46 protein-coding genes are annotated in these 49,114 nt (G+C 46.0%); 19 read left to right on the top strand and 27 right to left on the bottom strand.

All coding sequences use genetic code 11. From position 1 onward, the window contains the following. From V2H45_RS09505 to V2H45_RS09495, 3 genes are all read right to left on the bottom strand, one after another. On the bottom strand, positions 1-1,813 hold a 1,813-nt coding region (locus tag V2H45_RS09505), incomplete at its 3' end, for a tetratricopeptide repeat protein (RefSeq protein WP_330483399.1). A gap of 57 nt (positions 1,814-1,870) precedes the next feature. Continuing rightward, positions 1,871-2,770 (bottom strand): Rpn family recombination-promoting nuclease/putative transposase, encoded by a 900-nt coding sequence (locus V2H45_RS09500; protein WP_330483398.1) that lies wholly within the window; start codon positions 2,768-2,770, stop codon positions 1,871-1,873. 73 nt (positions 2,771-2,843) lie between these two features. After that, complete coding sequence (locus V2H45_RS09495; RefSeq protein WP_330483397.1) at positions 2,844-5,393, bottom strand: CHAT domain-containing protein; 2,550 nt, start codon at positions 5,391-5,393, stop codon at positions 2,844-2,846. A gap of 224 nt (positions 5,394-5,617) precedes the next feature. On the opposite strand from V2H45_RS09495, the gene V2H45_RS09490 reads away from it, so the two are divergent. Beyond that, positions 5,618-6,259, top strand: coding sequence for a tetratricopeptide repeat protein (locus V2H45_RS09490; RefSeq protein WP_330483396.1), 642 nt, complete (start codon positions 5,618-5,620; stop codon positions 6,257-6,259). A 114-nt stretch (positions 6,260-6,373) separates the two neighbouring features. Here the strand turns inward: V2H45_RS09490 and V2H45_RS09485 are convergent, their stop codons facing one another. Beyond that, entirely contained in the window at positions 6,374-6,634 is a 261-nt protein-coding gene (locus tag V2H45_RS09485; RefSeq protein WP_330483395.1) for a DUF7219 family protein, read from the bottom strand. Positions 6,635-6,793: 159 nt separating this feature from the next. After that, the gene (locus tag V2H45_RS09480; protein ID WP_330483394.1) at positions 6,794-6,940 is read right to left on the bottom strand and encodes a hypothetical protein; all 147 of its coding nucleotides are present in this window, start codon (positions 6,938-6,940) and stop codon (positions 6,794-6,796) included. A gap of 215 nt (positions 6,941-7,155) precedes the next feature. Here V2H45_RS09480 and V2H45_RS09475 point away from each other — a divergent pair, with 215 nt between their 5' ends. Then, positions 7,156-7,566 (top strand): tetratricopeptide repeat protein, encoded by a 411-nt coding sequence (locus tag V2H45_RS09475; protein ID WP_330483393.1) that lies wholly within the window; start codon positions 7,156-7,158, stop codon positions 7,564-7,566. A gap of 5 nt (positions 7,567-7,571) precedes the next feature. On the opposite strand, the gene V2H45_RS09470 is transcribed toward V2H45_RS09475, so the two are convergent. Together V2H45_RS09470 and V2H45_RS09465 are read right to left on the bottom strand one after the other, a co-directional pair. Further along, complete coding sequence (locus V2H45_RS09470) at positions 7,572-8,564, bottom strand: pentapeptide repeat-containing protein (protein WP_330483392.1); 993 nt, start codon at positions 8,562-8,564, stop codon at positions 7,572-7,574. Between the two features lie 663 nt (positions 8,565-9,227). Continuing rightward, positions 9,228-9,890 carry a pentapeptide repeat-containing protein gene (locus V2H45_RS09465; protein ID WP_330483391.1) on the bottom strand — a complete coding sequence of 221 codons (663 nt, stop codon included), beginning with the start codon at positions 9,888-9,890 and terminating at the stop codon, positions 9,228-9,230. Between the two features lie 294 nt (positions 9,891-10,184). On the opposite strand from V2H45_RS09465, the gene dapB reads away from it, so the two are divergent. From dapB to V2H45_RS09430, 7 genes are all read left to right on the top strand, one after another. Continuing rightward, positions 10,185-11,006 carry a 4-hydroxy-tetrahydrodipicolinate reductase gene (gene dapB, locus V2H45_RS09460; RefSeq protein ID WP_330483390.1) on the top strand — a complete coding sequence of 274 codons (822 nt, stop codon included), beginning with the start codon at positions 10,185-10,187 and terminating at the stop codon, positions 11,004-11,006. 142 nt (positions 11,007-11,148) lie between these two features. Then, positions 11,149-11,373: a hypothetical protein gene (locus V2H45_RS09455; protein WP_330483389.1), complete on the top strand. Its 225-nt coding sequence runs from the start codon at positions 11,149-11,151 to the stop codon at positions 11,371-11,373. 54 nt (positions 11,374-11,427) lie between these two features. Then, complete coding sequence (locus V2H45_RS09450; protein ID WP_330483388.1) at positions 11,428-11,790, top strand: NINE protein; 363 nt, start codon at positions 11,428-11,430, stop codon at positions 11,788-11,790. 38 nt (positions 11,791-11,828) lie between these two features. After that, positions 11,829-12,545: a helix-hairpin-helix domain-containing protein gene (locus V2H45_RS09445; protein WP_330483387.1), complete on the top strand. Its 717-nt coding sequence runs from the start codon at positions 11,829-11,831 to the stop codon at positions 12,543-12,545. A gap of 74 nt (positions 12,546-12,619) precedes the next feature. Next, positions 12,620-14,389, top strand: coding sequence for an ABC transporter ATP-binding protein (locus V2H45_RS09440; protein ID WP_330483386.1), 1,770 nt, complete (start codon positions 12,620-12,622; stop codon positions 14,387-14,389). Positions 14,390-14,464: 75 nt separating this feature from the next. Next, entirely contained in the window at positions 14,465-15,505 is a 1,041-nt protein-coding gene (locus V2H45_RS09435; protein ID WP_330483385.1) for an NADP(H)-dependent aldo-keto reductase, read from the top strand. Positions 15,506-15,584: 79 nt separating this feature from the next. Further along, positions 15,585-16,826 (top strand): TPM domain-containing protein, encoded by a 1,242-nt coding sequence (locus V2H45_RS09430; RefSeq protein WP_330483384.1) that lies wholly within the window; start codon positions 15,585-15,587, stop codon positions 16,824-16,826. Positions 16,827-16,865: 39 nt separating this feature from the next. On the opposite strand, the gene V2H45_RS09425 is transcribed toward V2H45_RS09430, so the two are convergent. Together V2H45_RS09425 and V2H45_RS09420 are read right to left on the bottom strand one after the other, a co-directional pair. Beyond that, positions 16,866-17,465 carry a hypothetical protein gene (locus V2H45_RS09425; protein ID WP_330483383.1) on the bottom strand — a complete coding sequence of 200 codons (600 nt, stop codon included), beginning with the start codon at positions 17,463-17,465 and terminating at the stop codon, positions 16,866-16,868. Between the two features lie 114 nt (positions 17,466-17,579). Then, positions 17,580-18,038 (bottom strand): hypothetical protein, encoded by a 459-nt coding sequence (locus tag V2H45_RS09420; protein ID WP_330483382.1) that lies wholly within the window; start codon positions 18,036-18,038, stop codon positions 17,580-17,582. A gap of 151 nt (positions 18,039-18,189) precedes the next feature. On the opposite strand from V2H45_RS09420, the gene V2H45_RS09415 reads away from it, so the two are divergent. Next, entirely contained in the window at positions 18,190-18,894 is a 705-nt protein-coding gene (locus V2H45_RS09415; RefSeq protein ID WP_408648760.1) for a class I SAM-dependent methyltransferase, read from the top strand. 12 nt (positions 18,895-18,906) lie between these two features. On the opposite strand, the gene V2H45_RS09410 is transcribed toward V2H45_RS09415, so the two are convergent. Then, complete coding sequence (locus V2H45_RS09410; RefSeq protein ID WP_330483380.1) at positions 18,907-19,377, bottom strand: low molecular weight protein-tyrosine-phosphatase; 471 nt, start codon at positions 19,375-19,377, stop codon at positions 18,907-18,909. A 102-nt stretch (positions 19,378-19,479) separates the two neighbouring features. Beyond that, entirely contained in the window at positions 19,480-21,243 is a 1,764-nt protein-coding gene (pyk, locus tag V2H45_RS09405; protein ID WP_330483379.1) for a pyruvate kinase, read from the bottom strand. 348 nt (positions 21,244-21,591) lie between these two features. Here pyk and V2H45_RS09400 point away from each other — a divergent pair, with 348 nt between their 5' ends. Next, a complete protein-coding gene (locus tag V2H45_RS09400; RefSeq protein WP_330483378.1) occupies positions 21,592-23,169 on the top strand; it encodes an NAD(P)H-quinone oxidoreductase subunit N in 1,578 nt (525 codons plus the stop codon). Positions 23,170-23,393: 224 nt separating this feature from the next. Here V2H45_RS09400 and rpaB read toward each other — a convergent pair whose 3' ends face one another. Then, positions 23,394-24,125: a response regulator transcription factor RpaB gene (gene rpaB / locus V2H45_RS09395; RefSeq protein WP_330483377.1), complete on the bottom strand. Its 732-nt coding sequence runs from the start codon at positions 24,123-24,125 to the stop codon at positions 23,394-23,396. A gap of 504 nt (positions 24,126-24,629) precedes the next feature. Between rpaB and bchD the strand changes: the two genes are divergently transcribed. From bchD to V2H45_RS09380, 3 genes are all read left to right on the top strand, one after another. Beyond that, positions 24,630-26,645 carry a magnesium chelatase ATPase subunit D gene (bchD, locus tag V2H45_RS09390; RefSeq protein WP_330483376.1) on the top strand — a complete coding sequence of 672 codons (2,016 nt, stop codon included), beginning with the start codon at positions 24,630-24,632 and terminating at the stop codon, positions 26,643-26,645. Positions 26,646-26,708: 63 nt separating this feature from the next. Further along, complete coding sequence (locus V2H45_RS09385; RefSeq protein WP_330483375.1) at positions 26,709-27,392, top strand: DUF1995 family protein; 684 nt, start codon at positions 26,709-26,711, stop codon at positions 27,390-27,392. 34 nt (positions 27,393-27,426) lie between these two features. Beyond that, the gene (locus V2H45_RS09380; RefSeq protein ID WP_330483374.1) at positions 27,427-27,885 is read left to right on the top strand and encodes a DUF29 domain-containing protein; all 459 of its coding nucleotides are present in this window, start codon (positions 27,427-27,429) and stop codon (positions 27,883-27,885) included. Between the two features lie 17 nt (positions 27,886-27,902). Here the strand turns inward: V2H45_RS09380 and V2H45_RS09375 are convergent, their stop codons facing one another. From V2H45_RS09375 to queG, 5 genes are all read right to left on the bottom strand, one after another. Beyond that, positions 27,903-28,310, bottom strand: a complete 408-nt coding sequence (locus V2H45_RS09375; RefSeq protein WP_330483373.1) for a PIN domain-containing protein — start codon at positions 28,308-28,310, stop codon at positions 27,903-27,905. After that, positions 28,297-28,539 (bottom strand): antitoxin family protein, encoded by a 243-nt coding sequence (locus V2H45_RS09370; RefSeq protein ID WP_330483372.1) that lies wholly within the window; start codon positions 28,537-28,539, stop codon positions 28,297-28,299. The genes V2H45_RS09375 and V2H45_RS09370 overlap by 14 nt, the downstream gene beginning before the upstream one ends. Positions 28,540-28,821: 282 nt before the next feature. Continuing rightward, the gene (locus tag V2H45_RS09365) at positions 28,822-29,454 is read right to left on the bottom strand and encodes an HAS-barrel domain-containing protein (protein WP_330483371.1); all 633 of its coding nucleotides are present in this window, start codon (positions 29,452-29,454) and stop codon (positions 28,822-28,824) included. Between the two features lie 2 nt (positions 29,455-29,456). After that, the gene (locus V2H45_RS09360; protein WP_330483370.1) at positions 29,457-29,984 is read right to left on the bottom strand and encodes a T3SS (YopN, CesT) and YbjN peptide-binding chaperone 1; all 528 of its coding nucleotides are present in this window, start codon (positions 29,982-29,984) and stop codon (positions 29,457-29,459) included. A 231-nt stretch (positions 29,985-30,215) separates the two neighbouring features. Then, positions 30,216-31,187, bottom strand: a complete 972-nt coding sequence (gene queG / locus V2H45_RS09355; RefSeq protein WP_330483369.1) for a tRNA epoxyqueuosine(34) reductase QueG — start codon at positions 31,185-31,187, stop codon at positions 30,216-30,218. A gap of 863 nt (positions 31,188-32,050) precedes the next feature. Here queG and V2H45_RS09350 point away from each other — a divergent pair. Next, entirely contained in the window at positions 32,051-32,560 is a 510-nt protein-coding gene (locus V2H45_RS09350; protein ID WP_330483368.1) for a hypothetical protein, read from the top strand. 178 nt (positions 32,561-32,738) lie between these two features. Here the strand turns inward: V2H45_RS09350 and V2H45_RS09345 are convergent, their stop codons facing one another. From V2H45_RS09345 to petJ, 3 genes are all read right to left on the bottom strand, one after another. Continuing rightward, positions 32,739-33,695, bottom strand: a complete 957-nt coding sequence (locus V2H45_RS09345) for an NAD-dependent epimerase/dehydratase family protein (protein ID WP_330483367.1) — start codon at positions 33,693-33,695, stop codon at positions 32,739-32,741. Positions 33,696-34,210: 515 nt separating this feature from the next. Continuing rightward, positions 34,211-35,170: a tetratricopeptide repeat protein gene (locus tag V2H45_RS09340; protein WP_330483366.1), complete on the bottom strand. Its 960-nt coding sequence runs from the start codon at positions 35,168-35,170 to the stop codon at positions 34,211-34,213. 49 nt (positions 35,171-35,219) lie between these two features. Beyond that, positions 35,220-35,564 carry a cytochrome c6 PetJ gene (gene petJ, locus V2H45_RS09335; RefSeq protein WP_330483365.1) on the bottom strand — a complete coding sequence of 115 codons (345 nt, stop codon included), beginning with the start codon at positions 35,562-35,564 and terminating at the stop codon, positions 35,220-35,222. A 269-nt stretch (positions 35,565-35,833) separates the two neighbouring features. On the opposite strand from petJ, the gene V2H45_RS09330 reads away from it, so the two are divergent. Next, on the top strand, positions 35,834-36,307 hold the full coding sequence (locus V2H45_RS09330) for an Hsp20/alpha crystallin family protein (protein WP_330483364.1): 474 nt from the start codon (positions 35,834-35,836) through the stop codon (positions 36,305-36,307). A gap of 138 nt (positions 36,308-36,445) precedes the next feature. Here the strand turns inward: V2H45_RS09330 and V2H45_RS09325 are convergent, their stop codons facing one another. The 6 genes from V2H45_RS09325 to V2H45_RS09300 form a co-directional block, all read right to left on the bottom strand. Next, positions 36,446-37,138 carry a DUF4276 family protein gene (locus V2H45_RS09325; RefSeq protein WP_330483363.1) on the bottom strand — a complete coding sequence of 231 codons (693 nt, stop codon included), beginning with the start codon at positions 37,136-37,138 and terminating at the stop codon, positions 36,446-36,448. Then, positions 37,099-38,175, bottom strand: a complete 1,077-nt coding sequence (locus tag V2H45_RS09320) for an AAA family ATPase (protein ID WP_330483362.1) — start codon at positions 38,173-38,175, stop codon at positions 37,099-37,101. Before V2H45_RS09320 ends, V2H45_RS09325 begins: the two co-directional genes overlap by 40 nt. Before the next feature lie 114 nt (positions 38,176-38,289). Continuing rightward, complete coding sequence (locus V2H45_RS09315) at positions 38,290-39,147, bottom strand: ADP-ribosylglycohydrolase family protein (RefSeq protein WP_330483361.1); 858 nt, start codon at positions 39,145-39,147, stop codon at positions 38,290-38,292. A 120-nt stretch (positions 39,148-39,267) separates the two neighbouring features. Then, entirely contained in the window at positions 39,268-39,810 is a 543-nt protein-coding gene (locus tag V2H45_RS09310; protein WP_330483360.1) for a DUF1697 domain-containing protein, read from the bottom strand. Positions 39,811-39,900: 90 nt separating this feature from the next. After that, positions 39,901-40,194 carry a hypothetical protein gene (locus V2H45_RS09305; RefSeq protein WP_330483359.1) on the bottom strand — a complete coding sequence of 98 codons (294 nt, stop codon included), beginning with the start codon at positions 40,192-40,194 and terminating at the stop codon, positions 39,901-39,903. Positions 40,195-40,275: 81 nt separating this feature from the next. Beyond that, positions 40,276-40,746 carry a DUF29 domain-containing protein gene (locus tag V2H45_RS09300; RefSeq protein ID WP_330483358.1) on the bottom strand — a complete coding sequence of 157 codons (471 nt, stop codon included), beginning with the start codon at positions 40,744-40,746 and terminating at the stop codon, positions 40,276-40,278. Positions 40,747-41,023: 277 nt separating this feature from the next. Between V2H45_RS09300 and V2H45_RS09295 the strand changes: the two genes are divergently transcribed. The 3 genes from V2H45_RS09295 (at position 41,024) to V2H45_RS09285 (ending at position 45,352) form a co-directional block, all read left to right on the top strand. Continuing rightward, on the top strand, positions 41,024-42,043 hold the full coding sequence (locus V2H45_RS09295; protein WP_330483357.1) for a hypothetical protein: 1,020 nt from the start codon (positions 41,024-41,026) through the stop codon (positions 42,041-42,043). A gap of 59 nt (positions 42,044-42,102) precedes the next feature. Next, complete coding sequence (locus V2H45_RS09290) at positions 42,103-43,386, top strand: M16 family metallopeptidase (protein ID WP_330483356.1); 1,284 nt, start codon at positions 42,103-42,105, stop codon at positions 43,384-43,386. 91 nt (positions 43,387-43,477) lie between these two features. Further along, on the top strand, positions 43,478-45,352 hold the full coding sequence (locus tag V2H45_RS09285) for an AAA family ATPase (RefSeq protein WP_330483355.1): 1,875 nt from the start codon (positions 43,478-43,480) through the stop codon (positions 45,350-45,352). 96 nt (positions 45,353-45,448) lie between these two features. On the opposite strand, the gene V2H45_RS09280 is transcribed toward V2H45_RS09285, so the two are convergent. After that, the gene (locus V2H45_RS09280) at positions 45,449-48,742 is read right to left on the bottom strand and encodes a response regulator (protein WP_330483354.1); all 3,294 of its coding nucleotides are present in this window, start codon (positions 48,740-48,742) and stop codon (positions 45,449-45,451) included. Positions 48,743-49,114: the final 372 nt, after the last annotated feature.

The following is a 49,114-nucleotide window of genomic DNA, read 5'->3' as shown; positions in this document are numbered from 1 at the left end:
GAAGTATTCTTTGCTTCATCAGACCCCGTTGCATTTCATCCTTGAATTGGCCGATCTCTTTCTGGTGCTGTCCGAGACTGTTGTATGCAAGTCCCAGATTATTGAGCGACCTTGCCTCACTATTGCGATCGCCAATTTGCTGAAAGATAGCTAAAGATTGCTGATAGTAGTCAATTGCTTTCTGGTACTGTCCGATATTTCTGTATGCTTCTCCCAGATTATTGAGCGTTGTCCCTTCACTAGAGCGATCGCCGATTTGCTCAGAGATAGCTAAAGATTGCTGATAGAAATCGATCACTTTCTGGTACTGTCCGAGACTGTTGTATGCAAGTCCCAGATTATTGAGCGACCTTGCCTCACTATTGCGATCGCCAATTTGCTGAAAGATAGCTAAAGATTGCTGATAGTAGTCAATTGCTTTCTGGTACTGTCCGATATTTCTGTATGCTTCTCCCAGATTATTGAGCGACCTTGCTTCACTATTGCGATCGCCGATTTGCTGAAAGATAGCTAAAGATTGCTGATAGTAGTCAATTGCTTTCTGGTACTGTCCGATATTTCTGTATGCTTCTCCCAGATTATTGAGCGACCTTGCTTCACTATTGCGATCGCCGATTTGCTGAAAGATAGCTAAGGATTGCTGATAGTAGTCAATTGCTTTTTGATATTGTCCGAGACTGCTGTATACAGCACCCAGATTATTGAGCGACCTTGCCTCACCATTGCGATTGCCGATTTGCTTAAAGATAGCTAAGGATTGCTGATAGAGATCGCTCGCTTTCTGATACTGTCCGAGACTGTTGTACACAGCACCCAGATTATTAAACGACGTTGCTTCACCATTGCGATCGCCGATTTGCTTTTTGATTGCTAAGGATTGCTGATAGAAATCGCTCGCTTTCTGATACTGTCCGAGACTGTTGTATACAGCACCCAGATTATTGAGCGACGTTGCTTCACCATTGCGATCGCCGATTTGCATAAAGATAGCTAAGGATTGCTGATAGTAGTCAATTGCTTTTTGATATTGTCCGAGACTGCTATACACTTCTCCCAAATTATTGAGCGACGTTGCTTCACCATTGCGATCGCCGATTTGCTTTTTGATTGCTAAGGATTGCTGATAGTAGTCAATTGCTTTTTGATATTGTCCAAAATCCGAATAAATCCTACCTATCAATTCATTTGTAAGGCTTTCCCAGTAAAGCTTTTCTTGTTCCTTGAATACTAAAACTGCCTCTAAAAATCTAGCGAGAGCCTGTTGCCGATTTTCTCTAGTTTGCTTTTCATTCAACACAACCGCCTCCATAAAAGCACGTTCCACCGCAACATACTTTCTATCCCGATCGCCAGCAACCCTCAACTCCTCAACCTTCAATACATACTTTCCCGCAGCAGCCTTACCATCAGGAGCATTAATCTCTAATCGATAACTACCTTCACTATCCGCAATTACCGACATCACCTCAAAGCCCAAGCGATCGTTGGGACTATCCGATCGCGCGAGTAACTTCCCACTAGGGCTATATAGCAAAATCACCAAATCGATTCCCTTCTGCTCGGCGATCGCTTGAAAAAATTGACCAGCCTTCAGACTCACCACATAGCTATGGGTCTCGCCCCCCTTTAATTCTCTGGCAATTGGTTGCTGCAAAGATAGCGCGATCGATTTGCTTTCTGATGTTTGAGTTTGTGGTGTCGTGGTTTGGGCGATTCCTTGCAGGATGCGTGCCGCCGCAGGGGGTAAATCAGACAGCAACCCAAAAAATCCAGATGCGAGAACAAACGCGATCGCGTAAATTCTTGAAGCCATAAACCACCTTCATTTTTTGCTTAGAATTGTATGGCGATCGCTAAAAAACTTAGCGACTTACTTTTTTCTCTTTAACCAAGCTTCCAAATCAGCAACTTTCTCAAAATCCAACACCGCCTCCGCCAACTCCTCCAACTGCTCCGCCGAGAGCTTCTCTAAACGCTTGCTTACCTTTAGCGTCACCTTACCAAACTTCCGCGACAGCAGACGCACCGCAACCTGTTTAAGCGCCTGCTGTCGTCCCAAAACCTGACCACGTTGTGTCCCAATTTTTTCACCCTCAAGCTTGCCCTCAAGTTTGCCCTCAAGTTTGCCTTCAAGCTTGCCTTCAAGCTTTGCCTCCTGATAAACTCTTGTTTTTTTGAGATCGCTTAACGTAAACATCGCCTCAACCTCCTCTCGACTCATCTGGGGAAACTTATATAGCAAAACTGTCTCAATAAATTCTATCATCCTCTCGCGATCGCCTTGCCCCAATCGACTAGCCAACTGCTGCGCTAGAGCTACCGTTTCCTTCTTCGGGACAACGATCAATCTCACAAGTTCTAAATTCAGCGATTGATTCTCTGGCAACTCATCAAGATATATCCGCACAATGTGTCCACTTGCAAATAGCGCTCTAAATTGTTTCGGAATTTCAGGCTCAATACTGCGTTTCGCAAAAATTGCCACTGCTTGCCAATCATGGTCTGGCTTGTATTGACTCAAATACAAAAATATCTCACCAATAAACTCCCAATAAAACTCGGTGCGCTTTTGAAATTGAACTTCCACAAACCAAATGTTTTTATCCACTGATTCTGGAATAAAAATGCCATCAAAGCGAAAGGCTTTTTCCTTGATTTCCACAGAAGTAAATCGATAGCCTTCCGAAGCTTCAGGTGGGAGTCCCACTAGCTCAAACAATAAGCCATCAAAGGTTTGAAAGAGTTGAAAGAAGATGGTGTCAGTACGCATCTGCTTATACTAGCGAATTGCGATCGCCTTTTGCAAAGTTAAAGCGATCGGGTTGTTTTCTAATGTTAAGCCCCTACAGACCATTCCCAATCAGGACAAACGCCGACCAATAATAGGGATGGTTGTAGTTGATTGCACCTTTGTTTATGGGGCGGCGAATCATGCTTAGCTGTGCTTCTCGCAAAGAAGCTGACATACTCACATTTCCCTTTTTTAAACTTCCATAAAATGCTTCCATTAGCAACTGCGTACCGCCATCGGATACCGTCCATAAAGAAGCGATCGAGGCTTTTGCCCCTGCTCTCTGCACCTGATACCCAAAACCGAGAATCTCTGCCCCATTGCCTAGACTTCCCACTCCAGTCTGACAGGCGCTCAGAACCACTAGATCGGCATCTTTAAGCTGCCATTCGTTAATCTCAGCAAGGGTAACTTTGCTGCCGTCCCCAAACAACACATAGGAATCATTGGGGCTACCAGATTTAAATTCAGAATGAGTGGCAAAATGCACGATCGTCTGTCCTACAACTTTTGCCTTTGTGGCATTTGCGGTAAAGTTCCGTTCGACTAACTTGGTCGTATCCAAAAAGGTCGAGGCAATATTCTCGACTTCAGGAATCGTGGAAGGAAGCCCACCTAGACCAAAACGAGTTTCACTGCCCTTGCCGCCAAATGCGCCTGCAAAAATGCGAAGATTTGCTTGGGGTTTACTATCTGGGTCAAAGAGACTGTAGGCAATCAAGTTATTCACGCGATATTTCTCGACTAGCCATTGCTTGCCATCATAGAGAGCAGCGAGGGGAATATACCGCAGTTGGCGATCGGGAGCATAGAGAATTGTATTGGCGTTTGCTTGCTTGAGGTCGGATGCGATCGGTTTAATCAGAACGTCGTAAAGTTTTTTGCTGGAGGTTTTGACATCAATGGAACTGAAGTCTTGCAAGTCAGAGCGAAAATCACTGATGAGTTTCTCTAGGTCAGCTTTTTTAATTGTAACCGTACGGTTAATAGGCGTGGTGTTTGCAGAAAAGAGGATTAATTCGAGGCGATCGCTGAGAATCAGAGGATAGATTAAAACAGCTCCTTTGGGTAGTTTTTGCAGATATTCAGGAACCTGATTGATTTCTGATTTTGGTAGTTGCTGAATCTGATTTGCTAGTTGGCGATTGAGTTCAGATATTTTCTCAAAGCTGATGGCTGATAGCTGACTGCTAATCGCTTTTTCTGGTTCTAAAAGCCGAATCCCCTGGGCTGTCCTGTCGTTTCCTTTGACATTCTTAAGATAATCCTCTAGTTCTTGAATCTTAAGTAGGTCGAGGATTTGCATCGCTTCCATCACCCGTCCTTGCTTGAGAAGCAGATCGGCAAGGTAACGATAGGTATCTGCAACGGTTTCTAAGAAAGACTGCTGCTCTTCTTTACTCAGCCCGCGAATATCTTTACGGATCGATTCTTGAATATTAACGGATTGTTTGTAAGAGAGAATAGCAAGTTGGGGTTGATTTTGACTAGCTAATAATAGTCCGAAATTATTCAGCGCTCTTGCTTCACCGTTGCGATCTTTAAGCTCGCGAATGATCGCTAATTCCTGTTGATAGGATGCGATCGCCTGCTCGTGCTGCCCCTTTGACTGATAAGCAATACCAAGTCCGTCCAGCGCTCTTGCCTCTGTTGCAAGATCTTTGATATCGCGGGCAATTGCCAATTGCTGCTGGTGAAAGGCGATCGCGTTATCGTATTGCTTGTATATGGAATAGATCACAGCGAGATTGCCGAGCGCTCTTGCCTCGCTATTTCGATCGTTAAGTGCGTGGAAGACATCGATAACCCTCTGATAGGTAACGATCGCTTTTTCGTATTGATGTTGTTTGCTATAGACAATCCCTAAATTGTTGAGCGCTCTTCCTTCACTGCCACGATCGTTGAATTCCTTGGCGATCGCTAGATCTTGCTGCAGATAGGCGATCGCTTTGTCATATTGCCCTAGTTCGCGGTAGACAATCCCCAACCCTCCAAGCGCCCTACCTTCACCTGCGCGATCTTTAATTTCGCGAGTAATTGCCAACTGTTGCTGGTGGAAAGCAAGCGCTTGCTCGTATCGTCCTAATTCGCGGTAGGCTATGCCAAGATTCCCACTCGCATTACCTTCGTTTGTACGGTCGTTGAGTTCGCGGAAAATTTCCAGAGCCTTGGGATAGAAGGCAATCGCACGATCGAATTGTCCTAGCTGCATATAGTTAAGCCCTATACCGTCAAGCGCGTTGCCTTCAGCTCTGCGATCGTGAAGCTCGCGGGCGATCGCCAAACGCATGTGAAGGAACTTCACGGATTCTTCATATCGTCCTAGGCTGTAGTAAGCAATACCAAGATTGTTCAAGACTTTTCCTTCACCTGTGCGGTCTTTAAGGTCTCGATAGATTTGCAGCGCCTGTTGCCACGATCGAAATGCTGACTCAAACTGACTGCTGCGATATTGCTGTAACCCCTGATTGATCAATCTACCCGCTTCTGCCTGTCGGTCTGTTTGCGCCTGTGCTTCTAGATTGAGTAGGGGGTATATCCCTTGTATGGGCAAGAAAAACAACAAACTTGTAAGACCTAACCCAGCAAAACTTTTACGCATAGTTTTAACCTTTCTTTTAACTGCAAATCAACGGGGAATTCCAATGCATGATTCAAAACTTTACTTGAAAAGGCGATCGCTTGACTACCAAGCCTCTGACCTTAGGATTGTGTTGGGATTTTGTTAGTATCTTGGCTGATTTTCAAAATCATTCGGTGATTTTCAAATAAGGAATCTAGGGATAGGATAAAGTTAACAACATTTCTAGCTGAGGCGAATCGAGCATGTTTTTAGGCAAAGTGGGAACTTTCTTTGTTGTGGTAGGGGCGATCGTACTCGCTGGTGTTAGTGATGGTAATGCCTCAGTCGAAACCAATCGAGGGAATGCGAAGGATGCTTCAGATATCTACCAAGAAGTTACTTTAAATGAAAGCGATCGCCCTCGTTTAAAGCAGAGTGATGCCGAGACCTCCTACGAACGCGGGAATTCGCTCTATGCTTCGGGAGACTATCAGGGGGCAATTACTGCTTACAACCAAGCAATCCGTATCAAGCCTGACTATGCCTCTGCCTATAACAATCGGGGAAATGCGAAGGATGCTTTAGAGGACTACCAGGGTGCGATCGCCGACTATTCTGAAGCGATTCGTCTAGAGCCTGACTATGCCATACCCTATTACAATCGTGGCATCACCAAGAAAACCTTGGAAGACTTAGAAGGTGCGATCGCCGACTATTCTCAGGCAATTCGTATCAAGCCTGATTATCCTGAAGCCTATGGCAATCGGGGATTGACCAAGATTCGTTTGGGAGACAAAAAGGGAGCCCTTGCAGACTTAACCGATGCCGCCCAGATCTTTAAGCAACAAAGACGCATGGATGATTACCGTAAGGCAATGGAACTAATCAGAAGGTATAAATTGTAGAGATTCCTATCTGTTTTGGCTCCCATAGGTAAGGCGATCGCCACAAATATGAAAGCATCTGTCAGATGGCAGATGCTTTCGTCGATTTGTAGAATTAGGAATAATCAGTTTCAATCAGTTTTCCATCCCTTGAGTTCCTTCTGTCGGCTTTTTGCCAATACCAAGCTCTCTCTTAGAATTCTTGAGTTCGTGCCAGAGCTTTTTAATTTGGCTATAGGCTTCTTCAGGCATGAGTTTACCACCTGTGGTCAGTGCGGTAACAATACTGACGCGATGCGCAAACTCTTGCAAGTTTGCATCAAACATCAGATTTTGAGGGGTAAATTCTCCATAAAAGCGAGAGCGTGGGTTCATAAAGTCAGACTTATTCATCATGGGATCCTCCTACTTTCCTATTGATAAACTATCGTCTAGATTCTTTTAAATTTGCTCCATATTTTGGACAGAATCCATGAACAAAAATTTCAATCTTTAACGCCTATGATAATAATATTTTACCCTGAGTATTTTATCCTGTAGTTAATTACAGGTTGCCTATGCTGCCTGCGCCGCTGTGGGGAAAGCGAGAATCATGCCTTGTTTTGCCTCAAGGTCAATCGACTTCCATGTGCAAATCAGCTTACCATCTACATCGATCCATTGGGCAATTAGTTTTTGTTGGGGGGCGTTTTGTCGTTTCATATCCTTGATTCCTTAAACTTGATTCTTTAAACTTGATATGAATATCATGCAATGCCCGCCTAGTTAAGCCTGCGATCGCGATCTGTTGTTTTTGTGTTTTTAGTATCCCTCAGGTGCGATCGCGATCACTACGAACCGATGATTCCAATCACTTGATGAAATGCGTCTTTCCAATACATTAAGATGAAGGACGTAACAAGTAGAGATAAAAAGCGATGAACGTTTACAAGATTTTTGGGGGCAAATTCGCTAAAGATTATATTGTTCAAGGCTATGCGAAATACGAACTAGGGGATTATCAGGGAGCCATTGCAGATTTTACTGAAGTAGTTCGGCTTGCTCCGAATGATTCTAATGCTTACTATTGTCGTGGTAACTCAAAGGTCAAACTGGGGGACTATCAGGGAGCCATTGCAGATTTTACTGAAGTCATTCGTCTCGATCCTAACGATGCCAATGCTTACTTTAGTCGTGGCTATGCGAAGTACGAGCTAGGAGATAAGAAAGTTGCGATCGCTGATTACAATGAAGCTGCACAACTCTTTAAACAACAGAGCCTCACGGATAACTATCCCAAGACAGCCGATCTGGTCGAAAGCCTATACCAATTTAAGCGTGTCTCCTGAGCGTCTTACCTGATCCTACCCAGTCGGTTACAACTAGAATTATCCACTTTTCCATCAGACATCGTTGTTAGACATAAGGTCGCTCCACTAAGGTCAGCATTATGGAGCTTAGCTCCGTTTAAATTGGCAAAACTGAGATTTGCTCCTGTCAGGTCAGCACCTTCGAGATTAGCGTCAGTCATAATCGCTCCTTCTAAGTTGGTTCTATTGAGGTGAGCATCAAAGAAGTTGGCTTTATGAAAGTCGGCGTCAAAAAGATTGGCTCGATTGAGGCTGGCAAAGCTAAGGTTCGCTCCATTGAGATCGGCCTCACAGAGAATCGCTTCTTCGAGATTTGCAAAATTGAGGTTCGCCTTATTGAGGTTTGCACCACTGAGATTGGCTCCCACTAGATAGGCGCGATTGAGGTTAGCACCACTGAGATTGACTCCTGCGAGATTGGCACCATTGAGGTTAGCATCGTTAAGTTTGACTCCACTGAGATTCACGCATCCAAAGATGGCATCATTGAGTTTGGCATGACTAAAAATAGTATCGTCGAGTTTGGCTTTACTAAAGTCGGCATTACTGAGGCGAGCATGGCTAAAGTCGGCAAAGCTGAGGTCGGCTCTGTTGAGTTTTGCTTTACTAAGATCGGCTCGATTAAATTTTGCCTCAAAGAGCTTAGCTTTGATTAGGTCTGTTTCGATCAAACTCGCTCCAATAAAAATACTGGTTGTAAGACTAGCGCCGAGCAAAATGGCACCATTGAGATTAGCTGCTGTAAGGTTAGCTGCTGTAAGGTTCGCTTGCCAAAGATTAGCTCCTTCAAGGTTGGCTCCTTCAAGATTGATTTCTTGTAAGTTTGCTTTACTAAGGTCTGCACGGCAAAGGTTCGCTTTTTTTAGATCGGCCCCTTGTAACTCATCACTTTTTGTAATTACGATGAATCTCTCTCCATCTTTCCCATCTGTCTCTAACCATCGCTCATGCTTTTCCAGTTTATCTTGGATGCTCATCAGTTAAGTACCACACCTCATGCTAGATCGATCCTTATATTCCCCTTGTTTTATATTCCCTTGTGAATAAATCATAGGCTAGATCATAGGCGATGAACTGAAGCAAGGCAAGTCGATTCAAGAGCTTAGAAAGGCGATCGCAAGATCTCAATTTTTGAAAAATGACTATCAAAAATCATCTTTCAGGATGGTTTTACATGATTATGTCTTGTTTTCACTCTGAGAAATTGAAACCGAAATTCCATAGAAGTTTATTTGTAGATGTGAAGTTGCGATCGCATCCAGATGATATGGGTAGTTACATGGTTTGTGGTAGCAGGTTGCTTGTTGTCACTATAGCAGCAGGAAATCGAGGAGTTCCAAGTCTACAGGCATTCCATCGACCTTGCACTGGGACTGTTAGTAAATGACATAGCCCACCATTTCTTCCCTGTATCTCGTACCCTTTGCAAAAACGGCAATTCATCACTCCCCCCTTGATCTCAGCTTATGTCTACTCTAGTATAGATCGAAATAATTGCGAATTTATATATTAATTTGGCAACAATAGACCTTGTATTTTTTAGACTGGAACCTTTGAGGCAACTGGATTCCTTCTATCGTTAGAAACCTTCCCTTAAATCTGTGGTCGCAATCCGTTAATTTACTATTTAGAGACGAGAACTACCTACAACCTGAATTATCAATGCTTCCATCAGGCATCGTCGTATTGCATAGGATAGCTCCCTTGAGGCTTGTATTTACGAGCTTAGCACCTCTGAGATTTGCTTCCACAAGGTTGGTGTCGTTGAGATTTGCTCCCGTGAGATCGGCTCCTGTCAAGTTAGCCTTCGTGAGGTAGGCTCCCGTGAGATCGGCTCCTGTCAAGTTAGCATTATTGAGCTTTGCTCCTAAAAAGTTGGTATCGATTAGGTTTGCGCTACAGAGGTTGGCTCCACCCAAATTTGTACCGACAAGATTCGCTTCGCTGAGGTTGGCTCCTTCGAGGTTGGCTTCAAACAGGTCTGCGCCTTCTAAATTAGATTCAGCCAGTATGGCTCGCACCAATTTTGTTCCACTGAGGTTTGCTCCTACAAGGTTTACTCCCATCAGTCGAGCATCGCTGAGATTTGCTTCCTTAAAATAGGCTCCGCTGAGATGGGCTTTGCTGAGGTTGGCTCCAATCAGCTTGGTTTCATTGAGGTTGGCTTTAACGAGGTAAGCACCACTCAAGTTCGCGCCATTGAGAATCGCTCTACTAAGATGGGGCTCATCGAACCTTTTTCCATCTTTGCCGTCGGTTTCCAACCATTGCTTGTGCAATTCCAACTGTGCTTGGATGTCCATAAATACCTCACTCGCGCATTAAGTCTATACTTTTCATCCCCTTTGCAAATAGGATTTCTCGATTTTCTATGAAGATCGCTTGCTAACCCTATGGCTCAGCATGGAGTGACATAAAATTGCTATGGATGCGATCGGTTGCGAAATCACGAGTTTACCTTCAAGATAAGTGGAGAGGCGGGGTACCTAATCATGGATTTTACCGTATAGCCGTCGAGCATCTTGCTCTCTGCGTCAAGGCGATCGCCCGCAATAACTTAAATTAACTATTCACTGAATACCTGTTGGCTAATAACTATGTCTGAAAACCTACCTATTCCCGTCATTGTTGCTGGTGCGAATGGCAAAATGGGACGAGAAACGATCAAAGCGATCGCCAATGCCCCAGATATGACCTTGATCGGTGCGATCGATCGCACCCACATTGGTGAAGATATCGGTGAAGTGGTGGGGATCGGTGCTTTAGAAATTCCTGTGACCAATGACTTAGAGGTAATGCTGGCACAGGGAGCGCAAGAGAAGCAACTGAGCGTGGTCGTGGACTTTACCCATCCTGATGGGATTTACGATCGCGTGCGATCGGCGATCGCCTACGGGGTGCGTCCTGTAATTGGGACGACAGGCTTAACCGAGGCACAAATTCACGACCTCACGGTTTTTGCTGATAAAGCCAGTATGGGCTGTTTGATCGTACCCAACTTTTCGATTGGCATGATTTTGTTGCAACAAGCGGCGATCGCGGCGAGTCAATATTTCCAGCATGTGGAAATTCTCGAACTGCACCACAATCAAAAAGCAGATGCCCCTAGCGGTACGGCGGTTAAAACTGCCCAAATGTTATCGGAACTGGGTAAAACCTTTAATCCCCCTAGCGTTGTCGAAAAAGAGAATTTTGCTGGGGCAAGAGGCGCTGTGGTGGGCGAGAATATTCGCCTGCATAGTGTGAGATTACCGGGGTTGTTGGCACATCAAGAAGTGATCTTTGGCGCACCCGGAGAAATTTATAGCTTGCGTCATGACACCAGCGATCGCGCCTGCTATATGCCCGGGGTGCTCTTGGCAATAAGGCGGGTGCTGCAACTAAAGTCGCTGATTTATGGTCTGGAGAAAGTGTTGTAGGTTCGGTTCGGCTTTGCTCCCCAAACAAGTATGGAATGGTGAGCGGAGCCGCACTATGAAAATTGCCCCACACTTGACGCTTCCAGTCAGTAGGATAATACTGAGGGTTATGATGAGATCTATGTAATCTAGCATTTTAGGTATGACTGACCAAGCTACCCATAAAATCTATGGAATCGGAGCGCACAGACTTGCAAGTTTGCTGCGATCGCTGCCTTACTTAGTATTTGGTTTTGCTACGTTTACGATGATTTCTCGCATCGAGTTAAACCCAATTCTCAGTGCTTACTTAATCTTGCTGGAGGTACAAACTGGCATTGCCTTGATTTTCTTTCTTCAAAAGAAGCTGTCAAAGCGTGCCAACTAGTAAAATTCCTAGAAGCTCACAATTAAACCCATATTTTTAGGATCGCTACACTTTATGAAATCGAAAACCGCCGCCATTCTGCTTTGCTGGTTTTTGGGTGGAATAGGCGTACATAAATTTTACTTAGGGCAAACAGGTGCAGGTGTACTCTATCTTCTCTTTTGCTGGACATTTATTCCAGCCATCATTGCTTTTTTTGAATTCTTTATGCTGATCTTTATGTCAGATGCTGAATTTAACCAAAGATTCAATGGAGCTCCAGCAACCAATGCCATGAATTCGTTGTACTCGGGCGGCGCGGTTTCGGCGGCTGATGCGACCAAGGCACTATCCGATCTCAAAGGGCTGTATGATTCTGGGGTGATTACGGCTGAGGAGTATGAAGAGAAGCGTCAGAAGTTACTTAAGCATCTATAAGTCTTCGCAGTTCTTTTTTAAACATTGGTTTGGTACTCATGTCAAAGTCTCCTTGGTTTCAGCAAACACCTAACTGGGTTTGGTATTCGTTCATCCCTTACTTTGGTGGGTTATCGCTTGCCTATGCAGGTTCTAAAGCCAATACGCCCGCTTGGATCGGGGCGGGTGTAGGTTTAACCATCATTTCATTCAGTATTGTGTCATTGCCCATTGACCTTTTTACTCCCATCTTTTTCGCGATCTGGGGCTGTCAAGTGGGGCTGGCTTTTTACTTAAAGCGATCGTTTCTGATCAAAACCTATCCTCAAGACTTGGCACTTCCAGAAGATCCGAGTTTGGCGAAAAGCCTTGCGGGTAGTCGTTCTAAAATCGACATCAATGCTTGCTCTAAAAATGACTTGGTGAATGGATTGGGCTTACCGATTGTCTATGCCAACGATATCGAGTCTTTACAGAATGAGGGCTATATTTTTACTAGTGTAGAAGAACTCACAGAGGTGGTGGGAATTCCACCTACGACGGTTCAACGCATTGAGCCATTAATTACGTTTAGCTATAACTATAGGAACGAAGCAGCATTCTCATGGAAGCGCCTTAACGTGCTCTCTGCTAACGAATTGGTGGAAGTGGGTCTGACACCAGAAGTGGCAGCAGCGATCGCTGCTGAAAGACAGCGACGGGGAGAATTCCGATCGCTCATGGATGTCAAAAAACGAACGGGTTTACCCTTGAGTTCCTATCGTCAACTTATGTAGATTTTATTTGAATAGATTTTGTTTGAATTTCCCGATCGCCTGCTAGAACCTTTATTCAATTCCTATCACCCTCTATGAACGATCGCCCCATTCTGTCTGTGAATCAGTTACAAGTGGACTTTAAGAGCGATCAAGGTATCGTTCCTGCGGTCAGGAATGTCAGTTTTGAGCTGATGCAAGGACAGACCCTAGGGATTGTCGGTGAGTCAGGTTCGGGGAAATCTGTGACAGCCCTAGCGATTATGGGGTTGCTAGCCCAAACAGGGAAGATTACCCAAGGTGAGATTCTATTTGATACGGGTACGGAACAGGTCAACCTCGCCAATATGCCCTCGGAAAGAATGCGGCAGTACAGAGGCGATCGCATTTCCATGATTTTTCAGGAGCCCATGACTTCTTTAAATCCTCTGTTTACCTGTGGCTATCAGATTATCGAGGTGCTGCAATTACATCAGCATCTTAGCAAGCAAGCCGCTACAGCCAGAGCGATTCAGCTATTTACCGAAGTCAAACTTCCCAATCCCGAACAGATTATCAAACGCTATCCCCACGAGCTATCGGGCGGACAGTTGCAAAGGGTGATGATTGCGATCGCGATTTGCTGCAATCCGATGATTTTGATTGCCGATGAGCCGACTACTGCCTTGGATGTTACGGTTCAAGCCACTATTTTAGACTTGTTGCGCCAACTTCAACAAGAACGACAGATGTCCATCGTGTTTATCAGTCACGATCTGGGCGTAATCGCACAAATTGCCGATCGCGTCGCCGTCATGTATAAAGGTCAGGTCGTGGAGTTTGGACAAACCCAAGCCATTTTTAGGGAACCTCAACATTCTTACACCAAGGGATTGGTTGCCTGCCGACCCCAACCAGCTCTGCAACTCAAGTATCTGCCCACGGTCAGCGACTATATGGAAGAGGTGAACGGCGAAATTATTGCCCTAGAGCCAAATTCCCCTCGCCTTAAGGAAGTGGTGACCCTCGCCGATAGTGAGAATCGTTTGAAAACCTTGGAAGCTCAACCCGCTTTACTCAAGGTCAGAGATCTGCGCGTTGACTTTCCCATTCGCGGCGTTTGGGGTGAAACGCGGCGTTATTTTGTCGCTGTCAACAACATTAGCTTTGATGTTTACCCCGGCGAAACCCTAGGGCTCGTGGGTGAATCGGGTTGCGGTAAAACCACCACAGGTCGGGCAATTTTGCGCCTGATCAAGCCCACGGGTGGCGATGTCTGGTTTGAAGGCAAAAATGTCACCACGATGGGAGCAGAGGAACTGCAAAGACTGCGTTGCGAGATGCAGATTGTATTTCAAGATCCCTATGGTTCGCTTAACCCGCGCATGAGCGTAGGCGATGCGATCGCGGAACCTCTAGAAATTCACGCCCATCAAGAACAGTTTAAAAACTTTCAGTCAGCGCTCAACCGTAAAAACCGCGTTGCCTATCTTTTGGAACGGGTTGGTCTCGATCGCAGTGCCATGCGCCGTTATCCCCACGAATTTTCGGGCGGGCAACGGCAGCGGATCTGTATCGCCAGAGCCTTGGCACTCAATCCTAAGCTGATTATTGCCGATGAGTCGGTATCGGCGCTCGATGTATCGGTACAGGCACAGGTGTTAAATCTCTTAAAAGAGTTACAGGCAGAATTTGGATTGACCTATATCTTTATTTCCCATGACTTAAGTGTGGTCAAGTTTATGAGCGATCGCATTGTCGTGATGAACAAGGGCAAAATCGAAGAAATGGGTGCTGCCGATGCGATCTACAACTATCCCCAACAGCCCTATACCCAAACCCTAATTGATGCCATTCCCACGCTCGATCTCGCCACGACGGAATAAACCTCTAGGGAATAAAGAAGGGTAAAGCATTCAAGTATCAATTATTATGCACTCAATGGAGTCTGAATCGTTTTCATGAAATATAACCAACTCGGCGAAAGTGACTTGAAGGTGTCAGAGATTTGTCTTGGCACGATGACCTACGGACAGCAAAACACCATCAATGATGCCCATCAGCAACTAGACTACGCGATCGCGCAGGGAATTAACTTCATCGACACCGCTGAGATGTATCCCGTGCCCCCTCGCCAAGAAACGCAGGGCTCAACCGAGTCCTATATTGGGGAATGGTTGGCGCATCAACAACGCGATCGCCTCATTCTTGCCACCAAAATGATTGGGGCAGGACGTGCTTACAAATGGGTGCGAGATGATTCTCAAGCTGCTCTCAGTCGCAAAAATATCCTGCAAGCCGTGGATGATAGTCTCAAACGCCTACAAACAGACTATATCGACCTATATCAAATTCACTGGCCCGATCGCTATGTGCCTATGTTCGGGCAAACCATATTCGATCCGACTCAGGAACGGGAATCGGTTCCCATTGCAGAACAACTATCCACATTTGCCGAAGTGATTCAAGCAGGGAAGATTCGCTATCTGGGTGTGAGTAATGAAACCCCTTGGGGCGTATGCCAATTTAGCCAAGCGGCAGCTCAGTTGAAATTGCCCAAGATCGCCTCGATTCAGAATGCTTACAACCTGCTCAATCGCGTCTTTGACTCAGCTCTGGCGGAAGTTTGCTATCGCGAGAAAGTGGGCTTATTAGCCTACAGTCCTCTAGGATTTGGAACGCTCTCTGGGAAGTATTTGCAAGCTCCTCCCGCAGGCGCAAGGCTAACGGAATTCCCAAACTTTGGACAGCGCTATAACAAGATCAATGTTAAAGAAGCCGTGGGTGAATATGCCGCGATCGCAAAGCAATACAATCTCTCACCATCCACACTGGCTTTAGCCTTTGTCCGCAGCCGTTGGTTTGTCACCAGTTCCATTATCGGTGCTACAACCCTCGAACAATTGCAGGAGAATATAGATAGCGTAAATACCACCCTCAGTCCAGAGATTTTAGCAAAAATTGATGAGATTCATCGTCGCTATCCCAGCCCTGCACCTTAATAGTCCTTACTATCAGTCAGCAATCTCAAACCGAAGTTACATATATCGCAGGTTGCAAGAATAGTTTTAGTTTTATAGGATGAGACTATCTCAAATCGCGAACGATATGCTGCGAAAAACCCTTCAAGATCGCTATCTCAAATGGTTACTATTAGGCATCGTCCAGTGCTTTATGCTGCTGAATTTTATCTCTCCAGCATGGGCTGTGACGATACAGGCAGTTCCCAATCCCCGTCACATTTATGGTGGATGGGTGTCTGACATGGCAAATCTTTTGCCCCCAGAAATTGAAGTGCTATTGAACGAGCAAATCTCTGCACTGGAAGCCAAGAATGGCATTGAAATTGCGATTGTGACCGTGCCAGATACGGCTCCTTCAGAAACGGCAAAACAATTCGCGACGCAGCTATTTAAATTTTGGGGAATTGGCAAGAAACACTTAAACAATGGTGTGCTGTTTCTAATTTCCGAGCGCGATCGCCGTATCGAAATTGAAACAGGCTATGGCATTGAACCAATCCTACCCGATCTGGAGGTTGGTAAGATCGTTCAAACTAAGATCATTCCATTCTTCAAGCGGAATGATTTTGCGGGGGGAACCGTCGCTGGTACGCAGGCGATCGTTACGACACTCAGTATGCCACCTAAGGGAGAGAATCCTGATGTACGAGCGCAACCTAGCACATCAGGCTCTAGCGACCTTCAATGGGTTTGGATACCTATTTATCTGATTGCAGTGGGAACTTATGCTGTTTGGGCGGCGATCGGCAAAAGAGTCAAAACCCTATTTCCCACAGCGATCGCGCCAGCAGGTGTTTCTAGAATAGACGTTCAAAATGATGAAGCGATCGCCTGTGCTGTTTGCAAACAACCGATGCAAAAACTCGATCGCGACTTGGTATTGTCTAGCTTGCAAGCACCGCAAAAAATTGCTCAAGAGTTAGGCAGCATTCGTGTTGATGGCTGGCAATGTCCAACCTGCCGCCCTCAACTCACTGGATTGGGATTTCATTTGAGAACGCATGTCGTCAATGATTACAGCTTTCATCTATGCCCCACCTGTAGGGAATTGACCGTGAGTAAGACCTTTCAGGAATTAGCGCCAGCCACAAAATCAGAAACGGGGAAAAGGCTCGCGATCGCTAAATGCGCCTGTTGCGAATATTCTGAGGAGTTAGAGGAAATCGTACCCATGCTAAGCGATTCTTCGACATTCGATCCGATCTGCTCGGATAGTGGAGATGGCGGTGGTGGTGGAAGTGGTGGCGGGGATTTTGGGGGTGGTGATAGTGGCGGCGGTGGTGATGGCGGCAGTTGGTGAATGTATTTTCCAAACTAGGCGACGATATTCCCATAGGCTTCAAAGCCAAGTGTTTCTGAATGCCTTAAACCAGTACCAATTTTCTTTGATAGGAAAATTTTGGTACTTGTCCTCTCCAAAAGGATTAGTTTCCCGACTGGGCCGGTACGCAAAGCCATAGGATGGCTCAGAAAATAGATGAGTTTTCCCTTGGTAAACGCGAAAGTATACGCCACCATGGGAACCTGTTGCATACTCATCAACTTGGTATAAGCCTAACTGTTGATTTAATCCTTTAATAGGAGTAGGAGCCGAGCCAGTTGGCGGACGGGCGATCAGCGCTTCAAACGCAGGTTGAGACACCATAAATACCAAGCGTAAAGGTAGATCAAATTGCAAAAGCAGGGTCGTACCTAGGACGATCGCCCCGATCGCAGCCACAAGTCGCCAAGAAACCTTTGGCTTTCGTAATTTTCCTTTTCTTGCCAAAATGGTCAACCAAATCGGGATCGCCACCATCGCAATCGGTGTGACAACTATCGCCAGCAGCACGAGCAGAAATAGAACATCTTCTAGAACGCCAGGGTAAACTCCGAGCATAAGAGCCACTACACAGGCGATCGTCGTGCCAAAGAACCAACAATTACTAAAGGTTTTCATCAATAAATGACGAGAGATAGAGCAACTACAAGAGAATGTTGTTCGTGTAAATATGACGCTCACTTACACCCTCATAGGCTAGGTCGCTCAAGTGCGATCGCAAATACTGATAATTTAGTGTAATTTTTTGCTTACAGAGCGGGCGGCTTTTTGAGCAGCAGATTTCAGGCGATCGCCAAGATCGACAATGGTCTCCCCTACCTGCTCTAATGTCTTATCCACAGTTTTATCCGTGCGTTTATCAGGGCGGCGATCGCTATGGCGTTTTTTCTGCTTTGATTCAGCTTGGGTCTTTTTAACAACCTGCTCAAACTTTTGTTGGGCAGAAGACTTGACTTGATCGAGCGTCTCGGCAATTTTGTCACCCGCAAGGTCAAGGGTTTCATTGACGGCATCGATCGCCCAAGCGTCAATCTCATCGAGCTTTTCTTTAGCCTGAGATTGTTGCTGTTGCAACTCGTACTGGACTTGCTTTACGGTCTTTTCGTAGCGACGTTTTACGCCATGTTGCGCTGCATTTAGGTGCTCTTGCAACTGTTTCTTAATCGGCTTTTCCTTGCGATTGCCTGCCATAGCTTAATTGGTTCACGGCTAAGTAGACGACTTACTATTACTATAGCGGTTCTAATTTAGGAGATGACATGTGACATTGACAGCTAAACAAAACTTACCAGAAAAAATCTCAGTGAACTGGTTGGCAGCCCTAGCAATCTTTGGGTTGCTGATGATTTTGTTCCTTGTGTTTCCGTCCCCTGCGATCGCTGCCCCCTCCCCAACAGTGCCACAGATCTATGAATATCGTCAGCAGCACGATCGCGATGGCATTGGCAAGTTTTATCAGGGACGCGAAATTGCTCAGGTGATGGGACATAGGGGAGCTGGCTGGCTAGAGCGATCGCAGCGAGAAAACGAAGAACATTCACAACAGGTTGTTTCTGCTCTCAATCTCAAGCCCACCGATGTCGTTGCCGATTTGGGTGCGGGTACTGGCTATTTTAGTTTTCGGATTGCGCCTCTCGTACCCAAAGGGAAAGTTTTAGCCGTGGATGTTCAACCTGAAATGCTAGAAATTTTAGGCTACCTCAAAGCAGAAAAGGGCATTCAGAATGTAGAGCCGGTTTTAGGTACAGACAAAGATCCGAATTTGCTACCTAAAAGCGTTGACTTAGTGCTTATGGTCGATGCCTATCACGAATTTGCCTACCCCAAGGAGATGATGGAAGGTATTGTCAAAGCACTTAGACCCAAAGGCAGAGTCGTTTTTGTAGAATATCGTGGCGAGAATCCTTTTATTCCGATCAAGGGATTACACAAGATGACCCAAAAACAGGTAAAGCAGGAAATGCGATCGATGGGCTTAACTTGGCGCGAAACCAAGAATTTCCTACCTTCGCAGCATCTGATTGTCTTTGAGAAGCGTGATGCTTAAGCGATCTCCATCTCATGCATGAGGTAGAGATTTCAATAGACTATCACAGGCATCAAAGAGTAAATCGATTACGTAATCAAAGCCTGAAACTCCACCATAGTATGGATCGGGAACTTCGCGATCGCTGTGGGTTTGGCAATAGTCACACATCATTTTGACCTTGTGGGCATATTTCCCACTGGGGTCGAGGGACAAAATATCGCGATAGTTATGCTTGTCCATTGCCAAAATCAGGTCGAAGTTTACCAAGTCACTCGGTTCAAACTGACGTGCCGAGCCGACCAAGGCTAGCCCTCGTTTTTGTGCCGCCGCATTCATACGGCGATCGGGCATCGCGCCGACGTGATAGCCTGCCGTACCCGCTGAGTCGCAGATAACCCGATCGCTGATCCCTGCTTTCTCAACCAGATGATTCATGATGTTTTCCGCTGAGGGCGATCGGCAAATATTTCCCAAGCAGACAAACAGAAGTTTTTGTGTCATTGCTTCTTCTCTGAATTAATGCCAAATTCACTTATATTGAAATCCTAAATTGCCTAGGAACCTTGGGGTAAGCGGAGCCGAACTCCACGGAACTTGAGTTCCTCAACCGATCTCATCAGATTTAGAACCTGTATAAATTAGACCCTTGCGGAAATTGATACTGAGTGGCTCGCCATCTCGGATATTGCTGGTGGCATTCTTGACACCGATGATCACGGGAATCCCTAGCTTTCTGCCAATGACGACGGCATGAGACTCAAGACTAGATTCTTCAGTTATTACTGCTGCTGCCTTGCGAATAATATCGACGAAATCAGCATCGGTGCGATCGACCACCAAAATCTCACCTTCGTTAAAGTCCTTGACATCCAAGTAATGGAAAGCCACTCTTGCTCGACCATTGACGATGCCTTGACCAATACTCAGTCCTTTCCCCACCACCGACGAGACAAACTCTACCTTAATCAAATCCGTCGAGCCTGCCACGCCTTGCAGCGTGCCTGCGGTCATCACGACGAGATCGCCTGCTTCTACGAGTCTCCGTTCTTGGGCGAGATTTAAGGCGGCTTCAAAATTTTGACGTGCTGAGGGCAGAGACAACACCATTAGCGGCTGTACGCCCCAAACCAGTTGTAACTGACGGGCGACATCGACTTGAGGTGTCACCGCCAAAATAGGGATGGGCGGACGGAACTTACTGACATTGCGGGCGGTCGAACCAGTTTTAGTAAGCGTTAAGATCGCGGCGGCATCTAATTGTGTAGCAATGCGACCTACGGCTTGGCTAATGGCGTTTGGCACAGAGCGTCCCGAACTTTCTACGGGATGGAGATTGTGTTCTTTTTCAATGCGCAGCGCAATTCTAGCCATGGTCTCTACGGCTTGGACGGGATACTTTCCAACCGCAGTCTCATTGGAGAGCATGACCGCATCTGTGCCGTCGATAATTGCATTGGCAACGTCTGAAATCTCAGCGCGGGTGGGGCGAGGATTGCTCACCATACTGTCGAGCATTTGGGTTGCCGTGATTACAGGGATCCCCAATCGGTTGGCAGTACGAATTAATTGTTTTTGCAGTAGGGGCACGTCTTCGGCAGGGACTTCTACACCCAGATCGCCTCTGGCGACCATTACGCCATCACACACAGAGAGGATTTCCTCCATGCGCGCGATCGCTTCGTGTTTTTCAATTTTGGCGATCACGCCGACATGCCGACCCGTTGCGGCGATAATTTCCTTGATCTCTAAAATATCTTCGGGGTTGCAGACAAAACTCAGGGCTACCCAGTCAACGCCTTCGCCTAACCCAAACTGGAGATCTTCGCGATCCTTTTCAGTCATGGCTTTGACCGAAAGGTGTACGTTGGGGAAATTAACCCCCTTGCTATTGGACAGCACACCGCCAACCACAACGCGGCAATTTAGGTCTTCGTTCTCTAAATCTACGCTTTCGACAATCATTTCAACCTTGCCGTCATCCAGCATGATCGTGGCGTTGGGTGGTATTTCCCGCGCTAAATTTTCATAGGTGATCGAGCTGCTTGCCTGCGTACCAGGGACTTTACGGCTGGTGAGTGTAAAGAGATCGCCTTTGTTGAGGTAGATCGAGCCATCGGTAAATTTACCTAGGCGAATCTTTGGACCTTGCAAATCTTGGAGAATCCCCACGGGCTGGTTAAGCTCGCTGGAAACCTGTCGAATCATGCAAACACTACGGTGATGATCGGCGTGAGTCCCATGCGAAAAGTTGAGTCTAAATGTGCTAGCACCTGCTTCGATCAATTCTCGAATTACTTCTGGACTGCTTGTAGCAGGGCCAAGGGTGGCGACGATTTTTGTGCGGCGAAATACTTCTCTGACTGTCATTTGGGTTAAAAGGTTTAAGGAAAAGCAAATGTAGGCTATTTGTTGCTTTTGCCTTCACTAACATACCAAAATCTATGGCGATCGGTTGTCAGTTATTCAGAAAAAGCTGTCAGTTGTTAGTTGTTAGTTGCTTAGTTGTCAGTGGCAATCCCCTAAATACCGATAACAGATAACCCATGAACCAATAACTGATAACCAATTAACAATTATCTTTTTTAAATCAGTTCTAAACTGCCCGTGTCACAAGGCTTTCCCGAAAAGCTAAAGGCTAAAGGCTAATCGCTAATAGCTTTTAACCCCAATTCACGGATACAATTCTTAATTAGCAACAACCTAAGTAATTAAAGTATGGATTTAGCAAGTCTCAATGCCCTGCTTAACACTGGTGTGATTCTGCCCGAACTCATTGTCATTGTGACGCTTGTGGCAGTTTTGGTGGTCGATCTTGTCTCGTCTGGCCGCCAATCATCCAAGTCTTTGTCTTATATTGCGATCGCAGGTCTAGTGGGATCTGTGGCAGCACTTGTGTGGCAATGGACAAATATCACCAACCCAATTTCCTTTATTGGGAGCTTCAACGGAGACAAACTCAGTATTATCTTTCGCGCCATCATTGCAGCCTCGGCTTTGCTGACCGTCATGATCTCAGAGCGATATCTGCAACAGTCTGGTGTCGTAGTAGGTGAGTATCTTGTGATCCTGCTTACGGCTACGGTTGGGGGGATGTTCCTCGCTGGCTCTGACGAGATGGTGATGATCTTTGTAGCATTAGAAACCCTGAGTATTGCCTCCTATCTTTTGTCGGGCTATACCAAGCGCGATCCCCGCTCTAACGAAGCTGCCCTGAAGTATTTGCTCGTGGGTGCGTCGAGTTCGGCAATTTTTCTCTATGGCATGTCTTTGTTATACGGACTGTCTGGCGGTGAGACGACCTTGGAAGCGATCGCGGCAAAGATTGCCGAAAGTGGTTTGAGCCTGATCATTGCCATGGTATTTGTGATTGCAGGGATCTCATTCAAACTATCCGCAGTGCCCTTTCACCAATGGACACCCGATGTGTATGAGGGGTCGCCCACACCTGTGGTTGCCTTTTTATCGATTGGCTCTAAGGTAGCAGGGTTTGCCCTTGCCCTAAGGTTTATGCTGACCGCCTTCCCGCTGGTTACGGCTCAGTGGCACTACGTGTTTGTGGTGCTGACGATCTTAAGTATGGTGCTGGGCAATGTGGTGGCGATCGCGCAAACCAGTATGAAACGAATGCTGGCTTACTCTTCGATTGGGCAAGCTGGATTTGTGATGTTGGGGATGGTAGTTGGCACAGAAGCTGGCTATTCCAGCATGGTTTTTTACCTGTTGCTTTACCTGTTTATGAACATGGGTGCTTTTGCCTGTGTGATTCTGTTTGCGTTACGCACGGGCACAGACCAAATTACGGAATACAGCGGTTTGTACCAAAAAGATCCCCTGCTGACGCTTTGCCTGAGCGTATGCCTCTTATCCTTAGGGGGGATTCCACCCTTGGCAGGTTTCTTTGGCAAAATCTATATTTTTTGGGCAGGCTGGCAAGCTCAAGCCTATGGTCTAGTCATTCTGGCTTTAACCATGAGTGTGGTCTCGATCTACTACTACATTCGTGTGGTCAAGATGATGGTGGTTAAAGAGCCACAAGAAATGTCTGCTTCTGTCAAAAACTATCCCAACATTACCTCTGGAAGCACGGCTTGGTCGGCAATTGGGATGCGTCCTTTGCAGGTCGTCCTCATTCTGACTTTGGTCTTTACCAGTTTGGCGGGAATTGCCTCCAATCCCTTATTCACCTTGGCAAACCAATCGGTTGAAGGCACGAATTTCTTGCAATCGGCTGCTCCCATTACGCAACCCGTTGCGGCTTTGACTCAGCCCTCTGCTCAGATTGTAGTTAAGTAATTCTCACGAAAATCTATCCATTCCAACAAAAAAGGAGCAGTTATACTGCTCCTTTTTTGCTTGTTCTCTCTTTTGTAAGGCTACTGTGTGGATAAAAATTGGGCTTACCCTCTTTAATTTCCCTTTGCATGCTTCTGCGAGGTGACTTCCCGCAGGGTAGGGGGAAAACTAGAAATCTTGTTCCCTCTCCTTTGCAAGGGGAGGGTTAGGGTGGGATAATTTCCCTAAGCCTCAGCCCCAGCTTCTACAATTCTTTGGAATAAATAGCCCGTGCCGCGTGCCGTCAAGATCAGTTCGGGATTGCTGGGATCTTCTTCGAGTTTGGCGCGGAGGCGAGAGATATGTACGTCTACCACCCGCGTATCGACATGACGCTCGGGTGTATAGCCCCAAACCTCTTGCAGAATGTCAGAGCGAGAAAAAGCCTCCCCTGATTTACCGACCAGTAATTCTAAAAGACTAAATTCCATTCCCGTGAGTCGAATGCGCTCATCGCCTTTATAGACCTGACGCTTGTTAGTGTCGATCTTGATATTGTTGATGTGAATCACGCCCGAACTAGGAATACCCGAAGTCCCGTTGCGATCGAACCGACGCAATACAGAACGAATGCGAGCTTCTAGTTCTTTGGGTGAGAATGGTTTGACTACATAATCATCTGCCCCCAATTCCAGCCCCGTGATCCGATCGGCAACATCACCAAGCGCAGTCAGCATAATGATAGGCACGTCAGATTCTTTGCGTAGTTCTTGACAAACTCCATAGCCATCTAACTTAGGCATCATGACGTCAAGCACAACTAGATCGGGGACTTCCTTACGAAAAGTTTCAATAGCTTCCTCACCATCTGCGGCGGTTACTACTTCGTACCCAATCATTGAAAGCCGTGTTTCTAAGATGCGACGAATGCTAGCCTCATCATCGACAACTAAAATCTTTTCTTTATGACTTTCCAAGCTATCTCACGCTCCAAATTATTCTGCTAGTTTGCAAAAGTTGATATTTACACTTCTTAATCAATGCTAAATGATGCAATGAAAATATCGGTGAAATTCAGCTTATTTTTAGGCTATTTGTGAAGGTTTAAATATTTTTAATTCTTGTTTATACCTTTGTGTCTGTAAGTTTACAAGAAATCCGTAACAGTAATTCCAAAACAAAACTTAAACTTTTTTAAACTTCTGACAAAAGACAGTTTTCTTCATTTTAGGACTTACAGAATAGGCTTGCCTAAAAACATGCTATAAAGATCGATCTTTTTCGATTGGGTTGCATCTAAACATCTTTTCGTAATTTTCAGATCCCATGCGCTTTGAGTCAAGAACTTTTGTTCTTAGCGAATCTATATTAAGGATAAGGTCTAAGTTTCATCCCTGCGATCGAATCACCGTGTCTTGATGGTAGGTTAGTGTGCAGGTAAAAAATATTTTTGATTTCGTTATAGGTTCCTTTGTAAGTACATGGTGCAAGCATTCACACCTTCTCTAGGCGCTCCTTTGGCGTTCCCTCTTGCCGCAGTGGTCGGACAGGACGCGATCAAAACGGCATTACTTCTGGCTGCGATCGATCCGGCAATTGGAGGTGTGGCGATCGCTGGGCGCAGAGGCACAGCCAAGTCCGTCTTAGCCAGAGGATTGCACGCGCTGCTACCACCCATTGAAGTTGCGATCGGTTCTATTAGCAATTGCGATCCGACCAAGCCTGAGAATTGGGATGATGCTCTGCTCAAAGCCACCGCAGGTTTGTCCCCCGAACAGGTGGATACCCAAGTCATTCCCGCACCCTTTGTCCAAATTCCCTTGGGTATCACCGAAGATCGACTGCTGGGGTCGGTTGATGTCAGTAAGTCTGTGCAGCAAGGGCAAACTGTATTTCAGCCCGGGCTATTGGCAGAAGCCCATCGTGGCGTTTTGTATGTCGATGAGATTAATTTGCTCGACAACCAAATCTCGAACCTACTGCTGACAATTTTGACATCGGGCTACAACCAGATCGAGCGCGAAGGCATTAGCTTTCAACATCCTTGCCGACCTTTGTTAATTGCTACTTATAATCCTGAAGAGGGCAATCTCAGCGAACACCTGCTCGATCGCATTGCGATTACCCTATCTGCCGATGGCGTGCTGTCTTTAGACGAACGGGTGGAAGCGGTAAATATGGCGATCGGCTATGCCAGCTCGCCCGCCGACTTTTTGGCACAGTACGACGAAGACCTCGATAACCTGCGCACTCAGATCGTACTGGCACGCGAGTGGCTCAAAGATGTAACGGCAACCTCCGCCCAGATTAACTACCTTGTCAGCGAAGCCCTACGTGGAGGCGTGCAAGGACATCGCGCCGAATTATTTGCCTTAAAAGTCGCCAAAGCTGCCGCTGCCCTTGATGGCAGAACCACGGTGAATGCCGATGACCTCCGTCAAGCCGTAGAACTGGTGATCGTGCCGCGATCGACGATTCGTCAAGATCAAGCGCCGCCCCCTCCACCGCCACCCCCCGATACGCAAGAGCCTGAAAGCAATTCCGAAGAAGATCAAGAAGACCAGGACGAACCTGAAGAGTCTAGCGATCCGCCGAGTTTGCCCGAAGAATTTGTCTTCGATCCTGAGGGCGTAATTCTCGATCCCTCGGTGATGTACTTTGCCCAAATGGTGAAGCGTCAAGGTAAATCTGGCGCGCGCAACCTGATCTTTTCGCAAGAGCGGGGACGTTATATCAAGCCCGTACTACCCCAAGGCAAAGGCGATCGCATTGCCGTCGATGCCACCCTCCGTGCTGCCGCCCCCTATCAAAAAGCCAGACGCAGCCGCAATCCCGATCGCAAGGTAATTGTCGAGAATGTCGATATTCGTGCCAAACGCCTCGCCCGTAAAGCAGGGGCGCTGGTCGTATTTCTGGTGGATGCGTCCGGCTCGATGGCATTAAATCGCATGCAGTCCGCCAAAGGCGCGGTATTGCGTTTGCTCACCGAGGCATACCAAAATCGCGATCAAATTTCTCTGATTCCCTTTCGTGGTGAAAAAGCCGATGTGTTATTGCCGCCTACCCGTTCGATCGAAGCAGCGCGCAGACGCCTAGACCAATTGCCCTGTGGCGGCGGTTCGCCCTTAGCGCACGGACTCACCCAAGCGGTACGAGTTGGGGTCAATGCCCAACAGTCTGGGGATGTCGGTCAGGTGATGATCGTGGCGATTACCGATGGCAGAGGGAATATTCCCCTAGCACGATCGCTGGGCGAAACCATCGATCCTGAGACAAAACCAGACATCAAAGCCGAACTGCTGGATATTGCCAAAAAGATTCGGGCGCTAGGTCTATCTTTACTCGTGATCGATACCGAAAATAAATTTGTCTCGACGGGGTTTGCCAAAGAACTCAGTGCTGCCGCAGGGGGCAAATACTATCACCTGCCCAAAGCCACCGACGAAGCGATCGCCAATATGACCCGAAATGCTATTAGCGATATGCGATCGTCCTAGATTTGAGCATCCAATATCCCTAACCACCAAAAAACGATAACTGACAACTTCTTAACCCACTTTATGTTGCAAATACCTGAAAGTCTTGAAGATGCTACCGCACAGGCGATCGCTGCTTTAAATACTGGATTAGACGCTGGACTCACAAGAATCCTGCTCGATCTGCGCTTTACGGAGCTAAAGCCCCTCCCGATCGCCTATCAGATTGCCACCAATTTTAGCCAGCGCTTCGGACAGGAATGGCAAGCCATCTTTGCCGATGCTGGGGCAGCAGCACTGGCGAAACGCGATTGGGCGGATTTGGAAGTTTCTATGCGCGGCGTAAATGAAGGTCGTGCCGCTATTCGTCCTGAAGACAAAGCCTTTTTATTGGTTGCGCCTAGCTCCGTGGAAGTGACGCAGGTGGAGAAATTATTGGAATTGGCAGGCGATCGCCCTTTTGTCATGTTCAATCCCCGCCTAGAAAATAGCGAAGTTGGTGTGGGTTTGGCAGCGCGTAAAATGCGGGAACGCTTTCTCAATACCTTTGAGGTTTGCTATTTCATTCAGCCCTTAGAACAGGGGGCACTGTGGCGTTGTTACCCTCAAACTTGGCAAGTCTGCGAACAAACTGAGTCTGGTATGCAAACGATCTTAGAAACCGAGCAACGCCCGAGCATCGATGATATAGACCGCATTTTTATGAAAAAAACAGGGAAGCAGACCTCTCTTTTAGTCAAACTACAGCAATTCTTTAAAAATATGTAGTTGAGAATATGTAGAATTTATCGCGGTCAAAACCATGAAAGATTCCCTCTATGAAACCGACTTTTATGCTTGGACAAAAGAACAGGTGGAACTATTGCAAAAGCAGCAGTGGCAGACCCTAGACTTGTCAAATTTAATAGAGGAAATTGAATCCTTGGGAAAGCAGCAAAGGCAAGAACTCAGAACCCGTTTGGGCATTTTGATCGGACATTTGCTCAAATGGCAGTACCAACCTGAGCGTCGCAGCCGAAGCTGGCTAGCAACAATTCGCGTCCAACGTCGAGATTTGCAGGAACTACTGGAAGACAATCCCAGCCTAAAATCTTATCTGCAAGAAGCTTTACCGAAAGCCTACAAGAGCGGTACAGATTTAGCTGTAAGGGAGACAGATTTACCTTACAAAACCTTTCCCAAAGATTGTCCCTATACGTTCCTTGAGATTCTGAATGATGATTTTTATCCAGGAGCATCGGGTGTGGAGGACTTTATCTGATTCCCCTCTGCGTTAGGTTACAGGGCTTTAAAGGGATTGATGATTTTTAGACCGTCAATAGCTGCGTATCCAAAATCTTCTGTATAGAGCGTTTGAACATTTGCCTCTAAGCAAGCAGCAACTACCATTGAATCCCAGTGGGAAAGACTAAATCTGCTCATCAAATTCTCAGCAAGATCGATAACAGGCCAAGTTGGCAGGGCGGTATACCAAACTTGTTGTAAGTCTCGAATGTATTGATATGCTTGTACTCTGTCATATCCTAGAGATTCTAACTTGCGACTTGCCGCTAAATATTCACACGCAACCTGCCAAATCAAAACTCCATCTGTTAACGAGGAGATCAGAGAAACAGCGATCGCTTGTTTAACAAGATCGCGCGAATCGTTAACGTAAATCAAAATATTTGTGTCAACGGCGTTCATGCAACATATCCCGTGTAAACCGAGGAGCATCAAAGGGGATAGGATTGTGCTGCATTCGCTCGACTAACAGATTTAGGAAATTTTGCCGAGCACCAATATCAGCAATTTTGGGTGGAACAATTTGGGATGATTGAACAAAAAGCTCTACCTCAATGCCTTCAGGTAAATTGCAAGCTGTTTGAAGTATGAATGTACCGCTACGGTAAATTGCTCTCAAAGCTCTGGGCATCGGAAGACTCCGTGTTAATAAGAGACTAACATTTCTCTATATCATTCTAGTCCAGATTCTCAAACTACTGACATCCTTAGCTTGAGCCGTAAAACGTTACCAATGTGACCGTTCAAAGTTATCTGCGGTGGGGCATGGGCGTTGTTATACTAGTCGCTACTTAGGCTTTAAACGAAGCTACGATTCCTCGGTTAAACGATTCAGCAAGTTATCGAACGACTCGTCAATCTTTTGAGGATCGGAAACCAATGTTCCACAGACCGAGAAGTATAACTCTAAGTTTTAAGGGTGAACTTGGCTGAGAATTGCCCCTAGTCTGTCGTAGTCATCCTTGAGTAAAATTCCTAACTTGCGGCCTGCCTCCACCAACCAAGGGCGATCGCATTTTCTAATCTGATAGACATCCCGTAAAACCGCCGATACCAGCTCATCGACGGGGGCGCTAGACATTTGCGTCAGGGTTCGTAGGAAATAGAGTTCTTCTGAAAATCGCACGATCTCATCGGCATCGCAGGCATAGACCGCCTGATGAATCTGGGGAGGCTGGGCAGGGAGATGTTGATAGACTCTGTCCCCCGCAGTAAAGCCCAAAAGCACAACCTTGATCTCAGTTTTGAGCATGGCAAAAATCTGGGGTTGCTGTTCTCTCAACTCGTTCAGCGATAGCCCTAGCGCTACCGCCCGATGTACAGAGTCAATGGGAACAGTCGTGGCGTGGTAGACCACACCGTAGGTAATCGCTCCTTCATTTTCTTGCTGGGGCGACTTTACCCAACTGCCAAAGGCGGGCATGAGTGGAAAGCTCAAATCGTCTGGCTCTAGGCATTGCGCCACAAACTCTGTGGTGGCAGTGGCAACCACCTCAGCAATGTGATTGGGTTGAAGGTTGCGGGTTTGAGGCAGGGGTAAGCGCATAACTAAATGTCAAAATTTTGTCGAGAGTTTTGCGGAGAAAAATCTGCTTGCGAAAAATTAGGGATAAAGGGTTTCCGTAGTGCCAATTTCCCAAGATGGTCGATTACGCGCCGACCACCCCATCGCGCCACGATTTCATCATCGTAGCGATCGCCTGAGTCTAAAACTTCTTTCACAGCTAAGCTCAAATTGGCGCGATCGCAGGAGGTTCCTAATAGGGTGGCATGAATGCGAATGTCGCCATCATCATCCATACTAAATCCACAAAAGTGGGCGCGATCGTTCAATTTTAATAAATATCGCAGCAGATCGGGTTTAATCTCGACATCGGTAACGACATAAGACCAGATGCTAATAATGGCTTCGGTTTCTCCCCAAGGTAGCACTTCGATCGCTGCTGCCGTTGAGCCCTGTCGCAGCAAAAAAAGCGGTAAATCTTGAGCGGGAGTTGTCGCTCCTGCATAGATCTCCTTAACCCAGCCTGCTATCTTTTCGTAGCAAGCCTGCTGTGCTGCATTTTGAAACATCATAGTTTGTCCACATAATCGCCCTCATCTAAGTTTACCGAAGGCGATCGACACCCATATGGTAAGTTTGTAGAGATTCATAGTTTTGCAGTATATAGCGAAGTGCGCCTTCATTACTTGCGAATGTAGTAAGAGCTGAAAGTCATTGCAGGTAAGATGCCTGCGCTACAAATGAATTTCAATTCAGTTACGATTGCTATAGCAATTAGGAATGATTTATCTCTTTTCATCGCATCAAGGAACGTCAGTAGTTTTTTGGGCGATCGCGGCTTTAGCATTACGGCGTAACCTTTCGGGTTTAATTCGGCGCAGGGCTGACCCCGTAAAGGTCTGCTCCCATTCCTGTTCGGAAATCATGGCTAATTCTTCCAACTTAGGGGCAAGATTTTGTGGATAGGGTTGAAAATCTTCGATTAAGGTTGGTTGTGCAAAACGCTGATTCCAAGGGCAGACATCCTGACAGATATCGCATCCTGCCACCCAATTGTTGAGGCTTGCAGCAACTTCGGTTGGTAGCTCTGCGGCTTTGCTCTCAATCGTGTGAAAGGCAATACATCGGTTAGCATCGACCACAAAAGGCTGTGCGATCGCCTCGGTTGGGCAAGCATCAATACAGCGCGTGCAAGTACCGCAGTGTTGTGTATGGGGTGTATCGGGTTCTAGATCTAGATTGGTCAAAATTTCACCGAGAAATACCCACGAGCCGTATTCTCTTGTAATCAGATTGCCATGTTTGCCAATCCAACCGATTCCCGCTCTCTCTGCTAGAGCTTTCTCAGAGATGGGGCCAGTATCGACATAATAACGAGTCTGTATATGCTCGCTTTCCGTATCTGACGATTGAGCTTCCATCCACGCGCACAGTGCTTTTAGCCTTTTTCCAAGGATGCGGTGGTAATCCCTTCCCCAGCCATAGCGAGAAATCTTGGCATATTCCTGCTGTTCCTGATGCTCGTGGGGGGTGTAGTAGTTAAGCGCAACACAGATAATCGACTTCACCCCCGCCATAACTTGAGTAATATCTTGTCGTTTAGGATTTTGCATCCATGCCATATCCGCGTGGTAACCCATCGCCAACCATGCATTTAAATGTTCTACTTCTTTGCCCGATCGCGCAGGTGTAATACCTACCTTGCTAAAACCAAGTGCGATCGCTTTTTGCTTGATTTGTAGCGTTGTAAGAGCAAAAGGGGGCTTAGAAACCATAGCGGCATTTTTTTCATACAGTTTTGTAATTATGTCATTCTGTGCAATAGGGAGAAATCATTTAAGCAATTGTCTGAGAAAACATGAAAAAATTTTTGATTGAAGCGATCGCGGTTATAAAAATTTGTAATTTACTGTCATAAAAAGTCTTGAATAATTGAAAAATGCCAAAATAAACGATTAAAAGTATCGATGAATTAAGTAAAAGCTTAAACGCAAATCATCAAAATATTTTGGTAAATAAAAAACATATTTTTTGTCATGAAAAACATGCAAAATGATTTTGATTTCGAGTGAAAATCCCTAGAATACTTTGCCAGACTAGATTTTGCCTGAAGTTATTTGTTTTGAAAATATACAAGTTATGTACTAGGAATTAATGAACTTGTGATATTTTTAATCGCATTAATACGTTTATGAGTTCAAGTGAACTTATGGTGATTCAGTATTGATTAATGGTTCTTGTGATTTTTGTGTTGAGGGCTTGATACTAGATTTTTAGCTATATAGCTTGCGAGGTTACATTTGACATACCTGTCAAGCGTTTATAGGAAGTATGAGCTTATTTAGAATTGAGATATAGCACTCAGGCATTATTCTCACGCAATGTTTTCTCTGCCTAGAATCGTAGAGGCAATTCATAAATTACCTCTACCTATAAATCGAAGAGGATGGCTATATCTAGAATCAAGTAGTTAGGCGTAGGTGTTGAGTTTATCTTTTGGATAGGGAAAATCTTCTAGAAGGGATCTTTAAGAAGTTTCAATTTTTGTGTAAGTTCCTATCTACCATTAACCGCAAACAGGGATTCACCATCATTTGCTTCGAACAAACAGACATATCAGAACTGTGAGGAAACACCAATGACTATTGATGACGCATTATTGATTGTAGATTCTGTTTTGCCCCATAAAAGCTTGAGTAACGTGCAAGAACTCATCTTTCGATATACATGGGAAGGTAAGACCTATTTAGAGATCGCGGAAATTGCTGGCTATGACTCTGCCTACATCCGAGATGTTGGTTACAAACTCTGGCAAGTTCTCTCTAAGGCTTTTGGCGAAAGAGTAACCAAAAATAACTTGCAAGTGGTCTTGAGACGATATGCCGTTCGGTCTGGAAATGGTCGCTTGCAAAATGCCATTAGTGGAATCATGACTCCTCAAGTTGCCCCAGCAACGAGTCCTGCTGTAGCGCTCTTACCCGATGTTCCCAGCCGCGATATCACCAGTGACGCTTCTAAATTGCTCAATCAACTGTCACGAATTCTCAGCGAACCTTTTGGCGATCGCTATCTACAACAAATGAGCGAGAGTTATCCTGAGCCATCGGTGAAACTAACCATTACCCTCAAAGTCAGTATGGCAGACTAGGATACACTTCATCCTCCGATTCTTTCTCTTAAAAGAAGGAACCTCGTTCCCTACCCTACCCTACGGGAAGTCGCTTCGCGTCTAGGGCAAGGGGAGGGCTAGGGTGGGGCAATTCCTAGAAGTTTCAGGATTTGCAGACAAACAGACAAAAGTTCTCAAAACTCTCTGTCAACATCAGTTACTTGATATCCAAAGCACTTAGGATTCGATCGTCAACTGCAAAGTCGATCGCGGACTTATCTCTGCCAGACACCAAATAATCTTGATGGAAAGAAGTTTCTAATCCAGCCAATAGATCGAATTCTGGTTCCCAATCGAGATGATCGAGGGCTTTATCTATAGCCGCAAAGAAATGCTGCAAACGGAAAGGGAACGCCTTTTTCTTGCCGAAATCAAAGTCTTTAGGATTGTAATAAACCAGTTTGACCGCATCCGCAGACTTGCCCGCTGCGATCGCGCATTGTTTCGCCAGTCCAGCAAACGTTACATAGCGAACATCAGAAATATTATAGATTTCCCCGATCGCTTTCTGATTGCCCAACACAGCCACCATCGCCGCTGCTAGATCTTCCACATGACCGAGTTGAGTGATAAATTGCCCGTTCCCTGGAATTGGAATTGGGCGATCGCGCACAATGCGATCAAAAAACCATGCCTCTAAGTCGTTGTAGTTCTGAGGCCCATAAATATAGGTGGGACGAATGGAGGTATAGGGAAAGGCATTTTTTTCATAGACTTCGTTTAAATAAGCTTCGGTATGAAGTTTGCCTTTGTGACGACTTTTAGGATCGACCGCATCGCCTTCAAAATAGGGCAGAATGTCAGACTCTAAATACACACCTGCCGAACTCATATAGACAAAATGGCGAACCCGATCTTTAAAAATGTCGATCAAGGGTTTAGAGTCGCTCAATTCTCTGCCATTGTTATCAAAAACGACATCAAACGACTCCTGTGAAAGTTTCTCTTTTAGTTGCTGCGGATCGGTGCGATCGCCAAGAATTACCCGTACATCTTCGATGGGTGCGGGCTGATTACCTCGATTAAATAAAACGACTTCGTGCCCCTGAGATACGAGCGCCTTGGTAAGTGCCACGCCCATAAACCTTGTGCCACCCATGATTAGTACTTTCATATATTGCGATGTGTTATAGAGGTTACGGATGAGTAATGTTTATTATTGCTACTTGATTTTAAAGCTTATTCTCATCGCTTCCTCTTAAGGATTGACACAAGATTTAGATTTATGTCGATCGAGTGATCTAGGTCACATCAAAGCCATGACCTAGGATACATACAGACAAATAAAGGGTGGGCTATGCTTAATTCATCGAAAAAAGAGAGGCTCATATTATGAGTATCCACAATCTAGTTCTTTACACATTCAGGTTTTTAACAATTTCTATAACTGGGTTGATCGTTTTGAATGCGATCGCCTACTAAGCAAAGCTGATAAAGCAAAACTGACAAAGTAAGACCTGACAAATCATCTTCTTTGTTAAAAATTTGCGGTTTTTCCATGAATAAAGATTGAATCGAGGGGATTCATTGCCAATACTGTCGATCAAACGGGTAAGATCTACTCGATCGACGGTATTTTTGTGTGTAGAGTCAATGGTTTCCTCTCCATATCAGCCCTTTTTTACTATTTCATACGAATAAAATCCGATCGACAGTTCTAATTTCCTTGGCAAGGTCAAGTGCCTGTTGATAGTTGGCGATCGCACCCTGTTCTAAAAACTCATTTGCCGCATTTTGGATGTCCGCGATCGCAGCAGTCTGTTGCCCCAAGCTATATCTAGCAATACCGCGATTGAGCCATGCCTCAGGGTTGTGAGGATTAAGTTGCAGAGATTGGCTCAGATCGGCGATCGCTTGGGCGTAGTTGCGTTGTCGATGGTAGGCACAGCCTCGATTGTAGTAAGCCCGATCGTCGCGATCGTTCCACGCAATGGCATGGCTATAGTCTGCTAGAGCGGCTGAGACATCTTTTAGCGCGAAATATGTCAACCCTCGGTCATTGTGAATATTTGCATAGATACTGCCAAATTCGGGCGATAAATCTGGAGTTTGTGTTGCTTCAGTATTCTCAAACTGGAGCGCTAGCGCTGCGAGGGATCGGTCGTAATCTGCGATCGCTTCTCGATAATTCTTGAGTTCAAACTTTGCTAAGCCCCGATTGTAAGTAGCCCTAAAATCACTGGGAACAACCTGTAGTAATCGATCGTAGTCAGCGATCGCCTTTTTGTATCGCTTCAATCGGTAATAAGATAGCCCTCGATTGAGATAGGCTTCGGGATTTTTGGGATTTATCTTTTGGGCTTGGGTGCAGTCAGCCACGGCATTTTGATACTGAGCCGTTTGCAAATAGGCTAAACAGCGATTGCTATAGGCAGCACTGAGGTTTGTCTTGAGGGCGATCGCATGGCTAAAGCTTGCGATCGCAGCTTGATAATTGCCCAACTGCATCTGCTCGACAGCCTGTTGGAAGGGGGATGCAGCAGCGGATGCGCTTTGAGTGACGAAGCGATCGCTGGGAGCAAAAAGAAAGAGGCAAATCACAACCCAGAGAATGCCTGTGACTCTTAACAATCTACCAATGCGTTGCATGAGCTTGCCTCAATCTTTTATGAATTTTTCTGATGGAATCGCTAGCAGCCTACTTCTTCTTTGCCCAGCCGTTATCTGCTTGCGATAGAACATAGTTGGCTACATTCTCAATCTGCTCTGCATTGAGTTTCTTCCCAAAGGCTGGCATACCATTTTTGCCATTGGTGACTTGCTTGGTAATTGCCTCAATGGAATACATGCCGTACTCTTGAAGTGCTGCTAGTTTCAGAGTTTTATTCTTCACGACGTTGTTGTTTCCCTGTAGATGGCAGCCAATGCAGTTTGCTTTAAAGATTTTGGCTCCATCGGCAATATCTGCCGCAGAGGATGGCTGCACGAAAGCCAATAGGCACAGGCTCATGGTTAGAAATATGGCTACAAGCGTTCTCTTCACGTTGATTCTCCTTGGATAATGTCAGTTGCCTAGATGATTTGCCCTATCATTCTTTCGACAGAGATACGCTTACGTCAAATGACAGCTTGTCAAACTATAGCCATCAGGCATGATTTACTAAAAGCTTTGTTTAAGGTAGTGAGAACACAACCGAAGTGGTGCGGTTCTCCTGACTGTAAGACAAATGGAACCTCAGCCATAATAACTATGTGAGCAATGAAGCTCACAAGAGTAAATACCCAAACCCTTACACAGGAGGACTGATAGTTATGTTGATGCGTTGGCAACCCTTTCAAGAAGCTGATCTGTTACGCCGTCAGTTCGATCGCCTTTTTAGCGATGTAGCTGCCCTCACAAATGAAGCGACTGGTGCAGAATGGCTACCTGCTACGGAATTGCATGATGATGGTGAAAACCTCACACTTCGTGCCGTTATTCCTGGAATGGAGGCCAAAGATCTAGATATCCAAGTTACCAAGGATACCATCACTCTTGCTGGCGAACGCCGCTCTGAAAAGGAAGATAAGACCAAAGACTACTTCTGGAGCGAAGTTAAGTATGGCAAGTTCTATCGCGTCATTCAATTGCCGATCGCCGTTCAAAACGACCAAGTGAAGGCTGAATACAATAATGGCATTCTGACACTGACTTTGCCTAAAGCTCCCGAACTCAAGGCTTTTAAGGTCAATCTCTCAGGCTTGGATTCAGCAGAAACTGCCAAAAATCTGGAAGGTAAACAATAGTTTCGTGTGAGTTGTACGTTTATGCAAACGTGATACTTGAAAGTGAAGTAAGTTAATGAAGTTGCGATCGCTGTTGAGGAAATCCCCAACAGCGATTTTTTATTTGCAAAGCTCTATGGCTTTCACAGCTTGATATTGTCAAACACTAGTCTTTGAAAGCGCTTCAATGCGTTCTACCCAATCATTAAAATACATGCATTCGCGGCGGATAGTGTCTAATCCTATATCCAAGGCTATTAGAGAGCCGTGGAGAACTTTTTCATAGTTGCTGCATATCTTGAGGATTCGTTTAGAAGGAGCTGTTGCCTGTCCATCATTGATATGCTCAGGTGAGTTAAAACTGTTCCGAATATCGAGCAACTTGCTGGTTAAGTCAGGGCTGCTAAACCAGTTTGTAAATGCATTAGGGTCACTAAATAAAAGTCCTTCAAACTCATGAATGACAAGATTGGCAATGAAGTTGGGTTGCGCGATATCTTTTTGAAATGCCTGCTCAACAGCCTTTGCTTGCTCAATTGACGAAGCCCCAATAGAGGATGACATTCCTGGGAAATCTGATGGCAATGCATAAAAATCTAGAAGTGTTGTGACCCATGCGGTACGATCTTCTTTACACTTGGTTTCAATTTGCCATTTGATTTTATGGTAAGAGACAACGCCCCCTTTGCCCTGTTTACTTGTGCGTAAAACAATTGGGGTCAGCCAGATATCCAGACGATGAAAATGCTCAGACAAAACATCGCCGACAAAGGTCTCTTCCGTTTGACCTTCACAGAAAACAAGGACTCTAATCATCGGGACGGTCTCCCACCCAAGATATTTTTCTGCCATAGCTCGCCAAGGGAATATTCTTCGAGCCAGCTTTCTAGCTCATCTTCATTAAGTCGATGTAGATATGTACATCCTTCATTGCGATCGGCAACAATTACATCTTTCGCGCTGAACTCGTTGAGTAGTGCGACTGACTGCGTAGAAACAATAATCTGTTTCGATTTGGAAGTGGCACGTAGTAAAGAAGCTAAGACATTAATCGCATATGGATGAAGCCCTAATTCTGGTTCGTCGATCAGAATTAAGTCAGGTTGAAGATTTTCTGGTTGCATCAGCACTGTTGCTAAGCAAATAAAGCGTAAAGTTCCATCTGATAATTGATACGCTTTAAATGGCTTGTCTTCACCTTTTTCAAACCACTCTAGTTCGATTTGGTCTGGGCTATTTGGCTGCGGACGCAGGCAAAAATCACCAAAGAATGGAGCGACCAGTTGGATGGTTTTCACAATTCTTTGATAATGTGTCTGATGTTGTTCTTTTAGTAAAAATAGGTATGCGGCAAGATTCTGAGCATCCGATCGCAGATAAATATTATCGTTAATTGCTTGACGCTGCTTTACTAGGGAACTCTCTCCAGTATCGTGAAAGTGATAAATCCTCCAACCTTTCATCGGAAGTGGCATAGTGGGGTCAGCCATCTTAATTAAGTCTTCTATTCTAATTTCGAAATGAGCGCCTTCACTTCCCAAATTCTTTTGGTCAAACAAGTAGTTCTCTATAGCAAATACCATACGATTGTCTTGAGTTGGCTCTAATACAAATTTGTAGCTGATATTGCTAAAATAGAGTTCTGCACTGAGTTCTCTAGTTTTTTTGCGACCAAAATGCAGGAGTACATCTGGCCCACCCTGTTTGCTAGTGTAAAGCTGTAGCTTTCTCGCCACTATTTGTTGGATCATTTGAAAGAAGCTAATAAAGTTTGATTTGCCAGCTCCATTCGCACCGATCAATATATTCAGTTCTTTTAACTCAAGATCGCACTCACGGATTGATTTAAAACCTTTTATAACAATGCGAGACAACTGATTTTGGTTCATCTTTTAGTCTCCTAAACCGATGAGCATGACGCAGAATAAGTATAGAAATGCCAAAAAACGCGACTTAAGTTTGAACATGGCAACACCCAAAGACAAGCTTTCACGATCCTGAGTTTAGACCAAAGGCGATCGCCCCGAAACTTTGGCTAGTAACTGAGCATCTAATGCCAGAATGTAATCCCGCCCATAGGTATCGTTTTCAAGCGCATCTACCAAATGTTGGGGCAAATCTTGAGAGACTTCGTGGCTGCAACTGGCGGCGGCTAGCGCGATCGTTGCCACCGTATCGACATCGCCCCCAAAGTTAATACTGTCGCGCAAAACTTCGCTGAGACTATCGTTACGAGTCACGGCTGTGACAGCAGCTCTAACACTCATCCATCCTTTCGCTCCTACTTCGCCTTGCCAAGTACTTGCCCACTGATAGCCCGGAACCTTGGCATCTAGAAAATTCCCCAAGTCTGACTTGGATCCTAGATCGTATAAAAAGTAATGGGTCATCAAGGCAGATGCTTGGGCTGCCGCAATGCCAGCAGGGGTATCGTGCGTGAGTTTTGCTTGAATCGATGCTTTTTCTAGTACCTCAGCGATATCGCCAAAAACACCGATGGGACTCGCTCGCATGGCAGAACCACTTTTATCGCTTTCGGCGCGAATGTTGGCAAGGAACTCTTGACCCGTTTTGGTTTGCTGTAGGAATGCATAAAAACGCGATGCATAGCCTTCATGGGGATCGCGGTGAAATACTTCGACAAAACCCTTCGCGAGGGATTCTGGAGTCCAAGGAACTTCGGAAACAATGGCTTCCGCGATCGCTAAACTCATCTGCGTATCATCCGTATATTGACCTGGGCGAATATCATGTTTGGGATGCTTGATGTAGCCAGATAAATCGTTACGCTTCAGAATCGGTGCGTCAGCATATTCAAACCCAGCTCCATATGCGTCACCAATCGCAAGTTCTAATAACATAAGCAACCTTTTTACCTAATTTACACTTCGCGATGTTTGATTTGCCTACGCGAATGCTTTGAATTTTACACCCCCGATCGCTTTGAAATCGCGAACTGCTCGTGCGATCGCTAACCATCCTTATTGTGCAGGATATTTCGCAGCTATTTTTGAGATCGTGCTGGCACTGCGAAAGGTTGCCTTTAGTTTGAGCTTTTTCTCAAAGACTGCGTTAGAGAAAGTGGATTCGCTCTGCTTCTTTTTGCATAACCAGTAGACCTCGCGATCGCGGGTATGAAAGTCGTCGATCTCGGTCTTTAGAGTATTGAGTACTTGCAGAGCATCCTTAGTCAGTGTTTCCGCTAAAAATGCGATGTTTAAGGCAAGAGCAGATTGCAACGCATTCTCTGTAAAGGGTTTGTAATTGGCAAGATCGGAGACTTCTTGATCCGTTCTAATAAATGTCGCAACATCGTAACCTAAGGAGCTTTTGAGCTGTTGCTCAATCGTCTTTTCGAGGCTCTTAGCATTTTTAGAATCAGCATTGAAGATGACATTACCACTTGCGATAAATGTCGAAACCTCAGAGAAATCCATTGCTTCAAATAGAGAACGAAGGTAGTCCATTTTGACTGTATGACCTCCCACGTTAATGGCACGCAGGAATGCAATATATCTTGGCATAGCGTATTTTGAACTACTTGTGCTTTGCGATCTCGGACTATGCTCTTAGAATGGCTCGAACGAAAAATCGTATCTGCTCTACTTCGAAGTTTAGATAACCTCTTGGCGCTGCTGTCGTAGAAAGTTAAGGAAGTCATCCATAGAGTCTTCTTCAGGCCAAAAGCTAGCAACAAAATCCTTGGGATTATTAAAAATTGTGGGGGATTGGGTGGCAAGTAACTGATTGAGCGTGTTACCTTGCCAAAACTGGGTACTGAGCGTTTTAAGGTCAGTTTGTAAATTTAAAGATGAATCACTTTGGGTAAGAATTTGCAGCAATTGTTGCCGTTCTATGGGTGTGAGCGGCTGAATGGCAGCGATCGCGGCTTTGAGTTTTGGGGTCATACAATTTTAAAGGCTACGATATTTAAAGGCTACGATACTAAAGAGTTTGGGCATGGAGTGAGGAATATTCTTATTTTATGCTTACTGAGATTCATGAGGGAGCCAGTCTTCGTCTAGGGCTTTTTCTAGCGTAAAACATGGCTCTTCGGGGATGAGCGTTGCATCAAGTCCACTAGCTTTAAGAAATAGCTTTCGTCCATTTTTATATTCCAGCGCAAAGTTCTCATTAAGCCAGCTTTTGAGACTCGGACTGTCTTTGAGAATGACTTTGATTTGCAAGCGAAAATTGGTAACTTCTACATCCCAGCCTCTAAAACAACTGTCTCGTTCAGAATCCCAATAAGCGATCTTGAGTAGGTGTTCGCAAAGCCGCATGAGATAACTAGAAATTGCTCGTTTGTCGCTTTTGCCCAAGCCTTCGATTTCCTCAATTAAATTATCTAAGTCGATATTGCTAAGATCGCGCGATCGCAGTTGGTCGATGGTTCGATCTAGCCAAAGTTGGTAGTCCGTTTCATACAGTGAACATTTTGCATCGATGACCGCAATCATGGTGAATTCCTCCAACTTGCTCTAGTCTCAGCCAGATAATTATTTTACAACAAGCCCCTTTTTGTGCCCTCAGAATTCAGCAATTCCCCATTCCCTGCGGAAACGTCTCGCGGTCGGGATGCATACTGCTGCCCCCATACCCCAGCCATTTATAAAGACATATTGTTTTTGTCAAAAATTGCCTGAAATTGTCGGAAAAAACTTCCCCATACCTGTTACAATGCGTTGACTTTTTGGCACGTCTGCGGAAGTAACTGGTGAGGATGAAGAAAAATCTATGAAGCGACTTGGTAGCAAAACAGCTTGCTGGCTTGGGGTGGTTGCAGCATTTTCAGTTGGCGCGACCCTATTCCCGCCGGAGGTGACAGCTCAGTTTACGATCGTCAATCGGGACAATCGCGGGGTTAGAGACGAAGGCGATCGCTTACTCGACCTCGGCAAATTTCAACTCGATCGGGGGCTACCCAAACAGGCGATCGCATCATGGCAAAAAGCGATCGTATTTTATCGCCTCGTCAACGATCAAACCGCTATTTCCCGTACCCTCACCATGATTGGGGATACCTATCAAACGATTGGCGCTAGAACCGATGCCCAAGAAACCTATCAAACCCAACTTGGCTTTGCCAATACGCTCAAGGATCCGAGCGTCCAAATATCATCCTTAAATAGGTTGTCAGCGATCGCCTTGATTAAAGATGCACCTGCCGAAGCCCTGCCGATCAATAAAGCCGCGCTCGATCTCTCCCGCCAGTATCAGCATCTATTTGGGACAGGTACTGCCCTGCATCACAGTGGTCTAATCGCCGCCCGTTATAGCGATCATTTCACCGCGATCAAACGTTATTACGCCTCTATTCCCTATCGTCAGGACATTCGAGATTTTTCGGGTCAAGCCTATACCCTGATTAACAGTGGGGATAGCTATATGGCGACCGATAACTTTAAAGCCGCTATTACTGACTATGGTTGGGCATTGACAATCGCTCGCGAAACCCATGACTTGAAGCTAATGGCGATCGCCACCGACCGTCTGATTGCTCCCTATTTAGAAATTCCTAACTTTTACCGCATCGAAGATTTACTCCAAAATCGCACGGGTATTGCCCTCGTCTTAAACGACCTGCCCACAGCGATTCTCACCCAGCGTCAGCTCGGCGATTTGTATCTCTCCTTTGGCTACATTCCTAAAGCACGGGAGGCTTACCAACAGTCTATAGATTTTGCTGTTAAGCTAAGAGATGATTCGGCAGTACGTGAGTCTTATTATCGGTTACAAGCCCTCGATCGGTCGTGAGATCGGCGTAAGTCGCATGTAAGCTCGAATCGGGTATTCACTTAACCATTCAGCAAGATATGACCGTAGCGATCGCTCCCCCTCGGACTAGTCTGGCTGTGCCAACCGTGCACGTCTTACCCAATGGCGTGAAAATCATTGCCGAGCAGATTCCCGTCGATGCTGTGAATCTCAGCATTTGGGTGAATGTTGGTTCTGCCGTCGAAAGTGATGACATCAATGGCATGGCACACTTTTTAGAACATATGGTGTTTAAGGGCAGCGATCGCCTCAAGGTCGGTGAGTTTGAACGCCTGATCGAGTCCCACGGTGGTAATACCAATGCGGGAACCAGTCAGGACTACACCAACTACTACATCACGGTTGCCCCCAAGGATTTTGCCAAACTCGCACCGCTTCAGTTGGATGTCGTCTTAAATGCCAGCATTCCCGACCCAGAATTTCAACGCGAACGCTTAGTCGTGCTCGAAGAAATTCGTCGCAGCGAAGACAATCCCGAACGGCGTATCCAACGTCACACCGCCGAAATGGTGCACGAATTGCTGCCCTATCGTCGTCCTGTCTTAGGCCCTGCGGCAGTGATTTCCCAAGTTACTTCCGAGCAAATGCGTGACTTTCACCGCAGTTGGTACGCCCCCCACAACATGACGATCGCTGCCGTTGGCAATCTGCCCGTATCTGAAACAATCGAAGCGATCGCCAATTATTTCGATCGGAACTCCCATCCTGCACCCATTCCTCAAACTCGCCCCACTTGGCTCCCTGAGCCAGCCTTTGATACGGTGGTGCGGCAAGAAGTTACCGATAGCAGTTTGCAGCAAGCCCGCCTGATCATGACTTGGCGCGTACCGGGACTAAATGCGATCGAAAAAACCTACGCACTCAATATTTTAGCAAGTGTCTTGAGTGGAGGACGGACTTCGCGACTCGTCAAAGACTTGCGTGAAACTCGTCGCTTGGTCGATCGAATCTCGGTCGGTAATTCTTCCCAACTCTGGCAGGGAACCTTCCAAATTTTTGCGAAGCTAGATGTTGAGAATATCCCCCAAGTAGAACAAGCAATTCGCGAGCATTTAACTAAGCTCCATGACGAATTTGTCACGATGGTAGAGCTAGAGAAAATTCGCACGCAGGTCTCCAATCGCTTTATCTTTGGCAATGAGTCACCCAATCAAAGGGCAGGGATTTATGGCTACTACGATCGCATTGTCGGTCATCTCGACACAGCCCTCTACTATCCTGATTTTATTAATGCGTTAACGCAAGCTGATTTGCAAGCAGCCGCACGCGAATACCTAAACCCTGATGCCTATGGGGTTCTAATCGTAAAACCAGACGCCTGAGTACAGCAAACCAGATAGAATTGACTCAGGCAAGTTCTTAGCTTGCCTTTAGTAGCTCGTTTTTAGCATTCATACTTGGGGTGGTGCACGCATGAGTAACGATGAAGGGAATTTTTCTTTTCGCAATAAGGGACTAGAGTCTCTCGTCGATGAGGTCAAGCAGCTACTCAATCTAGAGCAACTCATCGATCTGGCACAGAAAATCGAGCAAAAAGCAGACTCAGGCGACCTTAAAACCCAAGTCCAGTTTTCCACTCGCGTTTCCAGTATTCCGAGACAGGGCAATATTCCACGGAGCAGTCCCCGTACTTCCACACAACCTGGTGGGGATGGAGCGAGTTACGAATCCAATGCACCTTCTGTGACACCACCCGAGACCAAAAATACAGCGCACCCCCTCGATCAAATGGTGGGGGGACTGGGAAACACCTTGGCACAGTTGCGCGATTTGGTCGAGATTCCGCTCAAGCGACCTGATATTTTAGCGAAACTAGGTCTAGAGCCGCCCAAAGGCGTGCTGCTGGTCGGCCCCTCAGGAACGGGCAAAACCTTAACAGCGCGATCGCTAGCAAATACCTTAGGTGTCAACTACATTGCGATCGTGGGGCCTGAAATCATTGGCAAGTTCTATGGTGAAGCAGAAACCCGATTGAGGCAGGTATTTGAAAAAGCGGCGAAATCAGCCCCCTGTTTGATTTTTATTGATGAAATTGATTCCCTCGTGCCCAACCGTGCCTCTGTTGAAGGCGAAGTCGAAAAGCGTCTGGTCGCTCAGTTGTTGGGGCTCATGGATGGGTTTGCTGCGACAAAAGGCGTGATTGTACTGGCGGCAACCAATCGCCCCGATGCGATCGATCCTGCCCTGCGTCGTCCCGGACGCTTCGATCGCGAGATTATGTTTCCCATTCCCGATCGCCAAGCCAGACGAGAGATTCTTGCCATTCACACCCGACCCATGCCCCTGAGTGAAGATGTCAATCTTGAAGCGATCGCCGATCAAGCCCATGGTTTTGTGGGTGCTGACTTAAAAGGACTATGTCAAACCGCTGCCATGCAAGCGCTACAGCGGCAAGTTCCCAATCTGTCACAAGTCCCCGATCGCCTCGAAGTCTCTAAAGCTGACTTTGATTTCGCCCTCAAGCAAGTTCATCCTGCCGTACTGCGATCGTTACAAATTCAAGCTCCCCATGTGCGCTGGTCAGAAATTGGCGGACTCGATCAAATTAAGCACACCTTACAAGAAGCCGTGGCAGGGGCTTTGCTCGATCCAGAACTCTATGCCCACGCCCATGCCCATGCGCCTAGAGGCGTTCTACTATATGGGCCACCGGGTACAGGCAAGACCCTATTGGCAAAGGCAGTGGCGACGGAAGCTCAGGCAAATTTTATCGCGGTCGCAGGTCCCGAACTCCTGACCAAATGGGTGGGTGCTTCCGAGCAAGCGATTCGTCAATTGTTTAGCCAAGCCCGCCAAGCTTCTCCCTGTGTGATATTTATTGATGAAATCGATACCCTCGCGCCTGCTAGAGGCAGTTATCAGGGGGACAGTGGTGTCAGCGATCGCGTGATTGGGCAGCTTTTAACCGAACTGGATGGCATTCAGTCGGCAGAGGGGATTTTGGTGATTGCTGCGACCAATCGCAAAGAATCCCTTGACCCAGCCCTGTTGCGATCGGGACGAATTGAGTTGCATATGATGGTGGGATTGCCCGATCGCGTTGGGCGTCGCGCCATCCTCGCTGTTCACAATCGCGAACGACCCTTGGCTGAAGATTTAGATTTAGAACGGTGGGCGGAGCTAACAGAAGGATGGAATGGAGCCGATCTGGCTTTTTTAAGCAATCGCGCTGCGATTTTTGCGATCCGCCGCCATCAACTCGATGGGGATGGTATTTTGAGTAACCTCCATATCACTGGGGCTGACTTCGATCGGGCGTTAGCAGAAATTAGTCAACAACGGGAATAGGAAATTTCTCTCGTAAGGGCAATTCATGAATTGCCCTTACCACGATTTTAGGCTGACTGCTGTAGGTATGCTCCAAAGATGAAGCTTTGAGTTTCTTTATACGAGGCGTGCCTTCGCAAGCTGCAACTGCTGCTGAATTGTCTGGTTAAGTTGTTTTAACCGAACTGGTTTGGTTAAGTAATCATTTACGCCGACTTCTAGACAACGTTCGCGATCGCCAGCCATTGCCAGTGCTGTTAAAGCAACGATCGGAATATGTTCCATCGCTGGATTTGCCCGAATCTGTCGAGTTGCCTCCAATCCATCCATGATCGGCATTTGAATATCCATGAGCACAATATCTGGTTTCTCTATTTCAGCAAGGTAAACAGCCTCCTGTCCGTTTTTAGCAATAATTAAGCGATAACCACAATTGCTAAGGTAGTCCCAGATCGTATCTACATTAGCCTCGTCATCTTCAGCAATCAAAATTAGGGGTTGGAGCATTTCAGGCGAGGCTTCTACGTTTGGAGTAGTGATGTCTGGCTTGGAGTTCCAAGTTTTATGGATAGCTCTGCGAAACTGTTCTTTCGCAATCGGTTTCACAATATATTCGGCTGCACCTAAGGATAGTCCTTGCGATCGCTCGTCAACGAGGGAAATAATCAGAATGGGAATATGTTGCGTCAGTGGATGACTTTTTAGTTGGGTAAGGACTTCCCATCCCAATAGATTTGGCAAACAGCTATCAAAAACGATCAGAGGCGGATTTACACGGATGACTTCTTGCACAACGCCTTCACTCCATGGATACACTGTACCTTGAAGCCCTAGCTCATGAAGGTAGTGCGTTATTTGCGGTGTATCCATAGGAGAACCTTCAATAATCAGAACGGGGTTACTATGGATCGGGAGTAAATTATCAATCCCAGATGAGTAGTCAACAGGTATTGGTTCGCTGTTGTGATACGGGATTCTAACTGTAAAGCAACTTCCTTGGTTAATCTCACTTTCGACAGTTACTGAACCACCATGCATCTCTGCAATTCGTTTCACTAAAGATAGACCTAGCCCAGTGCCATTATATTTCCTACTTAGCTTGCTATCAATTTGGACGAAAGATTGAAATAGTTTTTGGATATCTTCTGGAGCAATACCGATACCCGAATCAGCGATCGAGAAAGCAATTTGGCTAAGAGAGGTTGATATGGCATTGCTTTCAAAGCTTTCCACTTTTACTTCTAAAGTTACGCGTCCTCCTTCAGGTGTAAATTTCACGGCATTGGTCAATAGGTTAATCAATACCTGTCGCATTCGCAGTTCGTCTACTTCTATTGCATTCAAGTTATCTGGAATTTGAGTAATTAGCTGAATGCCCTTTTTGAGTGCCATTTGCCTGACAAAAGTGAGACTAGTGTCGCAGAGGGTTTTAACGAATGTATTTGCGATTTCCAGTTCTAACTTTCCTGCCTCAATTTTTGCCAGGTCAAGAATATCGTTAATCAGTTCTAGCAAATGTTGTCCGCTACGCTCGATCGTAGCGATGGATTTTTTTTGCTTTTCGTTAAGCGCACCAAAAACCTCATCTTGCAGACCTTCAGACATGCCCAGAATGGCATTGAGTGGGGTGCGAAGCTCGTGGCTCATATTTGCTAAAAACTCATCTTTAAGCCTCGTAGCACGCGCCAGTTCGGCATTTGCCAGTACGAGTTGCTCTTCTGCTTGCTTGCGCTCTGTAATATCTCGTATGGAAGTCAAATACGAAAATTGGTTATCCCAGTCCATCTCAGAAACCACTACTTCTCCTACATCAATTTTGCCATTCTTGCCTAAGATAAATATCTCAAAGGGTTTATTGAGCGTGATCGGAACCCCTAAGTCGAAACCATTCAGTTGTTCGGGTTGCATCCCAAACATCCTTCCTGCTGAGGGATTAGCAAAGACTACCTGTCCGTAACGATTGAGAATGAGGATGCCATCCGAAACAAGATCGACAATCAAATTGAGATGGGTTTCACTGGCTGCAAGAGCCTCTGTACGCCGCTCTACTCTTGTTTCCAGTTCGCGATTTAGCTGCAGTAGTGCCGCCTCTGCCCGTTTGCGATCGCTGACGTCTTTCACAAGGGAAAATCGGGCAGGTTTACCTTCCCAATTAATCAAATGAGACGTTATTTCTACATCAACGATCGTGCCATCTTGCTTTCGGTGTTGCCATTCACCAGAGTAGGAAGGCGATTGCAGGTTGCTCAGAATTCCTTCTAGTTTAGGCACATCCTCTACTGGACGAATATCTCTAATTGTCATGGCAAGGAAGTCTGCCTCTGAGTAGCCATAATGCGCGATCGCCGCACGGTTTACTGCCAGAAATGCCAGTGTATCTGTCTCATAAATCCACATTGGGTTGGGATTGTTTTCAAACATAAACCGATATTGCACTTCTGAGCGCGATAAGGCTGCTTCTACCTTTTGTCGCTGAGCCAATTCGGTTTGCATTTGTGTCAGGACGGTTGCCTGCTGAAGAGCAATGCCAATATGTGCGGCTAATTGTTGAAGTAAATCTACAGCAGATGCTTCCCAATGGCGAGGTTGGGCGCACTCCTGTGCGGCTAATAAACCCCAAAGCCGATCTCCTTGTAAAATGGGTACTACAATAATCGCTTTTACCTGAATTTGCACGAGAAAATCGCGGTGGCATTCCGTTAGAACAAAGTTAATATTGTCTGTAACTTGAATCCGTCCATTTTTATAGGGTTCCACCATAGCTTCCCCGAAATGCGTATCGGTGAGAATTCTTCCCAATAGCGAATCGCAACCACGCGCAACAGATTCGGCTACTACGATGCCGCTCCAGTCAGGTTCAAACCGATAGGCAATTACGCGATCTGTATGCAGAAACTGACGAATTTCAGTGACTGTGGTGTCAAGTATCGTTTGAAGATCGAGAGAGGCTTGAATGCGGTTGGCGATCGAGGTTAATAACCATTCGCGGGCAATTTGGGCTACTTGGGTTTGCTGCTGCGATCGCAGGGCATCTGCTCTTAATAAGCTTTCTAACGTCAGCAGCCCAATGGGATACTGGCGATCGTTTAACAGGGGTAAATGATGAATGTGGTGTTGATGCAGCAAATTGAGAGGGGCTGCTAAGTCCTGAAACCGATCGAGATCCAGCGTTATCACTGGCTGAGTCATGACTTCGGCAACGGATATTTTGGTATAGTCCTGCCCAGTTGCCATTAGCCTGACTAGATCTGTCCTTGTTAAAATTCCCACCAACTCAGACGCTTCTACCACTAGAACACAACTATAATCGCCCTGGTGCATCAAACTAGATGAATCTTTCAGGGAAGACTCAGCATAAACGATCAGTAAATTTTGAGCGATTGCCTGTTCTAGTTCATCGGGGATAGCCATTTTTGTTTCTTAGGACATCTTTAGTTTTCTTGTGGTAGGCTCTAATATTCTAATTACCGATTAGAGTCCGCCCCATGACTACCCCTTAGTATAGCAAGTTCAGTCCAACCCATTAATAGCTCCTATGACAGGGAAAGTGTTGGCATCGGAATCTCCTGGATATCCTGTAATCTTACCACTCCATTTCATCTCTTGGAGTATCTTGCGAATCCAATTTTGCATTAGACTGTACGGTTCGTCCGCAAGCATTCATAAAAAATCACCCAAGGCTAAGTTCGGGTGAGGGTAATAAACTAAAGTCCTAAGGGAGCATACCCCCTAGCCTGAATAATTCATCAGGGAGAGAAAGTGGAGAAAAAAAAGAGCCTAAAA

Source organism: Tumidithrix elongata BACA0141 (assembly GCF_036349135.1).
GTDB lineage: Bacteria > Cyanobacteriota > Cyanobacteriia > Pseudanabaenales > Pseudanabaenaceae > Tumidithrix > Tumidithrix elongata.
The sequence above is the reverse complement of the archived record's forward strand: the minus strand, read 5'-3'. Positions and strand labels throughout refer to the sequence as shown.

What these genes read in the sequence shown, in the direction of transcription:
- V2H45_RS09500 (WP_330483398.1), bottom strand. Translation starts at nt 2,770, where the DNA reads ATGCGTACTGACACCATCTTCTTTCAACTCTTTCAAACCTTTGATGGC.
- V2H45_RS09495 (WP_330483397.1), bottom strand. Translation starts at nt 5,393, where the DNA reads ATGCGTAAAAGTTTTGCTGGGTTAGGTCTTACAAGTTTGTTGTTTTTC.
- V2H45_RS09490 (WP_330483396.1), top strand. Translation starts at nt 5,618, where the DNA reads ATGTTTTTAGGCAAAGTGGGAACTTTCTTTGTTGTGGTAGGGGCGATC.
- V2H45_RS09485 (WP_330483395.1), bottom strand. Translation starts at nt 6,634, where the DNA reads ATGATGAATAAGTCTGACTTTATGAACCCACGCTCTCGCTTTTATGGA.
- V2H45_RS09480 (WP_330483394.1), bottom strand. Translation starts at nt 6,940, where the DNA reads ATGAAACGACAAAACGCCCCCCAACAAAAACTAATTGCCCAATGGATC.
- V2H45_RS09475 (WP_330483393.1), top strand. Translation starts at nt 7,156, where the DNA reads ATGAACGTTTACAAGATTTTTGGGGGCAAATTCGCTAAAGATTATATT.
- V2H45_RS09470 (WP_330483392.1), bottom strand. Translation starts at nt 8,564, where the DNA reads ATGAGCATCCAAGATAAACTGGAAAAGCATGAGCGATGGTTAGAGACA.
- V2H45_RS09465 (WP_330483391.1), bottom strand. Translation starts at nt 9,890, where the DNA reads ATGGACATCCAAGCACAGTTGGAATTGCACAAGCAATGGTTGGAAACC.
- dapB (WP_330483390.1), top strand. Translation starts at nt 10,185, where the DNA reads ATGTCTGAAAACCTACCTATTCCCGTCATTGTTGCTGGTGCGAATGGC.
- V2H45_RS09455 (WP_330483389.1), top strand. Translation starts at nt 11,149, where the DNA reads ATGACTGACCAAGCTACCCATAAAATCTATGGAATCGGAGCGCACAGA.
- V2H45_RS09450 (WP_330483388.1), top strand. Translation starts at nt 11,428, where the DNA reads ATGAAATCGAAAACCGCCGCCATTCTGCTTTGCTGGTTTTTGGGTGGA.
- V2H45_RS09445 (WP_330483387.1), top strand. Translation starts at nt 11,829, where the DNA reads ATGTCAAAGTCTCCTTGGTTTCAGCAAACACCTAACTGGGTTTGGTAT.
- V2H45_RS09440 (WP_330483386.1), top strand. Translation starts at nt 12,620, where the DNA reads ATGAACGATCGCCCCATTCTGTCTGTGAATCAGTTACAAGTGGACTTT.
- V2H45_RS09435 (WP_330483385.1), top strand. Translation starts at nt 14,465, where the DNA reads ATGAAATATAACCAACTCGGCGAAAGTGACTTGAAGGTGTCAGAGATT.
- V2H45_RS09430 (WP_330483384.1), top strand. Translation starts at nt 15,585, where the DNA reads ATGAGACTATCTCAAATCGCGAACGATATGCTGCGAAAAACCCTTCAA.
- V2H45_RS09425 (WP_330483383.1), bottom strand. Translation starts at nt 17,465, where the DNA reads ATGAAAACCTTTAGTAATTGTTGGTTCTTTGGCACGACGATCGCCTGT.
- V2H45_RS09420 (WP_330483382.1), bottom strand. Translation starts at nt 18,038, where the DNA reads ATGGCAGGCAATCGCAAGGAAAAGCCGATTAAGAAACAGTTGCAAGAG.
- V2H45_RS09415 (WP_408648760.1), top strand. Translation starts at nt 18,190, where the DNA reads ATGATTTTGTTCCTTGTGTTTCCGTCCCCTGCGATCGCTGCCCCCTCC.
- V2H45_RS09410 (WP_330483380.1), bottom strand. Translation starts at nt 19,377, where the DNA reads ATGACACAAAAACTTCTGTTTGTCTGCTTGGGAAATATTTGCCGATCG.
- pyk (WP_330483379.1), bottom strand. Translation starts at nt 21,243, where the DNA reads ATGACAGTCAGAGAAGTATTTCGCCGCACAAAAATCGTCGCCACCCTT.
- V2H45_RS09400 (WP_330483378.1), top strand. Translation starts at nt 21,592, where the DNA reads ATGGATTTAGCAAGTCTCAATGCCCTGCTTAACACTGGTGTGATTCTG.
- bchD (WP_330483376.1), top strand. Translation starts at nt 24,630, where the DNA reads ATGGTGCAAGCATTCACACCTTCTCTAGGCGCTCCTTTGGCGTTCCCT.
- V2H45_RS09385 (WP_330483375.1), top strand. Translation starts at nt 26,709, where the DNA reads ATGTTGCAAATACCTGAAAGTCTTGAAGATGCTACCGCACAGGCGATC.
- V2H45_RS09380 (WP_330483374.1), top strand. Translation starts at nt 27,427, where the DNA reads ATGAAAGATTCCCTCTATGAAACCGACTTTTATGCTTGGACAAAAGAA.
- V2H45_RS09375 (WP_330483373.1), bottom strand. Translation starts at nt 28,310, where the DNA reads ATGAACGCCGTTGACACAAATATTTTGATTTACGTTAACGATTCGCGC.
- V2H45_RS09370 (WP_330483372.1), bottom strand. Translation starts at nt 28,539, where the DNA reads ATGCCCAGAGCTTTGAGAGCAATTTACCGTAGCGGTACATTCATACTT.
- V2H45_RS09365 (WP_330483371.1), bottom strand. Translation starts at nt 29,454, where the DNA reads ATGCGCTTACCCCTGCCTCAAACCCGCAACCTTCAACCCAATCACATT.
- V2H45_RS09360 (WP_330483370.1), bottom strand. Translation starts at nt 29,984, where the DNA reads ATGATGTTTCAAAATGCAGCACAGCAGGCTTGCTACGAAAAGATAGCA.
- queG (WP_330483369.1), bottom strand. Translation starts at nt 31,187, where the DNA reads ATGGTTTCTAAGCCCCCTTTTGCTCTTACAACGCTACAAATCAAGCAA.
- V2H45_RS09350 (WP_330483368.1), top strand. Translation starts at nt 32,051, where the DNA reads ATGACTATTGATGACGCATTATTGATTGTAGATTCTGTTTTGCCCCAT.
- V2H45_RS09345 (WP_330483367.1), bottom strand. Translation starts at nt 33,695, where the DNA reads ATGAAAGTACTAATCATGGGTGGCACAAGGTTTATGGGCGTGGCACTT.
- V2H45_RS09340 (WP_330483366.1), bottom strand. Translation starts at nt 35,170, where the DNA reads ATGCAACGCATTGGTAGATTGTTAAGAGTCACAGGCATTCTCTGGGTT.
- V2H45_RS09330 (WP_330483364.1), top strand. Translation starts at nt 35,834, where the DNA reads ATGTTGATGCGTTGGCAACCCTTTCAAGAAGCTGATCTGTTACGCCGT.
- V2H45_RS09325 (WP_330483363.1), bottom strand. Translation starts at nt 37,138, where the DNA reads ATGGCAGAAAAATATCTTGGGTGGGAGACCGTCCCGATGATTAGAGTC.
- V2H45_RS09320 (WP_330483362.1), bottom strand. Translation starts at nt 38,175, where the DNA reads ATGAACCAAAATCAGTTGTCTCGCATTGTTATAAAAGGTTTTAAATCA.
- V2H45_RS09315 (WP_330483361.1), bottom strand. Translation starts at nt 39,147, where the DNA reads ATGTTATTAGAACTTGCGATTGGTGACGCATATGGAGCTGGGTTTGAA.
- V2H45_RS09310 (WP_330483360.1), bottom strand. Translation starts at nt 39,810, where the DNA reads ATGCCAAGATATATTGCATTCCTGCGTGCCATTAACGTGGGAGGTCAT.
- V2H45_RS09305 (WP_330483359.1), bottom strand. Translation starts at nt 40,194, where the DNA reads ATGACCCCAAAACTCAAAGCCGCGATCGCTGCCATTCAGCCGCTCACA.
- V2H45_RS09300 (WP_330483358.1), bottom strand. Translation starts at nt 40,746, where the DNA reads ATGATTGCGGTCATCGATGCAAAATGTTCACTGTATGAAACGGACTAC.
- V2H45_RS09295 (WP_330483357.1), top strand. Translation starts at nt 41,024, where the DNA reads ATGAAGCGACTTGGTAGCAAAACAGCTTGCTGGCTTGGGGTGGTTGCA.
- V2H45_RS09290 (WP_330483356.1), top strand. Translation starts at nt 42,103, where the DNA reads ATGACCGTAGCGATCGCTCCCCCTCGGACTAGTCTGGCTGTGCCAACC.
- V2H45_RS09285 (WP_330483355.1), top strand. Translation starts at nt 43,478, where the DNA reads ATGAGTAACGATGAAGGGAATTTTTCTTTTCGCAATAAGGGACTAGAG.
- V2H45_RS09280 (WP_330483354.1), bottom strand. Translation starts at nt 48,742, where the DNA reads ATGGCTATCCCCGATGAACTAGAACAGGCAATCGCTCAAAATTTACTG.